Source organism: Meiothermus sp. CFH 77666 (assembly GCF_017497985.1).
Lineage (GTDB): Bacteria > Deinococcota > Deinococci > Deinococcales > Thermaceae > Meiothermus.
This window is the reverse complement of record NZ_JAGDFV010000002.1, coordinates 113,269-162,862: the sequence shown is the minus strand read 5'-3', so window position 1 is coordinate 162,862 and position 49,594 is coordinate 113,269. Positions and strand designations below refer to the sequence as shown.

Sequence of the window (49,594 nt, the reverse complement as noted above, 5' to 3'; positions counted from 1 at the left end):
CGCCATCACCGTACTGAACTTGGCTTTACCGCTTGGTGGGCTTACCTCATCATCGCCCTGAACCTCATCGCTGCTTCCCCAGACCTGTGTATAGCTGACATCGTTTTGTGACTAGCACCAGTGATTAGCTATTTCAAAGAACATGCCTATCGCTTCCCACTCTCCTGGCAGCAAGCCTTCTTTCGTACGGGGGAGCATAAGGTCTAGCCTCTCCTTCAGGATTACCTCTAGTTCACCGCATGGCCCCTTGAATACGAGGCGTTGGGCTTCGCCATCCTCCAATATAGAAACCCACCTGGCATTGTCCTTGGTAGCTTGAGTGAAATCCGAAGAAGCCAGCAGATTGGTCGTATAGATGGACGCCTCCAAAGAGGGGTCAAAGGCGACCAAGGGTACGATTAGCACCCGGCTTCCTTTAAAAAAGCGCTCGAGCCGAAAAAAAGAGAGCCCATCCCTTGTGGTAGGCAAAAGAACCACATTTTTACGTCGGCGCTTAGGGAGGCCTGCGACATCATCTAAAAGGTAAGCTCCTAAGTTGTGAGCCCCTTAGCCAAGTCACAAGATCTGAAGAATCCGTCACAAAAAGGGGGTTGGGCAAACCAAAGACAGGCGCCAAGGATTGTTCGAGTTTGACCTTCAATTCGCCTCCCATCAAACCCTCCCTGCAATTTTGGGATTACAGCCGCAACAAAGCACTGAAAGGTAGATCCGACTAAATCCCCGCCCCGCAAGGGCAACTCACCAAAGAAACACGAGAAGAGGCTGGGTCAAGCGCAGACCCCTGGCTAACCCATGAGTAGGACACCGTATAGCTGTAGCCAAAAAATCCTACCACAGGTTTGCCAGAGGAAGCCTCGCCAAGGTTGCTCAGCGAATCAGCGTAAGGCCTTGAAACCTTTTTGTGATGACCTTCCGACACAAATTTAAGCAAGCGAGGGGCTTTTAGCTTGAGCTGGATGGTCTTCTCCATTTCGATCACCTCCCAGGAAACAAAATGTTTTGCGGCTGTAATCGTCATTTTTTATAGCACCCCCCAGGTAACCAAACCCCCTCTCAGAATGGTTACCTTCTTAACTCATTTTGGTTACCTTCTGACCGATTAGGTTACCTGGGGTTGGGTAGGGTGGAGGTATGCGCAAGGGAGTATTGTTGCTGGCCCTTTTGGTTCTGCTGGCTCTGGCTTTCCGGGATGCGGCCTACGCCTGCGCCCGCCCCGACTGCATCCCCCCAGAATCGGTGCGCTCAGGCGGGCCTAGCGATACTGGGCGCTGAGCCTTCTCGCCCAGGCCAGCACCGCCGGGTAGCGGGGGTCTTGCGCGGGCAGGCGCTGGAGCAGGGCTTCCCAGAGGGTGAGGTCATCTGGGAGTTTCTGGGCCAGCCGGTAGAGGGGTTCGGGGTCAGGGTGGTCGAGCACCCGCCGTTTGAGCTGCTCCTCGATCCGGTTTCGCAACACCTCGAGGCCCGGAGCCTGGCTTTTGGGCAGGAGGGGGCCCTGGTAGAGGGCCAGGGCTGGGTAAAGCTGGTTTTGCTGTAGGGCTTCTTGGAGCCTCAGGAAGTCGGCCTCGATGGGGGTGAGGAGCCGGTAGGGGCGGCTTTGAATCTCGAACCCCTGCTGGCGCAGGCGGCAGATCTCGGTCTTGAGGGCCATCGGGTTGGGCTCGGGGTAGAGTTCCTGGGCCAGGGCCTCGCCCGTGATGCCCTCGGGATGGGCCAGGAGCAGGGTGAGGAGTTCGAGGCTGCGGGGCCGCAGGTTGGGGAAGCCCTGGAGCTGGGCCTTTCCCAGGGCCTGCAGGTAGGGGGTGGTCAGGGTGAGCGAGGGGAGCTCCGCCGGCAGGAAGAGGGCTCTGGCCTCGGGGCGCAGGGAGCAGGCCATGCTGCGGTAGGGCTCGGGAAGGGGCTGGCCCTCCAGGGCGCTGAGGTGGGCCACCGCCCGCAGGGCCTCCTCGGCCCACTCGGCTTCCAGGGCGGGGAGGCTCTCCTCCAGCAGGGGGCGGGCCTCGAGCTGGGGGTAGCGGTAGAGCCCCTCAGCGAGGAGCAGCAGGGCCTGGGGCAGGGGTTCTCTGGAGGGCTGGGCCCTAGCCGCCCGCAGCAGGCGGGAGAGGAGGGGTTGCCGGAACGGGTGGTCTTTGAAGAGCAGCACCAGCAAGGGCAGGTCGTAGGGTTGGTGGGGGCTGGGGGTCTGATCGAGGAGGGTTGGAAGGAGGCCGGGGTCGGGCGGGCCCTGCATGCCCTGCAGCAGCAGCGAGAGCCACAGCGCGTAGTAGCGCACCGGGGGGGCGGGGTGGGCCAGGAAAGGGGGCAGGGCCTTCTCCAGGCGGGGCAGGGGTTCCTCCCCGGTGTAGGCCAGCAGGGTGAGCTCTTCCAGCCGGTAGTGGGGCTGGGGGTCTTGCAGGACGGCCAGGCTGGCGTAGGCCAGGGCCTCAGGAAAGCGGCCCAGCCGCCTAAGGGTACGGGCCAGGGCGAAGGCCAGGCGGGCCTGCTCCACCGGGGGGGCGGCCTGGGCTTGCAGGCGGTGCAGGGCTTCCTGCAGGGCCAGGAGGCCGTCCCTGGGCGGGAGCGAGAGGCCCAGGTGGTAGAGGGTCAGGGGGGTCTGGGCGGTCTGGGCCGCGGCCAGGGCCAGGCGGCGGTAGGCCTGCGAATCGCCCTGACGATAGGCCGCGAAACCCAGGAGGGCGAGGCGCTCGGCCTGATCCTCCAGGCCCTGGGGTTGCCAGGCCTCCAGCAGGCGCTGGGCCTCTGCTGCGTTTCCCTGGGCCAGCAGGGCCAGCGCAGCAGTCTTGGCCTCCCCCTGAAGTTGGGCCAGGGAGAGGGCTTCTGGGTAGCGGCCCTGCCGGTACAGGGCCAGGGCGTCCATGGCATGAGTTTAGCTCAGGCAGGTTACCCCAGACTCCTTCGATACGTCAGCGCCTCGGCCAGGTGGGCTTCCTGGATGTGCTCCGCCCCCGCGAGGTCGGCGATGGTACGCGCCACCCGCAGGATGCGGTCGTAACTGCGGGCGGTGAGGGCCAGGCGCTGGGTGGCGGCTTGCAGCAGGGCCTCGGAAGCGTGTGAGAGTGCGGTGTGCTGGCGCAGGGTGCGGCCAAAGAGTTCGCTGTTCAGTTTGCCCTGGCGGGACTGCATCCGCTCCCGGGCCGCCAGCACCCGTTCCCGCACCACGGCGGTGGGTTCGCCCTCAGGAGCGCGGGCTAGCTCCTCCGGGGTAAGCCTTGGCACCTCCACCACCAGGTCGAAGCGATCCAGCAGGGGGCCGGAGATGCGGCCTACGTAGCGGGTGCGCTGGGTAGGGGTACAGCTACAGGGTTTTTCCGGGTCGCCGAACCAGCCGCAGATGCAGGGGTTCATAGCAGCTACCAGGAGAAACCGGGCCGGGTAGGTGAAGCTGGCCCGGGCCCTCGAGATGGTGACCACGCCATCTTCCAGGGGTTGGCGCAGCACTTCCAGGGCATCGCGGGAAAACTCGGGAAACTCGTCCAGAAACAATACCCCCCGGTGGGCCAGGGAAATTTCGCCCGGCTTGGGGATGGTACCACCGCCGATCAACCCGGCATCCGAGACGGTGTGGTGGGGGCTGCGAAAGGGGGCCGTTTTGAGGAGGCCCTTCATGAGCCGCCCGGCGGCGGAGTGAATGCGGGTGACCTCGAGCGCCTCCTCTGGGCTCAAAGGCGGCAACAAACCCGGCAGGCGCTTGGCCAGCATGGTCTTGCCCGAGCCGGGGCTGCCGCTCATCAAAAGGTGGTGCCCTCCGGCGGCGGCGATTTCCAGGGCCCGCTTGGCCTTGGCCTGGCCCTTGACATCGAGCAGGTCGAGGGAGGCATCCAGGCTTTGCACAACCTGGCCAGCACGGGCGGTGGGCAGCTCTTCAGCCCCCAACAAGAACCGCACCAGCTGCGCCAGATGCGCCGCCCCAAACACCTGCACCCCTTCAATCAGGGCGGCCTCTTCGGCGGAAGCCAGGGGCATCAGGAGCTTGTAGCCCTCTTGAAGGGCCCCCAGGGCCAGGTTGACCGCTCCCGGAACCGGGCGGAGTTCCGCGTCCAGGCCCAGCTCGCCCGCCGCCGCAAACCCTTGCAGGGCTTCGGGGGGAAGGGTTCCCTGGGCACAGAGCAGCCCCAGGGCAATGGGCAGGTCGTAATGGGTCCCTTCCTTGCGCAACTCTGCCGGGGCCAGGTTGATCACCACCCGCCCCTGGGGGTAGGGAAAGCCGGCGTTCTTGAGGGCGGCTCGCACGCGCTCGCGCGACTCCTCTACGGCCTTGTCGGGCAAGCCTACCACCGCGTAGAAGGGCATTCCTGGCGAAACGTCCACCTCGACCGTGATGGGCTGGGCCTCGAGGCCAAATAGACTGTAGGTTCGTACCTGGGCCAGCATAGCTACTGCCCATTAGCTTAGCGGGCCGGTTTGTAAATCTTGGGTAATGTGCAACGGCTACCGGGCCAAAAGGCCCGCTGGACACTTGGCATCGTGAGTCCTTCTTTCCTCCAGGCTGTTATGCTGTTAGCCAATGAACGATCATCACGTCCGGGGTGACGAAAGTCAGGGCCAGCACCCCTCCCATCGCTTGATCGGGGAAATACCGTATGAACTGCTCCTTTCAGCACCCAGGGTTATTGCCGAGGGCATCCGGGCTCGGCTGGAACAAAGCCGTATTCCGGTTTACCTCGAGACCCCCTTTACCAGCTTTGGCCTGCCCGAAGCCTACATGGGCACCTACACCGGCGATGTGAGCCTCTGGGTGCCCCAGGCGCTGCACGAAGAAGCCGTGCTGATCATGGAGCGCGATCACCAAGGAGAGCCATCATGAGCGTAGTGGGGATAGACCTGGGCGGAACCAAAATTATGGCGGGGGTGCTGAGCGAGGGCGTTATTCGGGCCAGGGTCACGGTGCCTACCCCCGAGGAGGGCGGCAGAGCGGTTATTGCCGCCATGGCCCAGGCCGCTTTATCAGCCATAGAGGCCGCAGGTATTGGCGTCAAGGCCATTGGCCTGGGCACCCCGGGGCCGCTGGACTTCAAACGAGGCCGTATCAAGTTTGCCCCCAACATCGCCAACTTCACCGACTTTCCCATTGTGGAGCTCTTGGAGGAGGCCACCGGCTACAAGGTCTACATGGAAAACGACGCCAACGCCGCGGCACTGGCCGAGCACAAGTTGGGCGCAGCCCAGGGCGCCGAGAGCAGCCTTTTCATGACGGTTTCGACCGGGGTGGGCGGCGGTTTTGTGTGGGGGAACCGGGTGCTGCGGGGCGTGAATGGTCAGGGGGGCGAGATTGGGCACATCACCATGCAGCCGGGCGGCCCCCTGTGCGGCTGCGGGCTGGATGGCTGCTTGGAGGCGCTGGCTACGGGCCCGGCCATGGAGCGCATGGCCCTGGCCTCTTTCAAGCGCGAGATGGGCACCCGCGAGCTCTTTGCCCTGTTCCAGCAAGGCGACCCCAGGGCCAGCCGGATTGTCTTGCAGGCCGCAAGCTGGGTGGGCATTGCCCTGGCTTCGTTGGTGAAGTGCTACGACCCCGAGGTGGTGGTGCTGGGGGGCGGGGTCGCGCTCAACGCGGGCCCGGCTTATCTGGACGAAGTGATGCGCTCGTACCACCGCTACATGGAGAACTGGATCACCCCGCCCATCCACCTGGCCAAGCTGGGGAGCGAGGCCGGGCTGCTGGGTGCGGCCCTGACGGCGGCCCTCGAGGTTGGCGAAGCCTAGCCAGCGTTGTCAGAAGCACACAGTTTTGCCCCCGGGCCGCGTACACTCCTGGCTGGCTATGATTATCATGTACACCACCTCCTGGTGCCCCGACTGCCGTGCCACCAAACAAGCCCTCGCAAGCCTCGGCCTGCCCTATACCGAAGTGGACATCGAACAGGACTCGAGCGCTGCCGAGCTGGTAATGAAGGTGAATAACGGCAAGCGCAGCGTTCCTACCCTGGTTTATGGCAACCACGCCGCCTCGATGAGCCGTTTCTCCATTGCCAAGCTCAAGAGCTGGCTCGAGCAAGCGGGCCTTCAGGCAGGCAGCTACCAGGCATAACGCTGGTACGATCTATCTGTGACGAACCATCCAACCCAATCAAACCGGGGCTCCACGCCCCGGTTTTCGTGGAGGATTCAGTATTTCCTCGCGGCTTCTACCGCGCTACGAAAAAATTCGAACACCTCTACTTTCGGCGCAGACTGGGCCTGGGCTGCCGGGGCTATCCGATAGGAGGAGGCCTCTAAATCAATCAGGCAGCTTTCGGCGCTGCTGGTAAGGCGGATGCTGGCCCCCGCCGGCACCCGGAACCAGATATCGAGTTCTTCTTGTAGCGGCAGCAGCAGGGCGTTGTCGGCCAGGGCGCCAGCCTGGATGCCCGGTAAGAAAATCACCCTTGCCTCGCGGGGCTCCTGGATCTCCAGCATGAGGGGCGCAGCACGGCCCGAGATACCTACCCCCAGGGGGTTTTCCACGTAGGCATGGCCCTTGAGGTGCAGCAGGGAAGCTTCATCGTGGCTGGCCCACATGATGCCCGAAGTGGTGGCCTGGGAAGGGGTGCGTACCCAGCGCACATGGCGGCCATCTACTTCAAAGCCCTGTCCAAAACGGGCTTCTTCCAACAGCGCCAGCTCACTACCCCGGGCCATCTCACTGGTATTTGGGCTCATCGGCAGGGTTTCGTTCATGCCCAGCCAGGCCTTGAGGCCGTAGCGGGTCCAGCCCGGCAGGGTATTCACAAAGGTGCCCCAGTCGGCGGTGTCACCGGCCATCAGGCGGTGGTAGGCCTCGGCCATACGCTGTTCTTCCATGGCGCATTGCAGAGCCGCCTGGCGGTGGTATTGCTGGCGGCGGCCCGGTTGCAACCCCAGGTACAGAACCCGGCGGCTGGCGTCGTCGGAGAACTGCCACTGCCCAACATAGACCAGCCAGCCCCGGCGCTCGAGCTCGTCCAGATAGGGCGTGGCCTCCAGCGCATCCAGCAAGCCCTGGCTATAGGGGCCGGGGTGCACCGAGAGGCGCTCGAGGGCCAGGCGGGCCTCCAGCGAGAGCATACGGGCCTCGAGCTGCACCTGGGCCCGTACCCGTTGGGGCAGGGGCACCTCGGTGCCGTTATGGGGCACTGCCAGCAGTTCGCGCAGGTGGCCGGGCGAGCCACCCGAGGCCAGGAAGAGCCGAGCCGCCTGTGCAAAGGGCAGGTTGGCAAGCATCGAGGCGCGGGCCTCGGCCCACGACAAGGGCGGCAGGGTGATGTAGCGGGTGCGCTCGGCGGGATAGTGGCTGCGCAACTCCAGGATCAGCCTGGGGTCTTCCCCGTAGGAGGAGCGCTCCACCACCCACAGTCCATCGCGGTCGGTAAGGATGCGCTCCATGGAGACATCGGTGTAGGGCGGGCGCAGGTAGTGCAGCGCCTTGCCACCCCCTCGGGGGCCTTCCAGGAAAGGCATCCCCAGGGCTTTGGCCAGGGCCTGGGCAAAAGCCGTGCGCCCCGAGCCGGGCCGGCCCATCAGGATCAGCACCGCAGGCAGGGTCAGTTGTGAAGCCACCTCCTGCACCAGGCGTTCGCGTCCGACGGTACCCGAGCTATTGGCCATAAGCTGCGAACGCTGGCCCTCGAGCCAGGCTCTAAACTCCACCGAGAGCTCCTCCAACCCTTCCATAGGCGCTCCTGGTGAAGGGGTGCGATCCAGGGTGACAAAAGGCGGAAGTTGCAGGGGATCCTCGCCTGCTTTGAACAGGGTATAGCCCAGGGGGGCCAGGGCCTGGCTCAGGCGGTGCAACTCCACCCGCAAATTCTGCGAGGCAGCGGAATGACCCCAGAGCAGGTCGGCCAGCACCTCGCGTCGGGTGGCTCCTTCCAGGGCCAGGTAATACAGAATGGCCAGACCCTTGCGCTGGAGCTTTAACTCGCGTCCTTGATACTCCAGCCGGGCTGGGCCCCATAGTTTGAGTTGGATTGGTCCTCCAGCTTTATTCATGCCTACACTCCTTGCAAATCCCCTTGGGGCGTGGCTAAAGTCCCGGTGCGAATCCCTTGCCGGCAATTTCCGCGATATTTGCGGAGTGCGATGAGTGCATTGGGGTATACCACCAGGGCCGATTCCGCACGGGATTGCTTCCACAACCCCTGCCGGGAAATAGACGTAGCCCGGTGATGATAGCCACCGAACTGCGTCTTTTGCTCGTTACCTCCCTTTCTCAAGCGTGAACTCCTTCGTTAAACCTCTCATGCAGAGTAACACGGTGAAAGGGAATCCCGTGTTCAAAATGCACAACCCAGGTCACACCCCCGTTCTTGGGGGGGGTATGTGCCGTTAGCGAAACTGGGTTCTGCGGAATCGGCAACTCCTCAAGGCACGCTCCCCTCTTATCTTCCGTCTGTGCTGTGATGGATAAACACGGCAAGAGAGCTCTGCCATAGGACAATCGGTAGGTATGTGGCCCATTAAAGCTTTGATTCTTCTGGCGATGTTCAGCGCAGCCTTTGCCCAAACCTCCTGGCCTCCCCGGCTCGAGACCGGCCAGGTCTGGAACTTTACCTTCGAGGTGCAGGGCCAGCGCTTTGCCTGGAACGTGCGCCTGGGTTCAGCCCAGAACGGCATCTTCGAGGCCCAGGCCCAGGGGGTGGACACCCGGGCCGCCCAGGTGGCCTACTTTGCCGACACCCTGCCCGGCACCAACTACAAAAACGTGCTGGTTTTCGACTTCAAAGCGCCCAGCACGGCCTCGAGCTTCGCCTCTCCCTTTACCTGCCTCATCCAACCCGACGGCAAGGGCACGGTCGCCCTGGCCGGAGTCCCCTGCTCGGCTACACTGGGCAGCGCCGCCGTCGGCACATCGGGTAGCGCCGGCGCTCCCGTCTGGCTCAAAGAAGCCCGCAAGGAGCCGGTAGCAGGCCAGACCTGGCGCCTCGAGGCCTTCAACGTGGCCTGGAACCTCACCCTGAGCAAGGCCGAGAGCGACGGGTTCTCGGGCACTGCCCGGATAGTAGAAAACCGCAGCGGCGAGGCGCTCCCTACCGACTGGGCCATGCGCCTGTACTATGTGGGCCGCACCCTGCGCCTGGATGTTTCCGTGGGACAAGCCCTCATCTCCTGCCTGCTAGACGACCAGTTCCAGAATGCCGTAGACGGGGTGCTGCGCGGCGAGGCCAACCTCTACAGCCAGGGCCAGCAGGGCAGCCGGGGCCAGAGCGGTTGCCGGGTGGTGCTAAACCCCCGCTAAGCCAAGCTCGAGCCCACCCATGTCCCAGGAGCCTGCCTCCTGGGGCGTATTTTTTTACGCACCCTGGAGTTGGGCTTTGCGCTTTCGGCCTTTGGCTTTAGGCTATATCTCGTGCCAGGAATTGCCATCATTGGAGCCCAGTGGGGCGACGAAGGAAAGGGCAAGGTGACCGATGCCCTCGCAGAGAATGCCGACTTTGTGGTGCGCTACCAGGGGGGGGCCAACGCCGGCCATACCGTGGTGGCCCAGGGCAAAACCTTCAAGCTGAACCTCCTTCCCACCGGGGTCATCCACCCCCAGGCCACCAACATCCTGGGCGACGGCATGGTCATAGACGCCTTCCGCTTCGCCGAGGAGATGCAAAATATCCGCGCCCAGGGCTTAGAGCCCAAAGTACTGGTCTCGGACAAGGCCCATCTGGTACTCCCCCACCACAAGCACGTGGAGGCCCGCAACAATTTCGTGGGCACCACCAAACGGGGCATCGGGCCGGCCTACTCCGACCGAGCGCGCCGGGTGGGCATCCGGGCGGGGGATTTGCTCCACGAAACCGTGCTGAAAGAACGGGTCGAGACCCTGCTCACCGAAAAACCCAACTCGACCAAAGAGGCGGGCTGGGACACCCCCGCCAAAGCCCTGGCCGACCTCGGCCAGATGCGCGAGATTCTGGCCCCCCACATCGCCGACACCGGGCGCCTGCTGCGCGAAGCCATTCAGCACGGCAAAAAGGTGCTCTTCGAGGGGGCCCAGGCCACTTTACTCGACCTCAACTACGGCGACTATCCCTACGTGACCAGCTCGCACCCCACCGTGGGGGGCATCATCGTGGGCACCGGGGTGAACCACAAGGCCATCAACAAGGTCTATGGGGTAGCCAAAGCCTACGCGACCCGGGTGGGCAACGGCCCCTTCCCCACCGAGCTCCACGGCGAAGAAGACGAGTTCTTAAGGCAGAAAGGGGGCGAGTTTGGGGTGACCACCGGGCGGGCAAGGCGCACCGGCTGGCTCGACCTGGTGCTGCTCAAGTACGCCTGCGAGGTCAACGGCTTCGACGGGCTGGTGATCACCAAGCTGGACGTGCTCTCGGGCTTCCCCACCGTGAAGGTGGGCGTCGAGCACCTTGCGGATGGCAGTGTGAGGTATGAAGAAATCCCCGGCTGGGGCGACCTCTCGGGCATTGGGAGCCGCGAGCAGCTGCCCGCCAGCGTCAAGCGCTTCATCGACCTGATTGAAGACTACACCCAGACCCCGGTGGTGATGTTCTCCACCAGCCCCCGGCGCGAGGACACCTTCGGGGCGGTGAGCTGGGTTTAAGTTGCGCCCGTATAAGGTTTTGAGATGAATCCAGGCTGCGCTAGAAAATCATGCTCCGGGCGCAATACCCGAATGATTTTCGATCGTGCCATTATCCAAAACATAGGCGGGAGGCACTTAGCGCAACACCTCCCCCGGCTTAATCCGCAAAGCCCGCCAGAGGGGCAGGAGCGAGGCCAGCATCACCACCAGCAGGCTAAAGCCTGAGACCCACACAAAGTCGGAGGGCTTGATGTCCACCGGCAGGCGGGTCAGGAAGTACAGCTCGCCGGGGATTTCCACCGGGCGCCACTGGAAATAGCTGGACAGGCCCCAGCCCAGCAGGTTGCCCATCAGAATGCCCAGCGCGCCCAGAATAAGGCCCTGCAGGGCAAACACCCCGGCCACCTGGGTTCCCCGCGCCCCCATCACCCGCAACAGGGCGATGTCGGGGGTTTTTTCGATCACCGTGAGCACCAGCACGCTGGCCATGCCCAGCGCCGCCACCACCACAATCAAAAAGACCACAATCCCGATCACCCGCTTTTGCAGGGCCAGTTGCTCTATAAGGGTGCGGTTGCTGGACTGCCAGGTCTGGGGGAAGTAGGCCCGCCCCGCCAGGGCCAGGCCCACCTCGGGGGCTTTGTCGGGGTTGCGCAGGCGAAGCTGATAGCCCGAAAGCGCGTTGGGCTGCTCCATGAGTTCGCGGGTATCGGCCAGGGTGGTGAAGGCAAACCCGGCGTCGAGCAGATAGTTGCCGGTCTGGAAGGTGCTCACCACCTCGAGCTGAATTCGCTTCTGGTTGATCGAGACCAGAAACAGCCTGTCGCCCGGATAGGCGCCCAGGCTGCGGGCCAGCGCACTGCCCAGAACGATGCCGCCGTCTTTGAGCCGGGACAGGTCGAGGTCGGGGTAGACGGCCTGCCCGCCCTCCCCCAGCCCAATCAGGGTGGCGAAGTCGGCCCCGGCCGTGCGGCCTGCCTCGGCCCGGCGGGTCAGCAGGGCTTTGGTTAGCAAGACCGGTGCTTGCCCGATGACCTCCGGGTTGGCCGACGGAGCGGGGCTATTCTCGGGGTTCAGGCTCTGCAAGTAGAGGTGAGGCACCGCCTTGAGGGTGGCCTCGACCAGCCCCTTGATAAAGCCGTTGGTCAGAGAAAGGGCGGTGGTGAGCACCATAATCCCCACCGCCACCCCCAGGAGTGTGATGAGGCTCTGGGTGCGGCGGTAGCGGAGTTGGCGCAGGGCAAGAAACCAGACAAAGCGCATAGGGTCAAGGGTTAAGGGTCAAGGGCCTACACTGCACCATGCTGCATTCGTGAAATCCTAACAGCCACTCGAGCGGACTTCACTTTTTGCGCGTTGTACCCTAATAAACTGCGACCCCACACATCGCATAGGAGCCGCTAGAGTCACGAGCCCAGTGATTCTTGGCCCTGGGCTCTGGCCCCTTGACACCAGACTACTCTACCCCCGGCCTCGCTGGATCACCGTCACCCGGACGTTGCGCACCCCAAAGCGGATGGCGGTGCTGCGATCCGGCAACCACACGTCCAGCCGCTCTCGCTTACGGGGGTGCATGGTGTCCTCTACGACAAAAACCCGACCTTTGAAGAGGTAGTTGAAGCGCCCCTTGCCCACCCCTGCCGGGGTGCCCAGATCCTCGAGCATCACCTTAGAGCCGTAGGGCAGCTCTCGGAGCATGTCCCGGCTCACCGCAATGATGCCGATGCGGGTGCGGGCCCCGGTAGCGGTGATGAAGGGGGTGCTGTCGGTCTCCCGCACCGAGGAGGTGTAGGCCGTGGCCTTGAGGGTCATCACCCGGGGGGCCTGGGCCCAGCCCAATCCCAACACTGCCAATAGCAGGATCAGACTCGGAATGCGGAGGCGGAATAATCGTTCCATACCTCCTCGAGGGTAGGGGGGCAGTTCTCAGGTTCCCTTAGAAATCGGCGTCACGCCTCTCATTTATTTGGGGGGTTGGATTGGCATCAGACCAACTTTTTTTCGCTTTTGCTTGCCAGACGGGATTTTCTCGCAGTTTCACTTTATGAGTCCAACCTAAAGGGTTTCTTGAGATTTCTCATCTCGGCCATGACGGCTCCCTGACATATTTTGTGAAGCGGTATACCGAATTTATTCCGCCCAGAACGGGCTTTATTCGGGAAATAAGCAGAAAATTGCATTACGCCCGCGGCGCACAAAAGTAACGCCGGGGCGAAACACGCTGCCGGATTTGAACAATCGACCGGGTTCAGGTTACGAGGCTCGAGTTATTCCAGCACAGCAAGGTAATCGTAGAGGTCTGGGCCGCCGGGGTGAATCTCAAGGCTGAGGTCGGGCATGGCCTGGGCAATCCGGGCCGCCAGGGTGTCGAGGGTGTCTTTTGTAACCGTGGGGCCATGGAAAATGGTCAGTATTTCGTAGTCGCCTTCCTGGGAGGCCAGTTGAATCATGTTGAACAGGGCCTCCTCGGGGGTGTTGGCGGCCAGGGCCAGTTTGTCGTCGCGCAGGCCGATGGGCTGGCCCTCGGTCACGCTCACCCCGCCAATCTCCACGCTGCGGCTGGCCCGGGTGACCTCCAGGGTGACCGCCCTCCTGGAGGCTTCTTCCATCTCGGGCAGGAGTTCGCTCGAGGGCAGCTCGGCCTGATAGAGCACGCTGGCGGCCAGTCCCTGGCCCATGGTACGGGTCGGGATCACGTGTACGGTCTTGCCCTCGGCCAGGCCTGCCGCCTGCTGGGCCGACATAATCACGTTGCCGTTGTTGGGCAGCACAATCACCTCGGGGTTGGGGAGGCTCTTGATGGCGTCCAGGATGTCCTGCACGCTGGGGTTGGCGGTCTGGCCGCCCGCCACGACGCGGGCCCCGAAGCCCCGGAAAGCCTTGACCAGCCCCCAGCCGTTGGCCACCACCACCAGGCCCGTAGGCGGGGGGGGCTCGTCGGCGGCCCCGGCCATGGAGAGGATCTCGGTGTGCTGCTGCGACATGTCCTCGACCTTGGTACGCACCATCTTGCCGTAGCGGGCCACGCTGGCCAGCAGGCCGTCGGGGTCGTTGGTGTGGATGTGGCCCTTGACGTAGCCCTCGGCCCCGACCACCAGCAAGGAGTCGCCAAAGGACGAGACCGCCTCGCGGATTTTCTCCACCGGCTCGGCCACCCCTTCCATTAGAAACTCGGTGCAGTAGCCGAACGCCTCCTCCTCGAAGGCGGTCTGAGCATACCTCTCGATTTTGGGCGGTTCGGGCAAGGGCAGGCCCTTGAGGTAGCCCTCGAGGCCCTCCACAAACCGCAACAAACCCACACCGCCTGCATCCACCACCCCGGCCTGCTTGAGCACCGGCAGCAGCTCGGGGGTGCGGTCGGAGGCCTCGCGGCCACGCTGCAAAGCCCCCTGGAGAACCGCCTCGAGGCTCGTAGCGCCTTCCTCCACTGCCTGGCGGGCCCCCTCGGCCACCCCCCGCGAGACCGTCAGGATGGTGCCCTCTACGGGCTTCATCACCGCCTTGTAGCCCATGCGGGAGCCCTCCTCGAGGGCCCTGGCCAGCAGCTCGGGCGAAACCGCACTGGCTTCTTTGATGGTCTCGGCAAAACCCTTGAGGATTTGCGAGGTAATCACCCCCGAGTTTCCCCGCGCACCCAGCAGCGAGCCATAGCTGATGGCCCGCGCCACATCGCTCATCTTGCTGGTGTCGGCCAGATCCAGCTCCCGCCGAACCGATTGCAGCGTAAGGTGCATGTTGGTGCCGGTATCGCCATCCGGCACCGGGTACACGTTCAGGGCGTTGGTCTCCTCGACATAGACCGCAAACCAATCGGTCGCATAGCGGAAGGCCCTGGCAAGTTCAGCAGGCGAAAGAGCCTCAGCCACGGCTCACCCCCACCACGTGAATCCGCACGGTAGAAAGCTCGACTCCCGCCAGGCTTTTGGCAGCCCAGTTCACCCGCTCCCCAATGCTATCCACCACCGTGGGGATGCGCGCACCAAAAGCCACCACCACATACAGGTCGGCCTGGTATTTGCCGGGAGCATTCGGGTCGGGCTTAACCACCACCCCTTCGCTGGCCTCGCTCCGGCCCAGGATACGGCTGATGGATTCGCGGATACCGGCAGGGCTCATCCCAATCACCCCCGGTACTTCGTGCGCGGCCAGACCCAGGATGGCCGCCAGCGCACTCTCGGTTACGGTTATGTTCCCTTTCAAGATAAGCCTCCAGATTGGTTCAACCCCACACATCGCCCTGGACTCATCGTCGTTGCGCTGGGGTTGCTTGGATACCTATGGCGCAACTATAACGCACCCCAACCCAGTTTCCAAGCTTTCACAAAGCTCAGATGAGAGCCTTTTGTGGGCCTAGCGCCCATTGGAATTTTCGACCAGGGTAGCCTCCAGTCGGCCAAAGTCGCGTCCAAAGATGATGCGAACCGGGGTACGGCGGGCATCCTGGCGATACCAGACCTCTACCAGCAGGTCTTCGCGGGCAAAGCGGTAGCCCAGCAGGCCATTGCTGCCGGGCAAAACCTCCAGTCGGCCCTCGGTCAGTTTGGGGTAGTCCACCGCACGAATCAGGCGGGTTTCGGGACGAACCCGCAGGTAGTAAATGAGCGAGACCTGATCCATCACCTCGTCGCTGGCGCTACTCCAGCCTGACTGCTTACCGTCAGGATAGACCACCCTGGCCCGGGAGCCGTTGTTCTCCTGGCGCTCGAAATAGAGCCGGGTGGTGCCCTTGAGGGGCTCGGTCAGGATTTGCCAGAAGCGGTCTGTAAAAAGGTCGTAACCGACCTGGCTCTCCGACTCGAGGCCATAGCCTACCGCCTGCGCGAGCCCGGTGGTCTCGAGTTTCAGGCGAAAGCGCCAGCCCCCCTCGATGGGATCGGCGCTGAGATAGAGCCGCCCCACCCCGAGCCCCTGCCAGGTTACGTTGTAAACCAGGCGTTCACCGGGCAGCCAGGGCACACCCTGCGCCAGGGCGGGCGGGCCCAGGCCCGCCAGCACCCACACTAGAAACCACCCTCGCCAGCGCATAGGCTTCCCCTCCAGGGTACAGCAAGCGCCCGGGATGTTCCGGGTTAAGGCGGGTACAGGGGCGCGTTTTATTAAGGGCCCTATACCCTGAAGCGTATTTACAAACCACGCCCCAAAGCTGTTACAGAGCTGCCCTGGGCTCGGTGTAGGGCAGCCCGAAGGCCTGCGCTACCCCCAGGCAGGTCAGCTTACCCTGGTGGGTATTGAGGCCCAGCATCAGGGCGGGGTCGTCTTGGAGGGCATCCAGCCCCTTCTCGGCCAGTTTGAGCAGGTAGGGCAGGGTCTGGTTGGTGAGGGCAAAGGTAGAGGTGCGCGGCACCGCCCCCGGCATGTTGGCCACGCCGTAGTGCACCACCCCGTCCACCACATAGGTGGGGTCGGCGTGGGTGGTGGGGTGAATGGTCTCCACACAACCGCCCTGATCTACCGCCACATCCACTATCACCGAGGCTTCTTTCATGGTGGATAGCATCTCGCGGGTGACCAGTTTGGGGGCCTTGGCCCCAGGGATCAGCACCGCCCCAATCAACAGGTCGGCGTGCCGGATGGAGGCAGCGATATTGGCCTCGGTAGAAGAAAGGGTAATGACCCGCCCGCCAAACACATCGTCCAGGTACTGCATCCGGGCTTTGCTCACGTCCAGGATGGTCACCTGAGCGCCCATACCCAGGGCAATTTTGGCGGCGTTGGTGCCCACGATGCCTCCCCCGATAATCACCACACTCGCAGGCGCCACCCCTGGCACCCCACCCAAAAGCACCCCACGCCCCCCGTGGGGTTTCTCCAGGGCGGCAGCGCCCACCTGCGGGGCCATGCGCCCGGCCACCTCGCTCATGGGCAGCAGCAAGGGCAGGGAGCCATCCTCGAGCTGCACCGTTTCATAGGCGATGCCGGTAGTTCCCCCCTCGAGCAAAGCCTTGGTGAGCGGCTCATCGGCGGCTAAGTGCAAATAGGTGAAGAGAATGAGCCCCTTGCGCAGGTACTTATACTCTTCGGCTATGGGTTCCTTGACCTTGACCACCAGATCGGCGGCCCAGGCCTCCGAAGCGCTCACAATTTCGGCCCCGGCTTTTTGATACTCGGCATCGGATATCCCCGAGCCCACCCCGGCACTCTGCTGCACCAGTACCTTGTGGCCCCGCCGTACCAGGCTGGTTACACCTCCTGGCGTGAGGGCCACACGGTTCTCGAGGGTCTTGATCTCCTTGGGTACACCAATCACCATAGCTACCTCCTGTTTTTCCCCAAGAATAGAGGCTTTTTGGAGCACATAAAAGCGATTTCTTACAGACAAAAAGGCTTTGTGTTTTACAAACTTAAGGCATAATGACAAGAGTGGCTTCCAAACTGCTTGATAAGGCCAACATCGCCATCCTGAACGAATTGCAAAAGGACGGTCGGCTCTCCTACCGGGAGCTGGGCCGACGGGTGGGGCTCTCGACCCCTGCCGTCACCGAGCGGGTGCGCCGTCTGGAAGATGCCGGCATCATTGCGGGCTATGGAGCGCGGATCAACCCAGGCGCACTGGGGTACACCATCACCGCCCTGATCGAGGTGGCTACCCCGCCGGGACGCTACCAGCAGATGCTCGAGTTTGCCCGTACCACCCCTGCGGTGCGTGAATGCTATTTTGTGACCGGCGAATCGTCTTTTGTGGCCAAGGTCATGACGCCATCCGTGGAGCACCTGCAAGAACTCATCCAGCAGCTTGGCTTCTACGGCAGCACCCGCACCTCGGTGGTCTTATCCCAGCCCATCATCAAGGAAACCTTCGAGGTGGAGTGAAGGCTCTAGAGGGTCGAGTGTCCAGGGTATAGGAAGATCGGCTGCCTACTCCTTGAACACCCGCTTGATGCGCAGCTTGAAGCCATCCCCCTCGGCCATGGCCACCAGGCGGCGCTTGGGGCCAACCAGGGCCACCAGTCCCTTGGCCGGGATGGGCAGCGGTACACCCTCCATCACCCGCTTGGCCTCGGCATGGGAGAGTTCGACACTGGGGCAGGAGAGGGCCTCGAGCTCATCCAGGGTTTTTCTGATATCCAGGTGTTCGATTTCCTGGGCCTGCTCGAGGCCAATCTTGCCCACCCTGGTTCGCACCAGACCCGATAAAAAGGCTTTACTGCCCAGTTGTTCGCCCAGGTCTCGAGCAAAAGAGCGCACATAGGTTCCGGGCCCCACCACCAAACGAATCACCGCCGTCGGGTAGTCGCCCAGGGGCCTGGGTAACTCCACCTGGCGGCCCCGCTCCGATAGCTGCCAGCCCGCTGCCGAGTGGGCAATGCGGTAGGCGATGGGGGCCGGGTCGTAAGCCAGCAGGGTCACCTCGTGATACTTGACCGGGCGGGCCTCGAGCTTTAGCGTCTGTCCTTTACGCGCCGCCTCGTAGGCCTTGACCCCCCCCACCTTCACCGCCGAGTAAGCCGGGGGCGTCTGCTCCATCATGGTCAAAAATGCAGGCAGAACCGCTTCAATCTCGCGCTGGGTGGGGCGCCGGGGCGTTTCTTCTACAATCGGCCCCTCTGCATCCAGGGTCTCGGTGGTCGCCCCAAAGGAAACCCAGGCAAGGTATTCCTTTTCTTCTGCAGACAAGAATGGTACCAGTTTGGTCGAAACATCCGAGGCCAGGATCAAGACCCCGGTGGCCAATGGGTCAAGGGTGCCGGTGTGGCCTACCCGGCGCGTGCCCAGCAGTTTGCGGGCCATGTCTACCACGTCGTGCGAGGTACGGCCCAATGGTTTGTTCACGGCAAATAGGGCCATGCCAGCGGATTCTACAAAGAAACCCGCCAATGGGGTAGGCTCAGCAAGGCGCCCATAGCCCAAAACCGAAGGCCGAAAGCAGCATGCTATAGCTTGTAGCTTGTGGCGAGTGGCTTGTGGATTGGAGGCGTTATATCTCCACCAGAACCCCTTTTCTTCTCCCCTTGCGGAAGAAGGTGGCGACACCCTGTCAGCAAAACAGGAAAATAGCGCCAGAGACGTTATCAACTGCGTCTGGGGTGTCGCCGGATGAGGGGGTATAGGAATGCCTCTCAAAAATTACTCTTCAGGCAAAGTTGGTATTGGCTTTCAGCCTTGAGCCTTCCGCTTTCGGCTTTCAGCCAATTGCGTAAACTGCTGGCATGAACTGGCAACAGCGTTACCAGCGTTTGAAGTTTGACCAGCCCAGTGAAGGGGTGCAGGAGGTCATCCTTTCCAATCCAGGCCGCCTGAATGCTGCCGACAGCCAGATGCACCGCGAGCTGGCCTATGTCTGGCGGGACATAGATGCCGATGAAAATATCGGTGCGGTGCTGGTGCGGGGCGAGGGTGGGGCCTTCAGCAGCGGCGGCGACTTCGAGATGATCGAGGAGATGATCCACGATTACGAGGCCCTGCTGCGGGTCTGGAAGGAAGCCCGCGACCTGGTATACGGAGTGGTGAACTGCTCAAAGCCCATCGTGGCGGCCATCGAAGGCCCTGCGGTGGGGGCCGGGCTGGCCGTGGCGCTGCTGGCCGACATTAGCGTGGCAGGCAAAACCGCCCGCATTGTGGATGGACATGTGCGGCTGGGGGTGGCGGCAGGTGACCACTCGGTAATGGTCTGGCCTTTGCTGTGCGGGCTCAGCAAGGCCAAGTATTACCTTTTGCTCAACGAGCCCCTCTCGGGAGAGGAAGCCGAGCGGATTGGACTGGTGTCCCGGTGTGTGGAGGATGGCGCGGTCTATGCCGAAGCGCTCCAGATTGCCCAGCGGCTCACCCAGGGCTCCCCCACCGCCATTCGCTTCACCAAGTATGCCCTCAACAACTGGCTCCGCATGATGGGGCCCAACTTCGACACCTCGCTGGCGCTGGAGTTTATGGGCTTTTTGGGCCCCGATGCCAAAGAGGGGCTGACGTCACTTCGGGAAAAGCGCAGGCCCCGGTTTCAGAAAAAGTCCCCTCTTTAGCGGAAGTCGCGCCCGGCTGATTCTTGTTTCACCGACCTCGAGGGCGGAATGTACCAGGAAGATGCGACGGTATTCCTCCAGCCCACATTGCTTCCAAACGACCCACACTCCCGCAGCTCCTGAAAAACAACATCCTGCGAAAGGGGCGGGGTCGGGTGTGTCCCTGTTTCAACCAGCCTCAACAACCCCAACTCGCCGTGAAACCCCTCTGGATGCCGATCACCATAGCGGCACTGACCTTCCGGCGCAGACCGAGTACCCCTACGGGGGCTTGGATAGAGCTTTGTGCAGCACCCCAAGGGGGATTGACCGTCTGGGTTCATTGGTTGATTTTGGGACGCACCCGGCGGGGTCTGCTCGACCTATACCCAACCATTCTTGCGTTAGTATAGGAGTTATGCGCCTTCAGCAGTTCCTGGCCCGCGCAGGCATTGCCAGCCGCCGCAAAGCGGAGGACTTGATTCGGGCCGGACGTGTATCCATCAACAATCAGGTTGCAGAAATTGGAGCCATCGTGCAGACCGGCGACATCGTGCGGCTGGATGGGGAGCGGGTGCGGATGCCTCAAAAAAAGGTGGTCATTGCGCTGCACAAACCCAAGGGCTACACCACCACCCACGAAGACGAACACGCTGAAAAACTGGTCTACGAGCTGGTGCCCAGGCACCCGGGCCTGCACTCGGTGGGGCGGCTCGACAAAGACACCGAAGGCTTGCTGCTGCTTACCACCGACGGCCACCTCACCCAGCTCCTGACCCATCCCAGCAACCAGGTGCCCAAGCTTTATCGGGCCTGGTGCAAGGGCGGTAGGGTGAGCAAAGAAGCCTGTCAACAACTTACCCAGGGGGTGGTACTGGGGGATGGGCCGGCCAGGGCCCTCACGGCCCAACCGGTCAAGGATGGCGTCAAACTCACCCTGACCGAAGGGCGCAAACGCGAGGTACGGCGTATGCTCCGGAAGGTGGGCTACCCGGTCGAGCGACTGGTGCGGCTGGCGGTGGGGCCCATAGAACTGGGTGAGCTCGAGGTTGGTCAGTGGCGCTACCTTAGCCAGGAGGAAATCAAGTTGCTGTACACCAACGCTGGACTGCCAAGGTTACGCAAGCCAGCCCGGGCCCAGCGCCAAAAACCTGCTGCACTTAGCAGTCAAGCCCCATCCCCTGGTAAACGCAAGGACATTTCCAGCCGGAGTGCGTCCAAGCCTAAACCGGCCAAATCACCCCAGGCCGATGTACGAGCCCAAAAGAGTACCGTAGAATCTAGCAGTGAGCGTCTTTCAACCCGGAAACGGCAAGGTACAACTCAGCGAGGCCCAGATCGTCGCTCGCATACGCGAGCTGGGCGCACAGATAAAACGTGATTACGCAGGACAGGAGCCCCATCTGGTGTGTGTGCTGAATGGGGCCTTTATCTTCATGGCCGACCTGGTGCGGGCCATAGATATGCCGCTTACCATAGACTTTTTGGCGGTTTCCTCCTACGGCAACGCCGAGAAAACCAGCGGCGAGGTGGAGCTTTTGAAGGATTTACGAATGCCCATTGCCGGACGGCAGGTAATCGTCGTTGAAGATATTGTGGACACCGGCATCACCATCAACTACCTCCTGCGCATGCTGGAAGCCCGCCAGCCAGCTTCGCTCAAAATCGCCGCGCTGCTTTCCAAACCTTCACGGCGCAAAATCGAAGTCCCCATCCATTACCTGGGCTTCGAGATCGAAGATGCCTTCGTCTACGGCTATGGCCTCGACCGGGGCCAGTTCGACCGCAATCTGCCCTTTATCACCTCTCAAGCCTGAAAAATGCTGCGTGAAAAGGCCTGTGCGGATTATTGTGGCGGACGATTTGTATCCTGAAAAACCCTCTCTTCCAGCTAACAGCCTGGGGCGCTAAAATGAGTCTCTTCAATCCTCGACATTTTTTACTTTAGACCCCAAACCGACTTTTGGCCTGCGACCTGAGACTTTCGACGTTTAGGCATGCCCCAAGCAATCAAAACCCGGTCAACCAATCACCAGCGCAACCTATGAAAAGCTATCGTTACCTTGACCTCATCACCGCTCTCTTTGTGGTGGTGCTCATCATCTCCAACATTGCCTCCACCAAAGTGGTGCTTCTGGGCCCTTTCACCTTCGACGGCGGCACTTTGTTGTTTCCGCTAGCCTACATTTTTGGCGACGTGCTTACCGAGGTATACGGCTACAAAAAAAGCCGTCGGGTCATCTGGACAGGGTTTTTCTTGCTGCTGCTCTCCACCCTCACCCTGGGCCTGGTCAACCTCCTGCCCGCCCCCACCGACGAGTTTAGTCAGAAGTCCGCCGAGGCTTTCGCGGCCATTCTGGGCCTGGTGCCGCGCATCGTGCTGGCCAGCCTGGTGGCCTATTTTGTGGGTGAGTTCGTCAACAGCTATATCCTAGCCAGGCTCAAAGTGGCTACCAACGGGCGCTGGCTGGCCCTCCGTACCATTGGTTCCACGCTGGTAGGGCAGGGGCTGGACACCGCCCTCTTTCTGCTGATTGCCTTTTATGGTGTCTGGGATAACAGCCTGCTGTGGACGGTGTTCGTATCCAACTACGTATTTAAGGTAGGCATCGAGGTGCTGTTCACACCGCTTACCTACACGGTGGTGGGCTTTCTGAAGCGGGCCGAGCAGGAGGACTATTATGACCGCAGCACAAACTTCAACCCTTTCTCAATTCGGTAGAAAAGTGTTGCTCATTTATTAAATCGGTGTGCTCGGAAAGCTCTATCAAGGCCCCCACCCTGCTGGAGGCATAGTTCCTTCAAGTCCGCACAACTGACAGATCGAGGATTGCTTCGATTACATCGGCCACGTCCTGGTCGGTCATGCGGGGGCTTAGCGGGAGACTAACCATCCGCTCATAGCTATCGTAGGCCACGGGAAAGTCTTGTGGTTTGAAACCATATTTGTCGCGATAGTAGGGGTGAATGTGAATGGGAATGAAGTGAACGGAAGTGCCAATGTTGCGGGCTTTGAGCTCCTCGATCCAGTAGAATCTGCAAAACCTCGGTCGCCGTTTCCTTCACCGCTTCCCTCAAAATCGCCTGCAGGGTATCCTGATCCATGGGGTACCTCCCTTCTCATTGGGTACCCCCATTCATACACAAACCCCTACACTTAATTCCTTACACGACCGCGGGGAGGGACGGGGAGGGGCAAACCACATGCCACTAGCCACAGGCCACGAGTCGTTCTTATACCAGATTCGGTTGGTTCATCGCCGAACGGTGACAGATCAACCCGACCGAAGGGATACGCTTTCTTCGCCGACCGTCAGAGAGGGGTGTGCTCTGGATTCAAAAAGATAGCCTCCGGGGCTCTTAGGATCGGATGATTATCTTTTTGAATCCGGTATTAGCTGCCAGCGACTTCTGCGAGGAGTCCGACCACCCGTGCCAGGACCGCTTCCGCGACCTCGCTCTTCGTCATGAGCGGCAGGTGCTCGACCACCCCACCGGGTAAGAGCAAGCTGACGCGGTTGGTGTCCACGGCAAAACCGGCGTCACGGGCGCTGATGTCGTTGGCGACGATCATGGAGAGGCCCTTGCGCTCGAGCTTGTCCTGGGCGTTTTCCAGCAGCTTCTCGCTCTCGGCGGCGAAACCCACCACCACCGCTGGTCGGCCCACCCGCCGGCGCTGCTCGGCCACGGCCAGCAGGATGTCCTGGGTGTGCTCGAGTTCGATGCGGGGCAAAGCGCCCTTCTTGATCTTGTGGGCCTGAACCTGGCGGGGACGGAAGTCGGCCACCGCGGCGGCCATGATCAGCACGTCGGCCACGCGCGAGAGCTCCAGGACGGCCTCGGCCATCTGGGCGGCGGTCTCTATGTCGGTGCGCTCGGCCCCGGTGGGGGTGCTCAGAGGGGCGGCAGTGGCCCCCACCACCAGGCTGACCCTGGCTCCCAGATCCAGCGCAGCCTGGGCCAAGGCGAAGCCCTGCTTGCCCGAGGAGCGGTTGCTGAGGTAGCGCACGGGGTCGAGGGGTTCTTGGGTGCCGCCCGCACTCACCACCACGTGCTTTCCGGCCAGGGGGCCGTTTCGGCTCGAGGCCAGGCGGACGTGCCCCAGGATTTCGCCCGGCTCGAGCATCCGCCCCAGCCCCGTCAGGCCCGAAGCCATGCGGCCCTGGGCCGGGCCCAGGATCTGCACGCCCCGCTGACGCAGAGTCTGGAGGTTGGCCTGGGTGGCGGGGTGCTCGAACATGCCGCCGTCCATGGCGGGGGCCACCAGCACGGGACAGCGCGCGGCCAGCGCGGTCAGGGTGAGCAGGTTGTCGGCCTGACCCGTGGCCAGTTTGGCCAGGGTGTTGGCGGTGCAGGGGGCGATCACCAGCAAGTCGGCACCCTCGCCCAGGCCGACGTGGACCACGTGGGCGTCGCTGTCCCACAGGCTGGTGTGGGCCTTGCGCCCGGTGAGGGAGGCGAAGGAGAGCGCCGTGACGAAGCGCTCGGCCCCGTCGCTCAGGATCACGTCCACCAGGGCTCCGGCCTGGGTGAGCTTGCTGGCAAGGTCGGCGGCTTTGTAGGCGGCGACGGAGCCGCTGACACCCAGCACGATGCGCTTGCCCTGCAGGGGGTTCACCGGTTGAGCTCCCAGATGATGCGCAGACCGTCGAGGGTCAGCCAGGGGGCGATGATCTCGATGACCGGCGTTTCCCGCGCGATGAGCTCCGCCAGGCCGCCGGTCCCGATGACCTTCATCTGCGGGCCGAGCTCGGCGCGGAAGCGGGCCACCATGCCCTCGACCAGGCCCACGTAGCCGAACAGGAGCCCCGACTGCATCGAGTGCACGGTGTTGCGCCCGATGGCCGCGGGGGGGCGTTGCAACTCGACCTTGGGCAGCTTGGCGGCCCGCTGGAACAGGGCTTCGGAAGCGATCCCGATCCCCGGTGCGATGGCTCCTCCCAGGTAATCCCCTTCGACGGTGATGGCGTCGAAGGTGGTGGCGGTGCCAAAGTCCACCACGCAGGCCGGGCCGCCGTAGAGCCTGTGCACCGCGGCGGCATCGACGATGCGGTCGGCGCCTACTTGCGCGGGGTCGTCGTAGCGCACCCGCACCCCGGTCTGGACGCTCGAGTCCACCACCAAAGGCTTCTGCCCCAGGTAGCTCTGCACGGCCTGGACCAGCGTCCCCGTCAGCGGCGGCACCACCGAGGCCATGACCACGGCGTCCACCTGGGCGGGCGAGTAGCCGCTGAAGGAAAGCAGGTTGACTATGCTGATGCCGTACTCGTCGGGCATCCGCTGGGGATCGGTGGCGATGCGCCAGCGCGGCCCCAGTTCCTCGCCCTGGTACAGGCCCAGCGTGATGTTGGTGTTGCCGATGTCAATTGCCAGCAGCATAGGACCCCCTCACACTCATACTCCCTCGAGTAGCACGTTATCGATCAGCCGGGTCTTGCCGAAATGGGCCGCCAGGGCGATGAGCACGTCACCGCCGAGGTGGGTGAGGGGCTCGAGGTTCTCGGCATCGACGATCTCGAGGTATTCGAGGCGGCACAAAGGCTCGGCCTCGAGCATCCGTCGCATCCCGGCCAGCAGCACCGCGGCCTCACGCTCGCCCTCCTGTACCTGGTCTTTGGCCCAGAACAAAGCCCGCGAGAGCACCGTAGCGGCCTGGCGCTCGGCGGGGCTGAGGTACACGTTGCGCGAACTCAGGGCCAGCCCGTCGGGCTCGCGCACGGTGGGGCAGACGACGATCTCGAGGTCGAAGTTGAGGTCGCGCACCATCTTGCGCAGCACGGCGACCTGCTGGGCGTCCTTCTGCCCGAAGTAGGCCCGCTGGGGCTGCACCAGGTGGAACAGCTTGCTCACTACCGTGGCCACGCCCCGGAAGTGCCCCGGACGGAAGCGGCCACACAGCCGCTCGGAGAGGCCCTCCACCGTGACGTAGCTTCGGTAGCCCACAGGGTACATCTCGGCGGCCTCGGGGTGGAACAAGAGGTCTACCCCGGCGGCTTCGGCCATGGCACAGTCGCGCTCCAGGTCGCGCGGGTAGCGGGCGAAGTCCTCGCTGGGGCCGAACTGCGTGGGGTTGACGAAGATGCTCATGACCGTGAAGCGGTTCTGCGCGCGCGAAGCCTCCACCAGCGAGAGGTGGCCCTGGTGCAGATAGCCCATCGTGGGCACCAGGCCGATGCTCCCGGCCTGACGCTCCTTGGCCAGGGCCTCGCGCAGCTCGGGGATGGTTCGGACCAGGCGCATTTAGACCTCCGTCTCCAGGGCCTCGAGCACGGCCTCGTCCTGGCTGAAGGAGTGCTGCTCGGTGGGGAAAGCCCCCACATCGACGTCGTGGACGTACTGCCGCACCGCCTCGGAGCACAGCCCGTGCAGATCCTGGTACTTGCGCACGTGCCGGGGGTTGAATCCGGGGAACAGCCCCAGCATGTCCTGCGTCACCAGCACCTGACCGTCGCACCCCGGCCCCGACCCGATTCCGATGGTGGGGATCTCGAGCCGCCGGCTGAGCCAGGTGGCGAGCCTGTGGGGCACCAACTCCAGCACCAGCGCGAACACCCCGGCTTCTTGCAGCGCCAACGCGCCCTGCACGATTCGGCGGGCGGTCTCGAGGGTCCGGCCCTGCGAGCGGTGCCCCCCGAAGACGTGGACCGACTGGGGGGTGTAGCCCAGGTGCCCCATCACCGGAATCCCCGCCGCTCGGATGGCCCGCACGCTCTCCAGTACCTCCAGCCCCCCTTCGAGCTTCACCGCCTTGCAGCCGCCCTCCTGCACCAGGCGGCCCGCCGCACGCACGCTCTCGTACACCCCCAGGTGATAGCTCAAAAAGGGCATGTCGGCGATCACCAGCGCCCGCCTGGCGCCTCGCGCCACGGCCTTGGTGTGGTGCAGCACGTCCTCGAGGGTGACCCGCGTGGTGTCCTCGTACCCCAGCACCACCATCCCCAGCGAGTCCCCCACCAAGATCGCATCGACGCCCGCCGCGTCGAGGATCTGCGCGGTAGGGTAGTCGTAGGCGGTGAGCATTTTCAGCTTGTGCCCGCGCTGCTTGGCCTTAGCAAAGTCGGTAACCCTGACCGGTTCCATAAACTCCGCCTAGATGTTACCCCAAGCGCCCTTCCACCGATTTACCCCCATCCTGGGTCGGCGATGATGACAGGCTTTCCGTGGGGTGCTTTCAGGGGTGCAGCCCGATGAACTCCAGCCCCGCCGTCTCCGGCCTAGGCTTTTATCACAACCCTCGGATTAGCCTGAGTAGAACTTGGGGATTCACCGAGAACTTTCTAACCGTGCGCAACACCGGCCACTTTTTGAGATGCAAGAGGTTCAGGATGACATCCCGTAAGTACATCAACCCCACCGCCCCCTTGCAGCTTCCCAACACCGTGTCTCACTTGTGGTGTAGGTGGTTCTCCACCTCCCAATGTCCCCCCCACGGACGAGTCAGCGCATAGGCGGTCTCCTCCCGTAGCTCCCCGGTATTCTTGCCACAACCCTCTGTTGCATCCCTCCGTACCTGGTGCTGGATGTGTTGATCCGTGGTCTGGTAGCTGGCAATAGCCCACCAGATCAGTCCCTAGAGCTTCGCCTGGTTCTCTTCCCCCTTTCGCTCCACCACCGCTGCAGCCAGCTCCGGGTTGCACAAAGCGGCATCCCCCGTCAGTATCCAGTCCACCCCCAGCCCCTCCATGCGTACCACCCGTCCATGCGCCGCCGCTGCCTCCCCGGCGTCGGCTGCCCCGCAGGTGTTTCCCATCCGCAGCGACAGGACGATCCCCTGTCGGGACAGAGCCCTGGCGGGCCTGTTCAGCCAGGGGCAAACAGGGTCTGCCATACCTCCTGGGCCCAGTCAAGCAAGGCGGACTGGAGGGCGTCGAGCTGCTTTGAGAGGGACTGGAAGCAACGGTAGAGGGTGGCCCAGGCGGGTACGGATACCCACCTGGTTGAGCAGGAGAGCGCGATGATCCTTCTCCCACTGGCTGATGGCCGGGATGTTGTGCCGCCCAGCCCCCACCGCCATCAAGCAGATCAGCAGCAGGTCTTGCCAGCGATGTTGCGTTTTCAAGTACTCGAGGGAATCGGGTATCCGGGTTAAGTTGCGCCCCTATAAGGTCTAGAGATGAATCCAGGCTGCGTTAGAAAATCATGCTCTGTGCGCAATACCCGAATGATTTTCGATCATGCCATTATCCAAAACATAGATGGGAGGCACTTAGATACGGTGACGGAGTGGGGATGAAAACAGCTTTCATATGTGATTAGAGCGCTCTTCACATTTTTTGAGCCATCCGGCCGCAAAAAGTCTTGTCCTGGACAGAGCAGTGGCCACAGGGAGGAGCGGCCACGCCTGTAACCCTGCATGATAAAAGCCTGTACCGTAAGTGTACTTGAAGCGGTTTTCGGAGAGAATACCGCTGCCCCAATAGGGCAGGCTCTTATCATTTGGCTGGGCATCGTCGCTTCAACCCCTCACCCGGCGACAGTGGTTTCCGCCTGAATTGCTTTATTTGGCCAAAGGGGCGCCAAACTAGCCAGCGCTGTCGCCACCCTCTCCCGCAAGGGGAGAGGGAAAGGGGAAAACGATAAAAGCCCGGCTATGTACTAGACAAATAGCCTTTGGAGGTTTGTTCTGGCCAGTTCGTGCCTGCAGCTTCTGCGTATATATTGAGAAGCATCTGCAAATTTTGTTTGGCGGAATAGTGGGTTTCAAACTCTCGACGGGCCTGCAACCGCATCTCGGCCAGTTTGTTTGGCTGATTGACAAGCCAACGAACTTTTTCAGCCAGGTCTGCAGGATTACGCACTTCAAACAAAAGACCATTCTGCTTCTCTTTGATTACCTGGGGCATCGAACCATAGTTGCTACCGATGACTGGAAGCCCCGTGGCAAATGCTTCTGCCAATGTCATGGGGAAACCTTCATAGGTCACCGAAGGAAATATCAGAAAAGCGGCCTTTTGCATGAGCTCGAATATTTCCTGACGAGGCCTGCGCCCTAGCCACTGCACCTGTGGCATGCTCTCTACCGCCTGTGCAACCCAGGGGCCTAGCGGGCCATCCCCAGCAATTTTGAGGGGAACGTCCAGGCTCATCCAGGCCTTCAGCAACACCTCTATCCCCTTTTCGGGAGCCAGCCGACCCACAAACAAAGCGTAGCCCCCCTGTCCATCACCCGAACCGGGATCGGGGTGTACAAAGTTGGGCTTGAGTCTGAGCTTCTGGGGGTTAAGCCCGCCCTGGATGAACATCTTGCGATTGTGTTCGGTCAACACGATGAAGCGGTCAACTTTATCGGCCCAGGTACGCAGCAGTCGGTGAAGCACCAGCATAGAAGCCACCACGCTCGAGGCGGCCCTACTGCGATAGCACGAATGCCATACCCCCGGCCAGGGAATGCTTCTACCTACACATTGCGTACATTCCCGACCCTCTCGCAACAAAGTTGCGTTAAGGCACAGCAGGCGGTAGTTGTGCAAGGTCTGCACGATGGGCACCCCTTCGGCTTTGAGGGCATGGTAAATAGCCGGAGAGAGCAACGGGAAAGTGTTGTGTACGTGCGCCACGTGCGGTTTGTGTTTTGCTGCCAGGGTACGCATCCGGCGATAAGCCTCGCGGTTCCACAAGGTTACCTGGGCTAGCTCGAGCGGCCCCATCTGGAACAGCTCGTCATTGTGGGCGCTGTACTCTATAACCTCCACACCCGCTTCCTTCAGCATGGTTTTCTCCGCTTGGAAAACCTGGTCTTCGCCCCCTGGCTGCTGGTAAAAGTTGTGAACGATCAGAACCCTTATATGGCTCATTGGACTCACCCCTATCAAAACCTTACCGCCCCAAGGTTGTGTGCGGTCAAATCCTCTACAGTCGATGTCTTGCATTCGCGCCATGAACGCGATTCTCAAGTTCGCTAAAGCATGCCCACAAGCCAGCTGCTTTCGGCGAATCCCCAATACTCCCCTTCTAGCAAAGCGTATGCGTAGATTTTCCTCTGCCAGTTCCTTTGTTGCAAAGCAAAACGCCACTCCTGGAAATACCCAATGGGGTCGAGTGCGCCGTACACCATGGCCTCGAGCTCGAGTTCGCTTTCCTTGACCACGGTAATGCGCGGTACACGCATGGGCGAGTCCTGGGGTCTTAGGCCCCGCCAGCAAACCGTACCGGCCTGGGTGTAGCCCAATCTCTTTGCAATGGAACAGGTCGTCAGATCGAAGGCCTTGCCCGGTACGCCAAAAGGGTACGCCAGGGCATTAACCGGAGCCCCCAGGGTTTGCTCGAGGATTTCCTTACTCAGCCGGAGCTCCTCTTCCTGTTCGTAAGGAGGCAGACTGCGCAGGTTGCGGTGGGTGTGGGTGTGCGCTCCTACCAGCATCCCGGCTGCAAACAGCTCCCGGAGAGCCTCCGTGTCCAGGAAATCCTCGGCATTAGTCTGAAAGACCCGGGCGAATATATCCAAGATGACAGGATCGCGCCGCAAAAAACCCGTCGAAACGAAAAAAGTGGCCCTTAGACCATACTTTTTTAGAAGTGGCACAGCATGTTGCAGATTATCCAGGAAGCCGTCGTCGAAGACCAGGGCGACCCGGGGCCGGTTGGATGCTATCGGCTCCAGTACCTCTGAAAAATCCACCACCTCACAGTGGGCCGCCAGCCAGGCCAGATGCTGCTCGAAGACATCGGTTGGGGTAGAGTTGAAGAGAAGGTTGTTAGATCGCACCGAATGGTAGTTCAAAACCACCGTACGTCGGTCTGGCAATTGGCCCAAGGCTTTCACTAGCCGGAAGTTCCTGAACAACAAGCTTCGCAGAGCGTGCAGTGGCCGGGTATACGGGTTCACGAAAATTTCTCCTTGTGCAAAGTACGCCTTAAGAATCGGTCTAAACTATCCAAAATCATCCTCCGAGAAACTTGACCTAAACCATGCAAGCAGAGCCGCAAGAGCCACCTTGGCTACAATGTCTCCCTGGTTCGATTGTACCTATCATGTCATACCGCGAAGGGTCAAAAGCATCCGTACGTGGCCTTCGGTGTGCTTAGAATGGGTCATATGCCACGATGGCTCGCACAAATGTATTACCCAAGCACCTCCAAGCGTGATTTACGCATTGACTGGCTGCGCGGCTTCGCGCTTTTCGTAATGATCATTGACCACATTGGAAGCGAAACCTCCTGGTTTTATTCCATTACCGGTCGTGGCAACTATTACATTAGCGCTGCCGAGGGCTTCTACTTCATATCGGGTTTGACACTGGGCATCCTGGTCGCCCGTCAGGGTTTGGGCAAATCCCTCGAGCACGTCCTGATGCGCACCTGGGTCTTGTACAGGACGACAGTTCTGATCTGCCTTGGGTTCGTCTTTGCTAGCTACTGGGGCCTTCATGTCTGGTACGAAGAGTGGGATAAATCGCAAAACCTACTCGAGTTTATGGCTGGCGCCTTGACCCTTTATAACAGCTACAACGGCTCCGGCATTTTGGCGCTGTATGTGTTCTTTATGCTGCTAACCCCGCTGGCGATCTTTTTCATATTCCGGGGCTACACCTGGGCTGTGGTGTTGGCCAGCCTGACCACCTACGCACTCAGCCAAACTTATCCCGGTGCAGTGGATGTACCCATCAGCACTTTGTTTTTTGAGCCTGCCTGGCAACTGCTGTTCTTTGGCGGTCTGATTATAGGTTTTCACCGCGAACGCCTGAGTCGGTTTTGGGCCCAGATCCCCTACGTGCGCGACGGCCTGAGCGGGCTCATCTTCCTGACCGCTGCTTTGTTCATAGTTGTGAAGGTCAACGGTCTATGGCCCCAACTTGACAAAGTGGCGATCGGTGATGATCCGCAACAACTTCTGGTCTGGCCCAGGCTTTTGCTGGTAGCCTTGTATCTGCAAGCTTTTTACCTTCTAATCACCTGGTTTTGGAAGCCTCTCAATAAAGCCACCGGCTGGCTGCTGATCCCGCTGGGTTCGGCCTCGCTATGGACGTTCACCTGGCACCTAATCGTCATGGTGCCCTTGTATAACCTGCTCGACTATCCGGAACTCACCTCCAATATCTGGGCAGGCACCGCTTTTCACCTGCTAAGTTTGCTGATCATCTGGAGCTCGATTCTGCTGTACCGCCGGTGGCGCAAAAGCCGCTCCGCACAATAAGGGCGGCCGGATTCGGCTTCAACGGTACAACAATCTGCTTGGAAGCGCCGCTTTAGTGCACCCAGATCAAACCCGGCACGTATTTGGCTACGGTAGCCCCGTATTGTATCCAGGCGCTATCATCGAGACAGACGCTAGGCTACACGACTCTCCAAACCCAAGGCCTGTCCCAACCTGGGGCGGCTTGCAGGATTGGCATAAACCACCGTAGCCGCAAAGCCCAAACCCGTCAGCAACCAGAACGGTACCCCCCCCATCGGCCCCTCCAAAAAAACATCAAAGCTGGCGTTAACCACAAATGCCAACCAATAACAGAACAACCACAAGAAAAGCCCCGCCCATAAATGGTCACCGTTCCGGGCCGCCAGGCGCCGAGCCCTTAGCACCGCCCATGCCCAGCCAATCAGCAAGGTAAGCCACAGCGCTAGCCCCGGCACACCGGAGCGAGCCAGGATATTCAGATGGCCATTATGGGGACTTCGCAGGGACTCCTGCTTGTCAACCTGGAAACCATCGGATGTGGCTAGGTTGATGCCATAGCCCTTGCCGGTCCAGAAATAGGATCCGAAAAAGGTGTAGCCAACGATTTTTTCCCACCATTTCAGTCGCCAGCGGCGATTGGCTTCCACATTCCCGGCATCGCTTACGCCAGGCAGTACGATGCTTATGAAGTTAGTGGTGATCTGTTCTATGCTCACCGACCTCGAGCCCACCACCTGCACCGAGGAAAGAAACACCATCGAAGCTAAACCAAAAAGTGCGAAGCTCAACAAAAACCCCACCGCATAGCCCACCAGGCGCGCATTAATCCTGGGGAAAAGCGAGGCCAGAGCTGGCAGTACGGCCATCACAAAAGAAACTGCCCCTCCCCGATTGGCCGCTGCGGTAAGGCCAAAAACAACCGTTGCACCCAGCACCCAAATCGGGGTGTGTAATAACGACCACCGCAGGTTTCCTCCCAAACCCAGTAAAACGAAAATTGCCGCCCCGGCCAGGTGCACACCAATATCACCGAACTTTACGACCACCAATGGTATCTGGGTACCGGGAAGACTCGGCAGGGTGATGTTTAAGGGGTCGGTCGCTATCAGTGGAAGGATCATCAGTGGGAAAAAGAGCGCATAATAGCGGTAATACCGAATCAGGATAAAAAAGGAGGAGTGGTTTTTTAGAATCACTCCATATATAAGTATTGCAAACAGGGCGTATCCCCAGATCGCTGCATCCCGTAGTGCGTTCAGGCCGTAGTTGCTCAGATACGGCAACGTCTGTAAAAGGCTCCAGGTGAAGAATGGAACAATTAAGACCATGGGCCAGGTCAAGGCCCTTTGTAGAATGCTGGGATTGAGGGTTGCTAATATCAAGCCCAACAGTAATGCCCCTTCCGCAACGTACAAAGGTGATACACCTATGTAAGCAAAGCCCTTGCCCATCAAGGTATAGCCAAGAAATAGGGCACTAATTGCCAACAAAAAAAGTTTGAGCATGGTTCATACCCCGCCTAGAGGTATTCTAGTCGCTCCTGGTTGTCTGGGGTGTTCGCTTTTTCGGCGCAGTGTACTATACCTAGAACTTATGCGAATCTTATTAGCTGGACATGCTTGCAGCCCGGATCACGGCTCAGAACCCGCAGTGACCTGGACGTGGGCCCTGTCGCTGGCCCGTCACGCCGAAGTATGGGTTCTGACACACCCTGTTTATCGCAGCAATGTAGAGGCCTTTCTGGAAGCCAACCCCAACCCGAACCTACGCTTTCACTGGGTCACACTGCCCAACTGGCTAGACCCCTGGAAACCCCCCGACGACCGGTTTATTCGCATACACTACGTTTTTTGGCAACATGCTCTGTTGAAGGCTGCCAAAGACTTGCACAGGCAGGTCGGGTTCGATTTGTCGCATTATGTTAGCTGGAATACCATAGCCATCCCCCCGCTACTTTGGCAGCTTCCGGTTCCTTTCGTGTGGGGGCCCGTTGGCGGAGGGCATCTGGTTCCAGCCGGATTTGAGCGATATCTTGGGCGCTCGGTTTACTTCGACAAAATCAGAAGCCTGAATCTTAGCACCCTCAAATGGCGACCCTCTATGCGGGCTGTGGTTCGCAATGCAGCGGCGATTCTGGCTACCAACCACGAAACCCGCCGATTGCTTGAGGCTGCCAACGCCAAGAACGTGATGCTCATGAACGTAACCGGCTTGCGGGACGATTACGTGCCTGATGAACCACCTCCACCCCCCCAGAATACCGAATTACAGTTGCTGTGGGCCGGGCGACTCGAAGCCTTCAAGGGCCTTGATCTGGCCCTCGAGGCGCTAAAGCTAGTGGCCGACCTGCCGGTGCAGCTGCTGGTAGCTGGGGAAGGCCCCATGCGAGAGGCCTGGGAAAACAAAGTTTCCAGGCTGGGTCTGGATGGTAAGGTCTCTTTCCTCGGTCAGATGAGCTGGCACGAAATAAAAAAGCAATACGCCAGCGCCGATGCTTTCGTATTTACCAGCTTACGCGACTCTTTCGGAAGCGTGGTGCTTGAGGCCATGGCCCACGGAAAACCCATTCTTACCCTTAACCATCAAGGTGTGGGCTGCTTCGTGCCAGATGATGCGGGTTTCAAGGTTACGGTAGAAAGTCCCCAAGCCACCGTTAGGGCCTTGGCCGACGGGATCCGACAGCTCCAGGCCAACCCTCACCTCAGACAGCAGATGGGACGAGCAGCTCACCGCTACGCTCTTTCTGAACGGCAGAGCCTGCGTACGGAATTCATTCTTGGTCTGTATCGCCAGCTACTCAGTAAACGCGACCATGCCCGTTTTGCTTAGCGAACCGTGGTTCGCTCAGGCACAAGGGGAACACCAGCGGCACTCAAAATCCCATTGAGCTCATTGCGATCCAGGTCACGGCTGTTGGGTCCACCACCAGGGGTGGCCTTGAACTGTGCCAGGCTGTCCATCTCGGTAATCCAGGCCAGCTGCGCCCGGTAGGTCACACTCTGGGTCGATACGGTCGGTTCACGATAGAAACGGTTTTGATCGCCGCTATTGGTGCCATTGGTATAAAGGGTCTTATTGGAAATATCGGATAACCAGGCCATAACCAACGACAGTTGGCCGGTGGCCTTCACCGCGATGGTATTGTTTTCGACCCGGTTGCCGGTAACCTCGGTGTAATCATCCCGATCTTGTTGAACTACCGAAATGCCATCGGCATTCCAGGCCACTACGTTGCCTCGCACCGTACAGCCAGAGGAATTCTGCACCACCAGACCTGCCCCCCAACCCCAGTTGGGAAAGCCAAAACCGTTTTCCCAGGCCTGGTTGTTTTCCATGGTGCAGCTCCTGCTGATTTCAAACAGGATTCCGGGGCCCGTGTTGTGGTGCAATCGGTTGCCACGAAAGGTCACCCCGTTGCAGTAGACGTCGCACCAGAAACCCGGCCCGTCGTTCTGATAGGATTCGTTGTTCTCGACCAACAGATTCTTGACCAGGGCCCATTTGCTGCCCCCGGCCTCCCAGCCGGGTTCGAAATCTTCAGTGTTATTCTGATAAACTTTGTTGCCTCGGATAACCAGGTTTTCGCCCTGACCCACAAGGCCGATCTGGCCGTTGTGGTGGATCAAATTATTCAGCACCTGTGTGCCTGGCCCATCGGTTTCCACACCGGCGCCGTGGGCGTAGGCAATATCGTTTCCTTCAATGCGCCAGCGAGGGCCACCGCCGTCGTAGATGCCGCCGTGCTGCACCTCCACCGCCGCGTGGCGGAAAGTGAAACCCTTGATAACCACATCGCTTGCCCCGGCGGTTCCCTCGAGCCAGCGGTAGCGCATAGTTACTTCCACGGTGCGGCCCAAGGGGTCGCTCCCCAGGTAAATTTTTCCATTACCCACATAGAAGTCGCCAGGCCCCACCTGCTCGAGGCTGGTTTCTTGGAATTGCGGCTGTCCATCTATAAAAACTTGATCAGGGTAAAGGCAACGACTGTTGCTGCTGCTTCTGCAAACACCTCGCAGCGGCCTATAGAAGGTAGGGTTGTAAGGCTTCGTCCAGTAACTGCCTTCCCGCACCCAGCCTTCCCACACCTCCGAACCTTTGATGGTCGCACCAGGGTCACCAATCAGCGTAAGGCGTTTGTCAATACGCACCGTTTCCCGGTAAGTGCCCGCAGCTACTCGAATGGTATCGCCAGCTTTGGCCTTACGCACCGCCTCGCCAATGGTTCCGTACGGGCTGCTAGCCGTACCGTTGCCATTACTAGCACCTGCACGCACATAGATAGCGTTGGCGGGATCGGTGGGAGAAGGGGTACCGGGCGTAGGTGGAGTGGGTACCTGGGCAACCTGGTCGCAAGCCGTACCAAGGAGGGCCATAGCAAGAAAGACCAAGATGGCGAGGTTGTTTCGGTTATTAATCATGCTGGACTCACCTACAAAGGAAGGGTGAAGGTTGCTCATGCAAAGGGCATAGAACAACACGGTTGTCACAAAAACGTTACCGCACACAGCTCAACTGATATTGTGTGCATAGAGCTACCTTCCCAACTGTAATGATGTCCGGGTTTTCTGCGGGCCAAATTAAGTGAAGAATAACAAGGCATTAATGTTGATGGGTACCTTTTCCAATTCTCCCAGGTGTATCAATGCGGCTATAGCGCCACCAAAACAACGCCGATAAGATGATCTGCAGCAAGTTGACCGCGCAAATGGTGACCACTGCTCCAGCAAGACCATGTGATTGGATGGCAGGGAATCCAAAAACCAAGACAAATATGGTGGCCAGGGTGTAAATCAAGGTTACCCATTGCACCCGTTCGCGGGAGCGCAAAGCCGCTAAGAACACACCCGCCACACCCGCCAGGAAAGGAACTGAACCGTACATGAGCAGGTAAAAGCTTATTTGTTGGTAGTTATCTCCATACAAAATCCAAAAAACTTTGCTGTGAAAAGCCCCTAGCACCAGCCAGGCTGATAATCCCATGAAAGAGAAGAGTAAAATGTACCGTAGTATCAAGCTCGACAAAGCCTTTTTTGTCTGGGCTCGAGCAAATGAAGGAATCAACAGGGAGTTGAAAGCAGCCATCACGCTGAATACCGGCAGGGCCGTATTCTCCAAAACCCGCAGTTGGGCTACGGTTTCCAACCCATGCGTACGCACCAAAATCAAATAGGGAATAGTTGCTACAGACACCCACAAGAAGCTGGAAGGTAGCCCCCAGCGGCCATAGTGCCAGTGACTGCGCAAAACCACTCGCACCAGTGCAAGCCAAAGTCGGGAGCCCCGCAGTGGGCTGGAGCCTATTCTGGCCGATGGGGCAGCTGTCCGCTTCCAACTACGTTCCACCCACCAACCCGCGCCATAAGAGGCCAGACCCACAAAACAGAGCGCTGAGAAGGCGCTCAACCAGTTGGTCTGCCAGGCTAGCCAGGCCAAGCTCACGAAGATCAGCAGGTAGACCAACCCTCCCTGCGCCGAAAAAGCGGGGGTCAGATTGGCATAACAAATACGCCTTACCGCCATGGCATACAGCACAAGCGGAAATGCCAGCGCCAGGCCCAGATAAATCCAGAAATAGTTTGAATGACGTTGTAGCAACGCCAGGCCAATCGCCCCTGCAGAGAGCCCTAAGGACAACAGCCAGTTTAGTTGCACCACAATCTGCTGATAGGTATAAGGGGCTAGGCGAAAACGATTGGCAGTGAATACCAACATCGGTTCAACAATCAAGGGATTCTGCAATTGATACGACATAATGAGAATCATCCAGCCAAAGGCAAACGCACCATAGGCATCGGGCTCGAGCCAGCGCGCCATAAGGGTATTGGCCAGGAAATTGGAAACCCCGTACAGGGCCTGATCTACCAGCGCCCACCCTGCTCGCTGAGGAAGCTTTCGGCCCAGGTTGTTAAGAATGCGCAGTTTGTTCGTCACGGTAGACCCATCAAGGCAATGGTACTGCTATGTCAGACCAAAGTTTCCGCAAAATATCTGATGGATTTCCAAGGCGCGTTTCATTTATTGTTAGCTTAAACCAAGCCCACGAAGCAAACGCCTCGGATCATTGAGTGAGGATGGAAATATTCGTTGCGACCGTGGCAAAAGCAGTAACCTGGGCTACGGAACGAGCGATAACACCTTAGTGCCGATTCAACCATCGGTTGCCTGCGTAGCGCCTATAATCGAAGAGGTATGATTCAGCAAATTCCACAGGAACCCGAAATTGACCTGGTGCGCCTGGGTCAGATACTGCGCCGTAATGGGTGGAGACTGCTATTGTTTGCCGCTTCTTTGGGGTTCCTGACATTCTTCTTTTCCTGGTTGCAGGTTCCTACTTACCAGGCCAGCTCCCGCCTGCTGGCGGCACAAAGCAGCGCTTTTTCGGGCAGCAATCTTCTAGGCACGCTACCTTCCCAGAACCTCATTGATGCCGAAGCTTACCGTGAGGCCGCCCTCAGCAACCTAGTACTGGGACGCACTCTCCAAGCCGCCAACCTACCCAGCGAGCCGCGCGACCTCGAGCTGTTTACCCGCAACGCTCGGGTACGCACCATCCAAGGCCAAAACTCTAACGTCATTATTCTGAGTGTACGGAGCCCCAACCCGCAACAAGCAGCCCAGCTTGCCAACATCTGGGCCACCAGCCTTATCCGCTGGGACGACGAGCGCGTGCGGGGCAGTTTTGGGAGCTACCGGGAGTCGCTGGAAGCTCAACTCGCGGTAGTGAAAAATCAGATCAGCCAAGCCTCCAATCAAGGTGCAGAGAGCCTGTCCGGTCTGCGCACTTTGCAAGCCTCCTTGCTGCGGGACATTGATCTGGTTCGGGCCTTAGAACGTAGTGCCAGCGGGCAGCTCTCCCTGATAGATCGGGCCGTTGCCCCCGTCCGTCCTACCAGTCCGCGTCCTGCGCTGTATGCGGTGGTGGCTTTCCTGGTGGGGCTGGTACTCGCCTTCGGCTTGCTCCTATTACGGGAAACCAGTGTACGCAATGTACGCAACGCCGACGAAGCCTTCAGCCTGACCTCACTGCCCATACTGGGTGAGTTTCCCGAGATGCCGGCGGGCACAGGGCGCACCCTCTCCCCTGAAGTGGCCAGCTACCTTGACATCAGCGTGACCCACACCATTGCAGGGGGCAGCCCACGAATTATCGCCATTACCAGTCCGGCAGCCCTCGAGGGCAAAAGTAGTGTGGCCATCAGCCTGGCGCGGGCCTGCGCCAAAGCAGGTAAGCTCACCCTGCTGATTGACCTGGACAGCCGCAAACCGGTGCTGCACCAGGAGTTTCGCATCACCAAGGGCCAGGACATCGTGAGCGTACTGGTCAACCTGCCCCGCATACACCCTCAGCCCACCCTGGTCGAGAACAACCTGTACCTGATTCCCTGTCTGCAACCCCTCGAGAACCCCCCCCGCTTGCTCTCCGAGATGTTTCGTCCCTTCATTGCTCATCTCAAGGAGAGCGGCCAGTACGACATAATCATCATTGACACCCCGCCCGTGCTGAGTGTAACCGATACCCTGATCATAGCCCCTTATGTTTCCGGGGTGCTGATGGTGGTGCGCGAAGGCCAGACCGACCGGCGCCAGTTGCGCTCGGCCCTGGATATCCTCAAGCGGGTCGGGGCCCAGACCCTGGGTCTGGTGATGAACCGGGTACGTGATAGCCAGACTTTTCCCAAGCCCGACAAAGTATACGGAGTCGGCAGAAAAGGCACCGGCATTTTCAAATCCGCCAGGCTCGAGGAAAAGTCGTAAGCCCTAAGCCCACAACATCCAGGCCCGCCCTGAGTCTTTTGTTTTCCATTTAATAAAAAATAGTTTCATTTATTGACAAAACAACGGGTAGCCACTAGCTTCAAAGCAGAGCCGGAGGCCCTCAAGATGGCAAAGAAGTCTGGATATATCTCCACTGGCAAGGAGACCGTATGCATGCTGCGCTGAGCGAGCTCGAGCGCCTCTTTCCCCCAGGCCGCTTGCTGCACAGGCCGGGCGAGCTGGTGCCTTATGAATCTGACGCCCTCACGGCCTTCCGGGCCCGGCCCCTGGCGGTGGTGCTGCCCGAAAGCCATGCGGAGGTGGAGGCGGCGGTGCGCTGGTGCGCGAAGCACCAGATTCCCTATGTGGCCCGGGGCTCCGGTACCAGCCTGTCAGGGGGGTCGCTGCCCATTGACGGGGGGCTTTTGATCGGCCTCAACCGCATGAACCGACTGTTGCGGCTCGACCCCCAGGAACGGATTGCGGTGGTACAACCGGGCTTCATCAACCTCCAGGTTTCCAACGCCGCCGCGCCCTATGGCCTCTACTACGCCCCCGACCCCTCCTCGCAACCGGTCTCGACCATTGGCGGCAACCTGGCCTTCAACTCCGGCGGGGCCCACTGCCTCAAGTACGGCATGACCTCCAACCACGTGCTGGCCGCCCGGGTGGTACTGCCGGATGGGGAAACCGTAGAACTGGGCAGCGAAAGCCTGGAAAACACCGGCCCCGACTGGCTGGGGCTGCTGGTGGGCAGCGAGGGGCTGCTGGGCATCGCCACCGAAATTACCCTTCGCCTGCTGCCCAAGCCCGAGACCTACCACACCGTGCTGGCCGCCTACGACTCGCTGGCCAAAGCCGGTGAAGCCGTGGCGGCGGTGGTGGCCTCGGGGCTCTTGCCGGGCGCCATGGAGATTATGGACTCGCTGGCCATTGAGGCCGCCGAGGCTGCCGTGAAGGCCGGGTATCCCCTGGAGGCCCGCGCCCTTTTGATTGTGGAGCTCGAGGGCGAGACCCCCCAGGTCGAGGCCGAAGCCCGCTACCTGGAGGAGGTCATCCAGAAGTCGGGGGCTTACGAGGTGCGGGTGGCCCGGAGCAACGAGGAGCGCCTGAAAATCTGGAAAGGGCGCAAGGCCGCTTTCTCGGCGGTGGGGCGGCTCTCGCCGGATTACATCGTGCAGGATGGGGTGGTGCCCCGCTCCCGGCTGGGCCAGGCCCTCGCTGAAATTGAAAAGCTCTCGGCCCGCTACGGCCTGCGGGTGGCCAACGTTTTTCACGCCGGCGACGGCAACCTGCATCCCCTGATTCTTTACAACGGGCGCATAGCGGGGGAGCTGGAGCGGGCCGAGGAGCTGGCCGGAGAAATTCTGAAGCTATGCGTGGCCCTGGGCGGCTCCATCACCGGGGAGCACGGGGTGGGCATGGAGAAAAAGGCCTATATGACGGAGATGTTCGCCGAGGCCGACCTCGCCGCCATGCGGCGCATTCGCCTGGCCCTCGACCCCCTGGAGCTTGCCAACCGGGGCAAGATGTTTCCCGGCGAGGCCCCCGCGCTTCAGTTCCACGGGGCGCACCCGCTCGAGAAAGCAGGGGTGATCTCGCGTGAGTAAGCGTTCCCCCAAGGCCAGGGGGTGGAGGTGAGCACTCCCCCCCTTCAGCCCACCAGCGCTGCCGAAGTCCAGGAGGCCGTGCGCACACACCGCCACCTCCTGCCCCGAGGGGGCGGCAGCAAGCCTGCGCTCTCGAGGCCCCACGAAGGCCAGACCGTGCTTGATATGAGCGGCCTCTCGGGGGTGCTGGAGTACGACCCCAGCGAGTATGTGTTTGTGGCCCGGGCCGGCACCAGGCTGGCTGAGGTGGAAGCCCTGCTGGCCCAGCACGGGCAGTACCTGCCCTTCGACCCGCCCCTGGTAGCACAGGGGGCGACGCTGGGCGGCACGGTAGCGGCGGGGCTCTCGGGCCCGATGCGCCAGCGCTACGGCGGGTTGCGGGATTTCATTTTGGGGGTGCAGTTTGTAGATGGCGAGGGCCAGCTGGTGCGGGGCGGGGGCAAGGTGGTCAAGAACGCCGCCGGGTTCGACCTGCCCAAGCTGATGGTGGGCAGCCTGGGGCGGCTGGGCATCCTGACCGAGGTGGCTTTTAAGGTGTTTCCCGCTCCCAAAGCCACCGCCACCCTGCTGGTCAATTTTCCCGGCCTGGAAGCGGCCCTCGAGGCCCTCTACCGGCTGGCAGGCTCCCCCATCGAGCTCTACGCGCTCGACCTGCAACCGCCTGGCACCCTGGTTCTGCGGCTGGGCGGTTTGCCAGAGGCCCTACCGGCCCGGCTGGAACGACTCCAGGCTTTTTTGGGGCGGGGGGGCGAGCCCCTGAGTGGCGAGGCTGAAACGGCCTACTGGCGCAGCCTGAACGAGCTGAACCTGGGCGAAGGGGCCCTGGTAAAAGTGGCCCTCACGGCCCGGCGCATCCCGGCCCTGGAACAGGCCCTGGGCCAGGCCCCACGGCGCTACCTGAGTGCGGGCCACCTGCTCTACCTGGCCTGGAACGCAGAGCTGAAGGCGCTCGATGCCCTCCTCCAGGCCCAGGGCTTGTCTGGTCTGGTTCTGAAGGGCGCTACGCATCGGCCCCAGATTGGAATAGACTTGGGGCAGGCCATGGGCCACAAGGTGACCAAAGCCCTCGACCCGCAGGGCAAGTTTGCGCAGGAACCCTATGCAGCACAAGATTGATGTCGAACAGCTGGGCCCCCAGGGCGAAATTATGGCTCACGCCATCGAGGCGTGTGTGCATTGTGGCTTCTGCCTGCCGGCCTGCCCCACCTACCAGGTGCTCGGCGAGGAAATGGACTCGCCCCGCGGGCGCATCTTCCTGATGAAGGAGGTGCTCGAGGGCAACCTCCAGATGGAGGAAGCCCAGCCCTACCTGGACAAGTGCCTGGGCTGCCAGGGCTGCGTAACAGCCTGCCCCAGCGGGGTGCCCTACGGCGAACTCATCTCCACCTACCGGGGCTGGAGCGAGCCCAGGCGCCACCGCTCCCCCTTCCAGAAGCTCTTTCGCATCGGCCTGCAGGAGACCCTCCCCTACCCGGCCCGCTTCCGGGCGGCGGCGTGGCTGGGGCGGCTGGGCAAGCTGGTTCAACCGCTGCTGCCGCCCATGCTGAAGGCCCCCCTCGAGCTTCTGCCCGAGGCTCTCCCCAAGAGCGAACCCCTCCCCGAGGTCATCCCCGCCGAGGGCCCTCGGCGGGCCCGGGTGGCCTTTTTGGCCGGTTGCGCCCAGCAGGTGCTGCAACCGGGTTTCAACCGTGCTACCCTGCGGGTGCTGGCCCAGAACGGGGTCGAGGTGGTGATTCCCAAAGACCAGAGCTGCTGCGGGGCGCTGGCCCTGCACACCGGCGAACGGGGGCGGGCCTTGCAGTTTGCCCGCACCAACCTCAAAGCCTTTGCCGGCGACTACGACGCCATCCTCACCAACGCCGCCGGCTGTGGCTCGGGCCTCAAGGAGTACCCCATGCTCTTCCACGGCGAGCCCGAGCAAGCCCAGGCTGCTGAACTGGCCGCCAGGGTGAAGGATGTTTCGGTCTTCCTGGTGGAGCTCGGCCTGAAGGAAGTGCCGCCCCTGAAGCGGCCCCTCAAGGTGGCCTACCACGACGCCTGCCACCTGGCCCATGCCCAGGGGGTGCGGGCCGAACCGCGCCAGCTGCTCCGGAGCATTCCGGGGGTGGAACTGGTGGAAATTCCCGAGGGCGAGCTCTGCTGCGGCTCGGCGGGTACATATAACCTCGAGCAGCCCGCCATTGCCGCCACCCTGGGCGAGCGCAAGGCCCGCAACATCCTGGCTACCGGGGCCGAGGTGGTGGTCACGGGCAACATCGGCTGCTTCACCCAGATCCAGACCCACCTCAAAAAGCTGGGGCGTGAGCTTCCGGTGCTGCACACGGTGGAGCTGCTCGAGCGGGCCTATGCCCAAACGGCCCTCCAGGAAGGCCCCTCATGAGATGGCCGAAAGCTGAAAGCTGAAGGCCAAAAGCGAATTGTGGATAGCCGGTCTGTGCGCTCTTTTTTTGCGTACAATGCCGGTTATGCGCGAGCAGCTTGTGGCCAGCTTCCAATACGCCCTGGCGCAAACCCACCCGGCCCGCCTCACCGAACAACACCTGCCCGAAGCATCCCCGGCGCTCATCGTGGCGGTGGGGAAAGCCGCGCTGAGTATGCTCGAGGCCGCTTTGGCGCGGTTTCCGCAGGCTCCTTTTATAGCGGTTCCCAAGGCCGAGGCGGGGCGGGTCTGGCCCCAATGGCCCAATGGGCGCATCCTGCCCGCCAGCCACCCGGTGCCCGACGAGAAGAGTGTGCAGGCCGGGCAGGCCATCCTGCAAGCGGTCTCGAAATTGAAGCCGGACGATTTGCTGCTCCTGCTGGTCTCGGGGGGTGGCAGCGCCCTGATGTGTGCGCCGTGGGGCGTTGATCTAGCCACCAAACAGGCTTTGACGCAGGCCTTACTTCGCTCCGGGGCCGATATTCAGGAGATCAACGCAGTCCGCAAGCACATCTCGGGCCTCAAGGGTGGGCGGCTGGCAGCGGCGACCCCGGCCCGCATTCTGGCCCTGTACCTTTCCGACGTGCCCGGCGACGACTTCGCGGTGATTGCCTCTGGGCCTACCGTGCCCGACCCCAGCACCTTTGCCGATGCGCTGGGGGTTCTGGACAAGTACGGCCTGGACTTCCCCGAGGTGCGAGCCCACCTGACCCAGGGGGTACAGGGCGCCCTGCCCGAGTCGCCCAAACCGGGGGAAGCCCTGTTTGCGCGGGTGGAAAACCGTCTGATTGGTAGCAACCAGGGGCTGCTCGAGGCCGCCCGCACCTACTGGCAGGCCCAGGGCTATCGGGCCGTGATCCTCTCCGACCGTTTCCAGGGCGAGGCCCGCGAGCTGGCCCGCTTCCACGCCAACCTGGTGCAGAGCATCCGCACCCACAAAGAGCCCTTCCGGCCCCCCGTTGTGCTGCTCTCCGGAGGCGAGGCCAGTGTCACGGTGCGCGGTTCGGGGCAGGGCGGGCGCAACCAGGAGTTTCTGGCCTGGCTGGGCTTTTATCTGGGCCAGGAGGGCCTCTGGGCCCTGGCCGCCGACTCCGACGGGATTGACGGCAATACCCTGGCCGCCGGGGCCATCTGGCAACCCGACACCTGGGAAAGGGCCAGGGGGCAGGGGCTAGACCTCAAATCCTTTTTGCGGCAAAACAACTCGCACGGCTTTTTTGCGGCCATGAACGACCTGCTCGTCACCGGCGAGACCGCAAATAACCTCAACGATTTGCGGGTGCTGGTAGTCGAGTAGAAAGTCGCTTCTAAGGGCTAATTCACATAAAATTTGAGTACAAACTGTACACTGAAGGTCGTGTATGCCCTTTCCCAGGCCTTTCGTTCGCTGCGCCAACACCTGACCAGTACGCTGGCCACTTTTTTTACCGCCCTGGTATCGTTTTCGCTGCTATTTTTGCTGGGATTGGTGCTGTGGAACCTGGATCGGGTGGTAGCCTCCCTCGAGCGCGAACTGGAGGTGGCCGCCTTTCTCAAGCCGGAGGCCCAGGCCACCGCCATTCTGAACGAGATCAAAACCTGGCCCGAGGTGAGCGAGGCCAAGCTGCAAACCAAAGAAGAGGCCCTGGCCACCCTCCAGCTCGACTACCCCTACCTGGCTCAGGCTCGAGAGTTCATCCAGAACCCCCTCCCCGACACCATCCGGCTCAAACTGACCGACCCCCAGCAGGTGCGCGAGGTGGGGCGGCGGGTGGCGCGGATTGAAGGGGTGGACAGCGTGGAGTACGGGGGCGCCCTTACCGAGCAACTGGTGCGGGTGCTGGCGGGCTTGCGGGTGGCGGTGAATATTTTGATTGTGCTGCTGCTCCTGGACACCCTTTTTAGCGTGATGGGCACCATCCGGCTCTCCATCGAAAACCGCCGCGAGGAGCTGCGGGTGATGCAACTGGTAGGGGCCACCCGGCGCTTTATCCAGGGGCCGTTTGTGGCCGAGGGCACGCTGCTCACCCTGGCTGCGGGCCTGGTGGCGTTGGGGCTGGGGGTTGTGTCGTATCGCTTTCTGGCCGAGGCGCTGCAAAACCTGCTGCCCTTCGTGCCGGTGCTGGCCGAGGGCGACCTGATCCGGGCCGCTCTGGCCATGCTGGTGCTGGCGGTGCTGCTGGGGGCCACCGGGGCTTATCTGGCCAGCCGGGCCAACCTGCGGGAGGCGGATTTATGAGGCAGGGCCTGGGGGTCGGGGGTCAGGGGTCGGGGAAGGGTGGGTTTGAAGCCACTGCACAGCCCCCAAGAAGTTGGCTCCTCCTCCCCAAACCCATTCAGCAAATCCTCTGGATGCTGGCGCTCGTGGGGGCTATTGGCTTTCAGCCCTGGGCCTTGGGCCAGCCCAGCCTGAACGAGCTTCAGCAACAGGCCGAGCAAAACCGCCGCCTGCAACAACTCCAGCAACAGCGCATCGCACAGCTCAACCGCGACCTGGCCAACCTCGATGCCGCGACCCAGCAGCAGCTCGCCGAACTGCGCCGCCTCGAGGCCGAGATTACCCGCCTCGAGCGCGAACGCGCCGAACTGACCCGGCAGATAGACCTGCTGGAAGGCCAGAAGAAGCAGGCCGAGGCCCGCATTGCCAGCCTGCAAAAGGAACTCGAGGGCCTGCGTGAGCGGCTTTCAGCCCTGCTGCAAAGCCTGCACCGCGAACGCGCCGGGCGCTACCTGCCCCTCCTGCGGGCCGAGTCCTTTACCGATTTGTCGGTGCGCAGCAAGTGGGTGGGGGTGCTGGGGCAGCACCAGACCGACCTGATGGACCGCATCAAGAACACCGTACGCCAGCTCGACGAGGAGCGCATACGGCTGGGACTGCTGGTGGATACCCTTACCGAGCGCCGGGCCGAACGGCAGCAGCGCATCGCCGCCCTGGCGCAAAACCGCCAGACCGTGCAACTGACCGTGGCCAACCTGCGGCAGCAGCGGGCCGGGCGGCAGATCATCCTGCGCGAGACCCTGCAAGCCCAGGCCCAGCTCCGGGCGGAGTTGAACGTGCTGCAGGGCCGCATTGCCGCCGAGCTGCGCCGAATTGCCGAGGAGCGCCGCCGGGCCGAGGAGGAACGCCGCCGCCGCGAAGCCGAGGAGCGCCGTCAGCGCGAGCTACAGGCCCAGCGCGAGCTCGAGCTGCAAGCCCGACGCCAGCGCGAAGAGGCCGCCCGCCGCGAGCGCGAGACCGTGCGCGAGCTGCCTTCGGTGCCCCGCGAGGTGGTGGGGGCCTTGCAGTTTCCGGTGCGCGGGGGCCGGGTAGCCGAGCCCTACGGCTTCCAGGGCAACGACTGGCAGACCCTCCAGGGCGCTGAGGCTTCCAGCCCCATCGTGGCCGCCGCCGATGGGGTGGTGATTGATAGCCTGTTCATTGCCAACCTGGGCTATACCCTGACCATCCGCCACTCCGACCAGATTGCCACGCAGTATGTGAATGTCCTCGAGCCCCGCGTCTCGGTGGGGCAGCGGGTGGGGCAGGGCCAGGTGATCGGCTTCACCGGCGGAGGCGTGCTCATCCCCAACGACCAGATGTGGTTCCGGGTGATTGTGATTGATAACAACGGCAACTTTCGCTACGTGGATCCATCGCGATATTACTGAAATCTTCTCGTAGGTTGTTGCCGATGGCTGATAGCTCATAGCGGATAGCTACATTTTGCGGCTTCCAAAGTTTACAACGACAAAGGCCCCCGAACCTGGTCAGGGGCCATCCGTCTACTCTTTTGGTGGGCGATCCGGGACTCGAACCCGGGACCTCACGCTTATCAGGCGTGTGCTCTAACCAGCTGAGCTAACCGCCCCCACAGCGAGTTATGAGTATAGCGGTGGCTTTGCCAGAGGTCAAGCCAACGTGTTGACGATTCGGCCCTGGGTCGCTAGACTTTACTGTGCGCCTGCGGCTCTGGCCCAGGCTCACAGAAACTCGAGGCGTAGCGCAGCCTGGTAGCGCACACCTTTGGGGTGGGTGTGGTCGGAGGTTCAAATCCTCTCGCCTCGACCAAAAGCAAGGCCGTTCGGGAAAAGACTCTGGTCAGATGCCGAGTCCAACCTGAACGGTTTTGTTTGTTGGGAGAAAAGTATGAGCGGTAGTGGTCTGGCGACACATCCGCTCTTCACAAACGTGGTCGCCAGACCCATTGACACAACACCTCGAGCCCCGCAGTAATGCCCTGGTAACAGCCCAGCCCTACCCTGTTGACAACAGGGGGGCTCTATGACCACGCAGCTTGGGCGGTGGGAGCACTTTTACCATCAGGCCGACGTAGGGGTGCGGGGTATAGGCCCCACCCTGGATGCAGCCTTTGAACAGGTCGCCCTGGCCCTGACCGCAGTGGTGACCGACCCTGCCCTGGTGCGGCCCACCCAGGCGGTGGTAATCGAGTGCGAGGCCAGCCGGGTCTCGCTGTTGCTGGTGAACTGGCTGAACCGGCTCATTTACGAGATGGCTACCCGCCGGATGCTGTTTAGCCGTTTTGAGGTGCACGTAAGCCCGCCCGACCTGGGGGGCGCTTTGAGCCTGTATGCACGGGCCTGGGGAGAGACAGTAGACCCCGAGCGGCACCAGCCCGCGGTGGAGGTGAAGGGGGCTACCTATAGCGAACTCGAGGTCACCCAGAACCCGGAGGGCCTCTGGGTGGTGCAGTGTGTGGTGGACGTTTGAGGAGGGGGCATGGACACAACCCGTCTCATCCAAAAATCCGAGTTTGAGTGGTGGCTGGAGGCCACCCCGCCCATGCGCGTACCGGGCATCCTGTACGCCAGCGAGGCTTTGCTGCGCGAGATGGACGACAAGGTACTCGAGCAGATGGCCAACGTGGCCAGCCTGCCGGGGATTGTGCAGGCCGTCTATGCCATGCCGGACGCCCACTGGGGGTACGGCTTTCCCATCGGAGGCGTGGCGGCCTTCCGGGAAGACGACGGCGTGGTCTCGGCAGGGGGGGTGGGGTTCGACATCTCCTGTGGGGTGCGTACCCTGCACACCGGTCTGACCGTGGAAGACCTTGCGCCGCTCAAGGAAGACCTGGCCCAGGGCCTCTTCCGGCATGTACCGGCAGGGGTGGGCAGCATCGGAAAGATTCATCTGGAACCCGCCGAGATGGACGCCATGCTTCAAGGCGGTGCCGAGTGGGCGGTCAAGCGGGGCTACGGCAGACGCGAGGATCTCGAGCGCATCGAGGAGCATGGCCGCATGGAAGGGGCCCGACCCGAGCTGGTCTCCGAGCAGGCCAAGCGGCGGCAGGCCGACGAGATGGGCACCCTGGGCTCGGGCAACCATTACCTCGAGGTGCAGCAGGTGACCGAGGTATTTGATGCCGCCGTCGCCGAGGCTTTTGGGGTAGCGGTGGGCGATGTGCTGGTCAGCATCCACAGCGGCTCGAGGGGGCTGGGCCACCAGGTCGCTACCGACTACGGCAGGCGGATGATTGAGGCCGCCCACAAGTACGGCCTGGAGCTCGCCGACCTCGAGCTTGCCTGCGCCCCCATCCAGTCCGAGGAGGGGCAGGCCTACCTGGGAGCCATGCGGGCTGCCATCAACTGCGCCCTGGCCAACCGGCAGATCCTCACCCACCTGGCCCGCGAAGCCTTCGCCTACCTGCTACCCAGGGCCGATTTGCGCCTGATTTACGATGTTTCGCACAACACCGCCAAGCTCGAGACCCACCTTGTGAACGGGCAGCCCCAGCGGCTCTACGTCCACCGCAAGGGCGCCACCCGCGCCCTGGGCCCCGGCCACCCCGACCTGCCCGACGCCTTCAAAGCAGTGGGCCAGCCGGTTTTGATTGGGGGAACCATGGGCACGGCCTCGTACATTCTGGTAGGCACCCCCGAAAGCGAGGCCAGATCCTTCAGCTCCTCCTGCCACGGGGCCGGGCGGGCCATGAGCCGTCACCAGGCCCTCAAGCAGTGGCGGGGCAAGGAGCTGGTGCGGGAGTTGGGTCGGCAGGGCATCATTGTACGAAGCCCCTCCCCTCGTGGCGTGGCCGAGGAGGCTCCTGGCGCCTACAAGGACGTGACCGCCGTGGTAGACGCCGCGCACGCCGCAGGGCTTTCACGCAAGGTGGCCCGGCTCGAGCCCCTCATCTGCATCAAGGGCTAGGCAGACCCTTGAGCCACTGCCGAAACTGCTCAATCTCGCGGCTCTGTACGGTAATAACGCCCTGGCAAAAGCGCTTGAGTTCGGCCCTGGCGGCTTGCTGCAAACACGCTCTGGACATGTCCACAGCGTCCTGGTGGTGGGGAATCATACCC

At 61.5% G+C, this 49,594-nt stretch carries 43 protein-coding genes and 2 tRNA genes (1 of these 45 cut by a window edge); 23 read left to right on the top strand and 22 right to left on the bottom strand.

Annotated elements, in window-relative coordinates:
• Positions 1 to 1,131: 1,131 nt before the first annotated feature.
• On the top strand, positions 1,132 to 1,272 hold the full coding sequence (locus J3L12_RS02315) for a hypothetical protein (RefSeq protein ID WP_208013418.1): 141 nt from the start codon (positions 1,132 to 1,134) through the stop codon (positions 1,270 to 1,272).
• Here J3L12_RS02315 and J3L12_RS02310 read toward each other — a convergent pair.
• Both J3L12_RS02310 and J3L12_RS02305 read right to left on the bottom strand, forming a co-directional pair.
• Entirely contained in the window at positions 1,253 to 2,854 is a 1,602-nt protein-coding gene (locus tag J3L12_RS02310; protein ID WP_243454833.1) for a hypothetical protein, read from the bottom strand. The genes J3L12_RS02315 and J3L12_RS02310 overlap by 20 nt on opposite strands.
• 23 nt (positions 2,855 to 2,877) lie before the next feature.
• Positions 2,878 to 4,368: a YifB family Mg chelatase-like AAA ATPase gene (locus J3L12_RS02305; RefSeq protein WP_208013417.1), complete on the bottom strand. Its 1,491-nt coding sequence runs from the start codon at positions 4,366 to 4,368 to the stop codon at positions 2,878 to 2,880.
• A 133-nt stretch (positions 4,369 to 4,501) separates the two neighbouring features.
• Between J3L12_RS02305 and J3L12_RS02300 the strand changes: the two genes are divergently transcribed.
• Genes J3L12_RS02300 through J3L12_RS02290 form a run of 3 tightly spaced genes read left to right on the top strand, consistent with a single transcriptional unit; the run spans position 4,502 to position 6,025 of the window.
• A complete protein-coding gene (locus tag J3L12_RS02300; RefSeq protein WP_208013416.1) occupies positions 4,502 to 4,801 on the top strand; it encodes a hypothetical protein in 300 nt (99 codons plus the stop codon).
• A complete protein-coding gene (locus J3L12_RS02295; protein ID WP_208013415.1) occupies positions 4,798 to 5,700 on the top strand; it encodes an ROK family protein in 903 nt (300 codons plus the stop codon). The genes J3L12_RS02300 and J3L12_RS02295 overlap by 4 nt, the downstream gene beginning before the upstream one ends.
• Positions 5,701 to 5,758: 58 nt before the next feature.
• The gene (locus J3L12_RS02290) at positions 5,759 to 6,025 is read left to right on the top strand and encodes a glutaredoxin family protein (RefSeq protein ID WP_208013414.1); all 267 of its coding nucleotides are present in this window, start codon (positions 5,759 to 5,761) and stop codon (positions 6,023 to 6,025) included.
• Between the two features lie 77 nt (positions 6,026 to 6,102).
• Here the strand turns inward: J3L12_RS02290 and J3L12_RS02285 are convergent, their stop codons facing one another.
• Complete coding sequence (locus tag J3L12_RS02285; protein WP_243454832.1) at positions 6,103 to 7,944, bottom strand: transcriptional regulator; 1,842 nt, start codon at positions 7,942 to 7,944, stop codon at positions 6,103 to 6,105.
• Positions 7,945 to 8,401: 457 nt separating this feature from the next.
• Between J3L12_RS02285 and J3L12_RS02275 the strand changes: the two genes are divergently transcribed.
• Together J3L12_RS02275 and J3L12_RS02270 are read left to right on the top strand one after the other, a co-directional pair.
• Entirely contained in the window at positions 8,402 to 9,190 is a 789-nt protein-coding gene (locus tag J3L12_RS02275) for a hypothetical protein (RefSeq protein WP_208013413.1), read from the top strand.
• Between the two features lie 111 nt (positions 9,191 to 9,301).
• The gene (locus J3L12_RS02270; protein ID WP_208013412.1) at positions 9,302 to 10,504 is read left to right on the top strand and encodes an adenylosuccinate synthase; all 1,203 of its coding nucleotides are present in this window, start codon (positions 9,302 to 9,304) and stop codon (positions 10,502 to 10,504) included.
• A 117-nt stretch (positions 10,505 to 10,621) separates the two neighbouring features.
• Here the strand turns inward: J3L12_RS02270 and J3L12_RS02265 are convergent, their stop codons facing one another.
• From J3L12_RS02265 to ald, 6 genes are all read right to left on the bottom strand, one after another.
• Entirely contained in the window at positions 10,622 to 11,749 is a 1,128-nt protein-coding gene (locus J3L12_RS02265; RefSeq protein ID WP_208013411.1) for an ABC transporter permease, read from the bottom strand.
• Positions 11,750 to 11,947: 198 nt separating this feature from the next.
• A complete protein-coding gene (locus J3L12_RS02260) occupies positions 11,948 to 12,385 on the bottom strand; it encodes a 3D domain-containing protein (protein ID WP_208013410.1) in 438 nt (145 codons plus the stop codon).
• A gap of 368 nt (positions 12,386 to 12,753) precedes the next feature.
• Positions 12,754 to 14,352, bottom strand: a complete 1,599-nt coding sequence (locus J3L12_RS02255) for a DAK2 domain-containing protein (RefSeq protein ID WP_208013409.1) — start codon at positions 14,350 to 14,352, stop codon at positions 12,754 to 12,756.
• Complete coding sequence (locus J3L12_RS02250) at positions 14,345 to 14,686, bottom strand: Asp23/Gls24 family envelope stress response protein (RefSeq protein ID WP_208013408.1); 342 nt, start codon at positions 14,684 to 14,686, stop codon at positions 14,345 to 14,347. Before J3L12_RS02250 ends, J3L12_RS02255 begins: the two co-directional genes overlap by 8 nt.
• Before the next feature lie 150 nt (positions 14,687 to 14,836).
• Entirely contained in the window at positions 14,837 to 15,511 is a 675-nt protein-coding gene (locus tag J3L12_RS02245) for a DUF3108 domain-containing protein (protein WP_208013407.1), read from the bottom strand.
• Positions 15,512 to 15,632: 121 nt separating this feature from the next.
• Positions 15,633 to 16,736, bottom strand: a complete 1,104-nt coding sequence (ald, locus tag J3L12_RS02240; protein ID WP_208013406.1) for an alanine dehydrogenase — start codon at positions 16,734 to 16,736, stop codon at positions 15,633 to 15,635.
• Between the two features lie 101 nt (positions 16,737 to 16,837).
• Here ald and J3L12_RS02235 point away from each other — a divergent pair, with 101 nt between their 5' ends.
• The gene (locus J3L12_RS02235) at positions 16,838 to 17,296 is read left to right on the top strand and encodes an Lrp/AsnC family transcriptional regulator (protein ID WP_208013405.1); all 459 of its coding nucleotides are present in this window, start codon (positions 16,838 to 16,840) and stop codon (positions 17,294 to 17,296) included.
• A gap of 45 nt (positions 17,297 to 17,341) precedes the next feature.
• On the opposite strand, the gene truB is transcribed toward J3L12_RS02235, so the two are convergent.
• The gene (gene truB, locus J3L12_RS02230) at positions 17,342 to 18,271 is read right to left on the bottom strand and encodes a tRNA pseudouridine(55) synthase TruB (protein WP_208013404.1); all 930 of its coding nucleotides are present in this window, start codon (positions 18,269 to 18,271) and stop codon (positions 17,342 to 17,344) included.
• A 362-nt stretch (positions 18,272 to 18,633) separates the two neighbouring features.
• On the opposite strand from truB, the gene J3L12_RS02225 reads away from it, so the two are divergent.
• The 4 genes from J3L12_RS02225 to J3L12_RS02210 all read left to right on the top strand — a co-directional run bounded on the left by J3L12_RS02225 (position 18,634) and on the right by J3L12_RS02210 (position 22,141).
• Positions 18,634 to 19,440, top strand: a complete 807-nt coding sequence (locus J3L12_RS02225) for an enoyl-CoA hydratase/isomerase family protein (protein ID WP_208013403.1) — start codon at positions 18,634 to 18,636, stop codon at positions 19,438 to 19,440.
• A gap of 397 nt (positions 19,441 to 19,837) precedes the next feature.
• A complete protein-coding gene (locus tag J3L12_RS02220; RefSeq protein WP_208013402.1) occupies positions 19,838 to 20,800 on the top strand; it encodes a pseudouridine synthase in 963 nt (320 codons plus the stop codon).
• The gene (gene hpt, locus J3L12_RS02215) at positions 20,706 to 21,236 is read left to right on the top strand and encodes a hypoxanthine phosphoribosyltransferase (RefSeq protein ID WP_208013401.1); all 531 of its coding nucleotides are present in this window, start codon (positions 20,706 to 20,708) and stop codon (positions 21,234 to 21,236) included. The genes J3L12_RS02220 and hpt overlap by 95 nt, the downstream gene beginning before the upstream one ends.
• A gap of 227 nt (positions 21,237 to 21,463) precedes the next feature.
• Positions 21,464 to 22,141: a queuosine precursor transporter gene (locus J3L12_RS02210; RefSeq protein ID WP_208013400.1), complete on the top strand. Its 678-nt coding sequence runs from the start codon at positions 21,464 to 21,466 to the stop codon at positions 22,139 to 22,141.
• A 672-nt stretch (positions 22,142 to 22,813) separates the two neighbouring features.
• On the opposite strand, the gene coaBC is transcribed toward J3L12_RS02210, so the two are convergent.
• From coaBC to J3L12_RS02170, 7 genes are all read right to left on the bottom strand, one after another.
• Entirely contained in the window at positions 22,814 to 24,037 is a 1,224-nt protein-coding gene (gene coaBC / locus J3L12_RS02200) for a bifunctional phosphopantothenoylcysteine decarboxylase/phosphopantothenate--cysteine ligase CoaBC (RefSeq protein WP_119276065.1), read from the bottom strand.
• Positions 24,034 to 24,798 (bottom strand): type III pantothenate kinase, encoded by a 765-nt coding sequence (locus J3L12_RS02195; protein WP_208013399.1) that lies wholly within the window; start codon positions 24,796 to 24,798, stop codon positions 24,034 to 24,036. Before J3L12_RS02195 ends, coaBC begins: the two co-directional genes overlap by 4 nt.
• A gap of 15 nt (positions 24,799 to 24,813) precedes the next feature.
• The gene (gene panC / locus J3L12_RS02190) at positions 24,814 to 25,659 is read right to left on the bottom strand and encodes a pantoate--beta-alanine ligase (RefSeq protein WP_208013398.1); all 846 of its coding nucleotides are present in this window, start codon (positions 25,657 to 25,659) and stop codon (positions 24,814 to 24,816) included.
• A complete protein-coding gene (gene panB, locus J3L12_RS02185; protein WP_208013397.1) occupies positions 25,660 to 26,499 on the bottom strand; it encodes a 3-methyl-2-oxobutanoate hydroxymethyltransferase in 840 nt (279 codons plus the stop codon). It lies immediately after the preceding gene.
• Between the two features lie 490 nt (positions 26,500 to 26,989).
• A complete protein-coding gene (locus J3L12_RS16655) occupies positions 26,990 to 27,247 on the bottom strand; it encodes a hypothetical protein (protein ID WP_243454830.1) in 258 nt (85 codons plus the stop codon).
• Positions 27,248 to 28,007: 760 nt separating this feature from the next.
• Positions 28,008 to 29,360: a glycosyltransferase family 4 protein gene (locus tag J3L12_RS02175; RefSeq protein ID WP_243454828.1), complete on the bottom strand. Its 1,353-nt coding sequence runs from the start codon at positions 29,358 to 29,360 to the stop codon at positions 28,008 to 28,010.
• On the bottom strand, positions 29,318 to 30,139 hold the full coding sequence (locus J3L12_RS02170) for a polysaccharide deacetylase family protein (protein WP_208013396.1): 822 nt from the start codon (positions 30,137 to 30,139) through the stop codon (positions 29,318 to 29,320). Before J3L12_RS02170 ends, J3L12_RS02175 begins: the two co-directional genes overlap by 43 nt.
• A 285-nt stretch (positions 30,140 to 30,424) precedes the next feature.
• Here J3L12_RS02170 and opgC point away from each other — a divergent pair, with 285 nt between their 5' ends.
• Positions 30,425 to 31,552, top strand: a complete 1,128-nt coding sequence (gene opgC, locus J3L12_RS02165) for an OpgC domain-containing protein (protein WP_208013395.1) — start codon at positions 30,425 to 30,427, stop codon at positions 31,550 to 31,552.
• A 134-nt stretch (positions 31,553 to 31,686) separates the two neighbouring features.
• On the opposite strand, the gene J3L12_RS02160 is transcribed toward opgC, so the two are convergent.
• Positions 31,687 to 33,039 (bottom strand): O-antigen ligase family protein, encoded by a 1,353-nt coding sequence (locus tag J3L12_RS02160; RefSeq protein WP_208013394.1) that lies wholly within the window; start codon positions 33,037 to 33,039, stop codon positions 31,687 to 31,689.
• 595 nt (positions 33,040 to 33,634) lie between these two features.
• Between J3L12_RS02160 and J3L12_RS02155 the strand changes: the two genes are divergently transcribed.
• A complete protein-coding gene (locus tag J3L12_RS02155) occupies positions 33,635 to 34,363 on the top strand; it encodes a glycosyltransferase (protein ID WP_208013393.1) in 729 nt (242 codons plus the stop codon).
• On the opposite strand, the gene J3L12_RS02150 is transcribed toward J3L12_RS02155, so the two are convergent.
• Positions 34,360 to 35,808, bottom strand: a complete 1,449-nt coding sequence (locus J3L12_RS02150) for a right-handed parallel beta-helix repeat-containing protein (RefSeq protein WP_208013392.1) — start codon at positions 35,806 to 35,808, stop codon at positions 34,360 to 34,362. The two genes, J3L12_RS02155 and J3L12_RS02150, sit on opposite strands and share 4 nt — an antisense overlap.
• Before the next feature lie 325 nt (positions 35,809 to 36,133).
• Positions 36,134 to 37,465, bottom strand: a complete 1,332-nt coding sequence (locus J3L12_RS02145) for a hypothetical protein (RefSeq protein ID WP_208013391.1) — start codon at positions 37,463 to 37,465, stop codon at positions 36,134 to 36,136.
• 258 nt (positions 37,466 to 37,723) lie between these two features.
• On the opposite strand from J3L12_RS02145, the gene J3L12_RS02140 reads away from it, so the two are divergent.
• The 7 genes from J3L12_RS02140 to J3L12_RS02110 all read left to right on the top strand — a co-directional run bounded on the left by J3L12_RS02140 (position 37,724) and on the right by J3L12_RS02110 (position 46,945).
• Positions 37,724 to 39,289, top strand: coding sequence for a polysaccharide biosynthesis tyrosine autokinase (locus tag J3L12_RS02140; protein WP_208013390.1), 1,566 nt, complete (start codon positions 37,724 to 37,726; stop codon positions 39,287 to 39,289).
• 170 nt (positions 39,290 to 39,459) lie between these two features.
• On the top strand, positions 39,460 to 40,899 hold the full coding sequence (locus J3L12_RS02135; protein ID WP_208013389.1) for an FAD-linked oxidase C-terminal domain-containing protein: 1,440 nt from the start codon (positions 39,460 to 39,462) through the stop codon (positions 40,897 to 40,899).
• A 27-nt stretch (positions 40,900 to 40,926) separates the two neighbouring features.
• Positions 40,927 to 42,015, top strand: a complete 1,089-nt coding sequence (locus tag J3L12_RS02130) for an FAD-binding protein (protein ID WP_208013388.1) — start codon at positions 40,927 to 40,929, stop codon at positions 42,013 to 42,015.
• Positions 41,999 to 43,279 carry a glycolate oxidase subunit GlcF gene (gene glcF, locus J3L12_RS02125; protein ID WP_208013387.1) on the top strand — a complete coding sequence of 427 codons (1,281 nt, stop codon included), beginning with the start codon at positions 41,999 to 42,001 and terminating at the stop codon, positions 43,277 to 43,279. Before J3L12_RS02130 ends, glcF begins: the two co-directional genes overlap by 17 nt.
• Positions 43,280 to 43,364: 85 nt before the next feature.
• Complete coding sequence (locus J3L12_RS02120; RefSeq protein WP_208013386.1) at positions 43,365 to 44,615, top strand: glycerate kinase; 1,251 nt, start codon at positions 43,365 to 43,367, stop codon at positions 44,613 to 44,615.
• 60 nt (positions 44,616 to 44,675) lie between these two features.
• Complete coding sequence (locus J3L12_RS02115; protein WP_208013385.1) at positions 44,676 to 45,536, top strand: permease-like cell division protein FtsX; 861 nt, start codon at positions 44,676 to 44,678, stop codon at positions 45,534 to 45,536.
• Entirely contained in the window at positions 45,533 to 46,945 is a 1,413-nt protein-coding gene (locus tag J3L12_RS02110; RefSeq protein WP_243454826.1) for a peptidoglycan DD-metalloendopeptidase family protein, read from the top strand. Before J3L12_RS02115 ends, J3L12_RS02110 begins: the two co-directional genes overlap by 4 nt.
• A gap of 123 nt (positions 46,946 to 47,068) precedes the next feature.
• Here the strand turns inward: J3L12_RS02110 and J3L12_RS02105 are convergent.
• Positions 47,069 to 47,145: transfer RNA gene (locus J3L12_RS02105), tRNA-Ile, on the bottom strand.
• A gap of 123 nt (positions 47,146 to 47,268) precedes the next feature.
• On the opposite strand from J3L12_RS02105, the gene J3L12_RS02100 reads away from it, so the two are divergent.
• The 3 genes from J3L12_RS02100 to J3L12_RS02090 all read left to right on the top strand — a co-directional run bounded on the left by J3L12_RS02100 (position 47,269) and on the right by J3L12_RS02090 (position 49,442).
• Positions 47,269 to 47,345 (top strand) — tRNA-Pro (locus J3L12_RS02100).
• 213 nt (positions 47,346 to 47,558) lie between these two features.
• Positions 47,559 to 48,005: an archease gene (locus J3L12_RS02095; RefSeq protein WP_208013384.1), complete on the top strand. Its 447-nt coding sequence runs from the start codon at positions 47,559 to 47,561 to the stop codon at positions 48,003 to 48,005.
• Between the two features lie 9 nt (positions 48,006 to 48,014).
• Positions 48,015 to 49,442, top strand: a complete 1,428-nt coding sequence (locus J3L12_RS02090; RefSeq protein WP_208013383.1) for an RtcB family protein — start codon at positions 48,015 to 48,017, stop codon at positions 49,440 to 49,442.
• Here the strand turns inward: J3L12_RS02090 and J3L12_RS02085 are convergent.
• Positions 49,432 to 49,594, bottom strand: the end of a protein-coding gene (locus J3L12_RS02085) for a DUF305 domain-containing protein (protein WP_208013382.1). Its footprint extends 434 nt past the window's final position; only the last 163 of its 597 coding nucleotides appear in the window; its start codon lies beyond the right edge, outside the window; its stop codon occupies positions 49,432 to 49,434. The two genes, J3L12_RS02090 and J3L12_RS02085, sit on opposite strands and share 11 nt — an antisense overlap.

What these genes read in the sequence shown, in the direction of transcription:
- J3L12_RS02265 (WP_208013411.1), bottom strand. Translation starts at nt 11,749, where the DNA reads ATGCGCTTTGTCTGGTTTCTTGCCCTGCGCCAACTCCGCTACCGCCGC.
- J3L12_RS02225 (WP_208013403.1), top strand. Translation starts at nt 18,634, where the DNA reads ATGAACTGGCAACAGCGTTACCAGCGTTTGAAGTTTGACCAGCCCAGT.
- J3L12_RS02295 (WP_208013415.1), top strand. Translation starts at nt 4,798, where the DNA reads ATGAGCGTAGTGGGGATAGACCTGGGCGGAACCAAAATTATGGCGGGG.
- J3L12_RS02300 (WP_208013416.1), top strand. Translation starts at nt 4,502, where the DNA reads ATGAACGATCATCACGTCCGGGGTGACGAAAGTCAGGGCCAGCACCCC.
- glcF (WP_208013387.1), top strand. Translation starts at nt 41,999, where the DNA reads ATGCAGCACAAGATTGATGTCGAACAGCTGGGCCCCCAGGGCGAAATT.
- J3L12_RS02275 (WP_208013413.1), top strand. Translation starts at nt 8,402, where the DNA reads ATGTGGCCCATTAAAGCTTTGATTCTTCTGGCGATGTTCAGCGCAGCC.
- J3L12_RS02235 (WP_208013405.1), top strand. Translation starts at nt 16,838, where the DNA reads ATGACAAGAGTGGCTTCCAAACTGCTTGATAAGGCCAACATCGCCATC.
- J3L12_RS02095 (WP_208013384.1), top strand. Translation starts at nt 47,559, where the DNA reads ATGACCACGCAGCTTGGGCGGTGGGAGCACTTTTACCATCAGGCCGAC.
- ald (WP_208013406.1), bottom strand. Translation starts at nt 16,736, where the DNA reads ATGGTGATTGGTGTACCCAAGGAGATCAAGACCCTCGAGAACCGTGTG.
- J3L12_RS02140 (WP_208013390.1), top strand. Translation starts at nt 37,724, where the DNA reads ATGATTCAGCAAATTCCACAGGAACCCGAAATTGACCTGGTGCGCCTG.
- J3L12_RS02155 (WP_208013393.1), top strand. Translation starts at nt 33,635, where the DNA reads ATGCGGGCTGTGGTTCGCAATGCAGCGGCGATTCTGGCTACCAACCAC.
- J3L12_RS16655 (WP_243454830.1), bottom strand. Translation starts at nt 27,247, where the DNA reads ATGGCAGACCCTGTTTGCCCCTGGCTGAACAGGCCCGCCAGGGCTCTG.
- truB (WP_208013404.1), bottom strand. Translation starts at nt 18,271, where the DNA reads ATGGCCCTATTTGCCGTGAACAAACCATTGGGCCGTACCTCGCACGAC.
- J3L12_RS02305 (WP_208013417.1), bottom strand. Translation starts at nt 4,368, where the DNA reads ATGCTGGCCCAGGTACGAACCTACAGTCTATTTGGCCTCGAGGCCCAG.
- J3L12_RS02160 (WP_208013394.1), bottom strand. Translation starts at nt 33,039, where the DNA reads ATGCTCAAACTTTTTTTGTTGGCAATTAGTGCCCTATTTCTTGGCTAT.
- J3L12_RS02245 (WP_208013407.1), bottom strand. Translation starts at nt 15,511, where the DNA reads ATGCGCTGGCGAGGGTGGTTTCTAGTGTGGGTGCTGGCGGGCCTGGGC.
- J3L12_RS02110 (WP_243454826.1), top strand. Translation starts at nt 45,533, where the DNA reads ATGAGGCAGGGCCTGGGGGTCGGGGGTCAGGGGTCGGGGAAGGGTGGG.
- J3L12_RS02220 (WP_208013402.1), top strand. Translation starts at nt 19,838, where the DNA reads ATGCGCCTTCAGCAGTTCCTGGCCCGCGCAGGCATTGCCAGCCGCCGC.
- J3L12_RS02210 (WP_208013400.1), top strand. Translation starts at nt 21,464, where the DNA reads ATGAAAAGCTATCGTTACCTTGACCTCATCACCGCTCTCTTTGTGGTG.
- J3L12_RS02090 (WP_208013383.1), top strand. Translation starts at nt 48,015, where the DNA reads ATGGACACAACCCGTCTCATCCAAAAATCCGAGTTTGAGTGGTGGCTG.
- J3L12_RS02310 (WP_243454833.1), bottom strand. Translation starts at nt 2,854, where the DNA reads ATGGACGCCCTGGCCCTGTACCGGCAGGGCCGCTACCCAGAAGCCCTC.
- J3L12_RS02285 (WP_243454832.1), bottom strand. Translation starts at nt 7,944, where the DNA reads ATGAATAAAGCTGGAGGACCAATCCAACTCAAACTATGGGGCCCAGCC.
- J3L12_RS02315 (WP_208013418.1), top strand. Translation starts at nt 1,132, where the DNA reads ATGCGCAAGGGAGTATTGTTGCTGGCCCTTTTGGTTCTGCTGGCTCTG.
- J3L12_RS02260 (WP_208013410.1), bottom strand. Translation starts at nt 12,385, where the DNA reads ATGGAACGATTATTCCGCCTCCGCATTCCGAGTCTGATCCTGCTATTG.
- J3L12_RS02120 (WP_208013386.1), top strand. Translation starts at nt 43,365, where the DNA reads ATGCGCGAGCAGCTTGTGGCCAGCTTCCAATACGCCCTGGCGCAAACC.
- panB (WP_208013397.1), bottom strand. Translation starts at nt 26,499, where the DNA reads ATGGAACCGGTCAGGGTTACCGACTTTGCTAAGGCCAAGCAGCGCGGG.
- J3L12_RS02290 (WP_208013414.1), top strand. Translation starts at nt 5,759, where the DNA reads ATGATTATCATGTACACCACCTCCTGGTGCCCCGACTGCCGTGCCACC.
- J3L12_RS02135 (WP_208013389.1), top strand. Translation starts at nt 39,460, where the DNA reads ATGCATGCTGCGCTGAGCGAGCTCGAGCGCCTCTTTCCCCCAGGCCGC.
- panC (WP_208013398.1), bottom strand. Translation starts at nt 25,659, where the DNA reads ATGCGCCTGGTCCGAACCATCCCCGAGCTGCGCGAGGCCCTGGCCAAG.
- J3L12_RS02195 (WP_208013399.1), bottom strand. Translation starts at nt 24,798, where the DNA reads ATGCTGCTGGCAATTGACATCGGCAACACCAACATCACGCTGGGCCTG.